This is a genomic window from Cupriavidus consociatus, from assembly GCF_017814975.1.
Classification (GTDB): Bacteria; Pseudomonadota; Gammaproteobacteria; order Burkholderiales; family Burkholderiaceae; genus Cupriavidus; species Cupriavidus consociatus.
Genome location: NZ_JAGIQA010000018.1, coordinates 1 through 57,359 on the forward strand (window position 1 = coordinate 1; position 57,359 = coordinate 57,359).

The 57,359-nt window shown below is 66.5% G+C and carries 50 protein-coding genes and 1 tRNA gene (1 of these 51 running past the window's edge); 35 read left to right on the top strand and 16 right to left on the bottom strand.

Features of this window, described 5'->3' with window-relative positions; genetic code table 11:
- The first annotated feature begins 294 nt into the window (after positions 1-294).
- Positions 295-1,257, top strand: a complete 963-nt coding sequence (locus tag J8I82_RS23130) for a DUF3047 domain-containing protein (protein WP_209761207.1) — start codon at positions 295-297, stop codon at positions 1,255-1,257.
- A 16-nt stretch (positions 1,258-1,273) separates the two neighbouring features.
- On the opposite strand, the gene J8I82_RS23135 is transcribed toward J8I82_RS23130, so the two are convergent.
- Both J8I82_RS23135 and J8I82_RS23140 read right to left on the bottom strand, forming a co-directional pair.
- Positions 1,274-2,299 carry a DUF2891 domain-containing protein gene (locus J8I82_RS23135; protein WP_209761208.1) on the bottom strand — a complete coding sequence of 342 codons (1,026 nt, stop codon included), beginning with the start codon at positions 2,297-2,299 and terminating at the stop codon, positions 1,274-1,276.
- A 75-nt stretch (positions 2,300-2,374) separates the two neighbouring features.
- Positions 2,375-3,568, bottom strand: a complete 1,194-nt coding sequence (locus J8I82_RS23140) for a M20 aminoacylase family protein (RefSeq protein WP_209761209.1) — start codon at positions 3,566-3,568, stop codon at positions 2,375-2,377.
- Positions 3,569-3,914: 346 nt separating this feature from the next.
- Between J8I82_RS23140 and J8I82_RS23145 the strand changes: the two genes are divergently transcribed.
- The 5 genes from J8I82_RS23145 to J8I82_RS23165 all read left to right on the top strand — a co-directional run bounded on the left by J8I82_RS23145 (position 3,915) and on the right by J8I82_RS23165 (position 9,621).
- Positions 3,915-5,501, top strand: a complete 1,587-nt coding sequence (locus J8I82_RS23145; protein WP_209761210.1) for an ABC transporter substrate-binding protein — start codon at positions 3,915-3,917, stop codon at positions 5,499-5,501.
- Between the two features lie 115 nt (positions 5,502-5,616).
- A complete protein-coding gene (locus J8I82_RS23150; protein WP_209761211.1) occupies positions 5,617-6,594 on the top strand; it encodes an ABC transporter permease in 978 nt (325 codons plus the stop codon).
- 3 nt (positions 6,595-6,597) lie between these two features.
- A complete protein-coding gene (locus tag J8I82_RS23155) occupies positions 6,598-7,548 on the top strand; it encodes an ABC transporter permease (RefSeq protein WP_209761212.1) in 951 nt (316 codons plus the stop codon).
- Positions 7,549-7,564: 16 nt separating this feature from the next.
- Complete coding sequence (locus J8I82_RS23160; RefSeq protein ID WP_209761213.1) at positions 7,565-8,563, top strand: ABC transporter ATP-binding protein; 999 nt, start codon at positions 7,565-7,567, stop codon at positions 8,561-8,563.
- Positions 8,560-9,621, top strand: coding sequence for an ABC transporter ATP-binding protein (locus J8I82_RS23165; RefSeq protein WP_431831575.1), 1,062 nt, complete (start codon positions 8,560-8,562; stop codon positions 9,619-9,621). Before J8I82_RS23160 ends, J8I82_RS23165 begins: the two co-directional genes overlap by 4 nt.
- 25 nt (positions 9,622-9,646) lie before the next feature.
- On the opposite strand, the gene J8I82_RS23170 is transcribed toward J8I82_RS23165, so the two are convergent.
- Complete coding sequence (locus tag J8I82_RS23170) at positions 9,647-10,834, bottom strand: ABC transporter substrate-binding protein (protein ID WP_209761214.1); 1,188 nt, start codon at positions 10,832-10,834, stop codon at positions 9,647-9,649.
- Between the two features lie 293 nt (positions 10,835-11,127).
- Between J8I82_RS23170 and J8I82_RS23175 the strand changes: the two genes are divergently transcribed.
- The 4 genes from J8I82_RS23175 (at position 11,128) to J8I82_RS23190 (ending at position 16,990) form a co-directional block, all read left to right on the top strand.
- Positions 11,128-13,236: a molybdopterin-containing oxidoreductase family protein gene (locus tag J8I82_RS23175; RefSeq protein WP_209761215.1), complete on the top strand. Its 2,109-nt coding sequence runs from the start codon at positions 11,128-11,130 to the stop codon at positions 13,234-13,236.
- A gap of 62 nt (positions 13,237-13,298) precedes the next feature.
- Positions 13,299-14,381: an aminopeptidase gene (locus tag J8I82_RS23180; protein ID WP_245180024.1), complete on the top strand. Its 1,083-nt coding sequence runs from the start codon at positions 13,299-13,301 to the stop codon at positions 14,379-14,381.
- A gap of 92 nt (positions 14,382-14,473) precedes the next feature.
- Positions 14,474-15,124 carry a TetR/AcrR family transcriptional regulator gene (locus J8I82_RS23185; protein ID WP_209761217.1) on the top strand — a complete coding sequence of 217 codons (651 nt, stop codon included), beginning with the start codon at positions 14,474-14,476 and terminating at the stop codon, positions 15,122-15,124.
- A gap of 183 nt (positions 15,125-15,307) precedes the next feature.
- The gene (locus tag J8I82_RS23190) at positions 15,308-16,990 is read left to right on the top strand and encodes a long-chain fatty acid--CoA ligase (protein WP_209761218.1); all 1,683 of its coding nucleotides are present in this window, start codon (positions 15,308-15,310) and stop codon (positions 16,988-16,990) included.
- 73 nt (positions 16,991-17,063) lie between these two features.
- Here the strand turns inward: J8I82_RS23190 and J8I82_RS23195 are convergent, their stop codons facing one another.
- The 4 genes from J8I82_RS23195 to J8I82_RS23210 form a co-directional block, all read right to left on the bottom strand.
- Complete coding sequence (locus J8I82_RS23195) at positions 17,064-17,510, bottom strand: hypothetical protein (RefSeq protein WP_209761219.1); 447 nt, start codon at positions 17,508-17,510, stop codon at positions 17,064-17,066.
- Complete coding sequence (locus J8I82_RS23200) at positions 17,507-18,010, bottom strand: MarR family winged helix-turn-helix transcriptional regulator (protein WP_209761323.1); 504 nt, start codon at positions 18,008-18,010, stop codon at positions 17,507-17,509. The genes J8I82_RS23195 and J8I82_RS23200 overlap by 4 nt, the downstream gene beginning before the upstream one ends.
- Positions 18,011-18,142: 132 nt before the next feature.
- Complete coding sequence (locus J8I82_RS23205; protein ID WP_209761220.1) at positions 18,143-19,144, bottom strand: tripartite tricarboxylate transporter substrate binding protein; 1,002 nt, start codon at positions 19,142-19,144, stop codon at positions 18,143-18,145.
- Positions 19,145-19,317: 173 nt separating this feature from the next.
- Positions 19,318-20,451 (bottom strand): porin, encoded by a 1,134-nt coding sequence (locus J8I82_RS23210; protein WP_209761221.1) that lies wholly within the window; start codon positions 20,449-20,451, stop codon positions 19,318-19,320.
- 338 nt (positions 20,452-20,789) lie between these two features.
- Here J8I82_RS23210 and coq7 point away from each other — a divergent pair, with 338 nt between their 5' ends.
- The 18 genes from coq7 (at position 20,790) to lpxC (ending at position 41,499) form a co-directional block, all read left to right on the top strand.
- Positions 20,790-21,413: a 2-polyprenyl-3-methyl-6-methoxy-1,4-benzoquinone monooxygenase gene (gene coq7 / locus J8I82_RS23215; RefSeq protein WP_209761222.1), complete on the top strand. Its 624-nt coding sequence runs from the start codon at positions 20,790-20,792 to the stop codon at positions 21,411-21,413.
- A 456-nt stretch (positions 21,414-21,869) separates the two neighbouring features.
- Positions 21,870-22,298, top strand: a complete 429-nt coding sequence (gene mraZ / locus J8I82_RS23220; RefSeq protein ID WP_010814778.1) for a division/cell wall cluster transcriptional repressor MraZ — start codon at positions 21,870-21,872, stop codon at positions 22,296-22,298.
- Between the two features lie 7 nt (positions 22,299-22,305).
- Positions 22,306-23,295 carry a 16S rRNA (cytosine(1402)-N(4))-methyltransferase RsmH gene (rsmH, locus tag J8I82_RS23225; RefSeq protein ID WP_209761223.1) on the top strand — a complete coding sequence of 330 codons (990 nt, stop codon included), beginning with the start codon at positions 22,306-22,308 and terminating at the stop codon, positions 23,293-23,295.
- A complete protein-coding gene (gene ftsL, locus J8I82_RS23230) occupies positions 23,292-23,606 on the top strand; it encodes a cell division protein FtsL (RefSeq protein WP_209761224.1) in 315 nt (104 codons plus the stop codon). The genes rsmH and ftsL overlap by 4 nt, the downstream gene beginning before the upstream one ends.
- Complete coding sequence (locus J8I82_RS23235) at positions 23,603-25,408, top strand: peptidoglycan D,D-transpeptidase FtsI family protein (protein ID WP_209761225.1); 1,806 nt, start codon at positions 23,603-23,605, stop codon at positions 25,406-25,408. Before ftsL ends, J8I82_RS23235 begins: the two co-directional genes overlap by 4 nt.
- Complete coding sequence (locus tag J8I82_RS23240) at positions 25,405-26,973, top strand: UDP-N-acetylmuramoyl-L-alanyl-D-glutamate--2,6-diaminopimelate ligase (protein ID WP_209761226.1); 1,569 nt, start codon at positions 25,405-25,407, stop codon at positions 26,971-26,973. Before J8I82_RS23235 ends, J8I82_RS23240 begins: the two co-directional genes overlap by 4 nt.
- A complete protein-coding gene (locus J8I82_RS23245; protein ID WP_209761227.1) occupies positions 26,970-28,370 on the top strand; it encodes a UDP-N-acetylmuramoyl-tripeptide--D-alanyl-D-alanine ligase in 1,401 nt (466 codons plus the stop codon). Before J8I82_RS23240 ends, J8I82_RS23245 begins: the two co-directional genes overlap by 4 nt.
- A 13-nt stretch (positions 28,371-28,383) precedes the next feature.
- Positions 28,384-29,553: a phospho-N-acetylmuramoyl-pentapeptide-transferase gene (gene mraY, locus J8I82_RS23250; RefSeq protein WP_209761228.1), complete on the top strand. Its 1,170-nt coding sequence runs from the start codon at positions 28,384-28,386 to the stop codon at positions 29,551-29,553.
- A gap of 70 nt (positions 29,554-29,623) precedes the next feature.
- The gene (gene murD / locus J8I82_RS23255; protein ID WP_209761229.1) at positions 29,624-31,135 is read left to right on the top strand and encodes a UDP-N-acetylmuramoyl-L-alanine--D-glutamate ligase; all 1,512 of its coding nucleotides are present in this window, start codon (positions 29,624-29,626) and stop codon (positions 31,133-31,135) included.
- Positions 31,132-32,385, top strand: a complete 1,254-nt coding sequence (gene ftsW / locus J8I82_RS23260; RefSeq protein WP_209761230.1) for a putative lipid II flippase FtsW — start codon at positions 31,132-31,134, stop codon at positions 32,383-32,385. The genes murD and ftsW overlap by 4 nt, the downstream gene beginning before the upstream one ends.
- Positions 32,382-33,452 carry an undecaprenyldiphospho-muramoylpentapeptide beta-N-acetylglucosaminyltransferase gene (gene murG, locus J8I82_RS23265; RefSeq protein WP_209761231.1) on the top strand — a complete coding sequence of 357 codons (1,071 nt, stop codon included), beginning with the start codon at positions 32,382-32,384 and terminating at the stop codon, positions 33,450-33,452. The genes ftsW and murG overlap by 4 nt, the downstream gene beginning before the upstream one ends.
- A 21-nt stretch (positions 33,453-33,473) precedes the next feature.
- Positions 33,474-34,901, top strand: coding sequence for a UDP-N-acetylmuramate--L-alanine ligase (gene murC / locus J8I82_RS23270; RefSeq protein ID WP_209761232.1), 1,428 nt, complete (start codon positions 33,474-33,476; stop codon positions 34,899-34,901).
- Positions 34,898-35,881 carry a D-alanine--D-alanine ligase gene (locus tag J8I82_RS23275; RefSeq protein ID WP_209761233.1) on the top strand — a complete coding sequence of 328 codons (984 nt, stop codon included), beginning with the start codon at positions 34,898-34,900 and terminating at the stop codon, positions 35,879-35,881. Before murC ends, J8I82_RS23275 begins: the two co-directional genes overlap by 4 nt.
- Positions 35,882-35,900: 19 nt before the next feature.
- Positions 35,901-36,815 (top strand): cell division protein FtsQ/DivIB, encoded by a 915-nt coding sequence (locus tag J8I82_RS23280; RefSeq protein WP_209761234.1) that lies wholly within the window; start codon positions 35,901-35,903, stop codon positions 36,813-36,815.
- Positions 36,812-38,044 carry a cell division protein FtsA gene (gene ftsA / locus J8I82_RS23285; protein WP_012353950.1) on the top strand — a complete coding sequence of 411 codons (1,233 nt, stop codon included), beginning with the start codon at positions 36,812-36,814 and terminating at the stop codon, positions 38,042-38,044. The genes J8I82_RS23280 and ftsA overlap by 4 nt, the downstream gene beginning before the upstream one ends.
- Positions 38,045-38,228: 184 nt before the next feature.
- Positions 38,229-39,422 carry a cell division protein FtsZ gene (gene ftsZ, locus J8I82_RS23290; protein WP_209761235.1) on the top strand — a complete coding sequence of 398 codons (1,194 nt, stop codon included), beginning with the start codon at positions 38,229-38,231 and terminating at the stop codon, positions 39,420-39,422.
- A 498-nt stretch (positions 39,423-39,920) separates the two neighbouring features.
- The gene (locus J8I82_RS23295; protein ID WP_209761236.1) at positions 39,921-40,427 is read left to right on the top strand and encodes a peroxiredoxin; all 507 of its coding nucleotides are present in this window, start codon (positions 39,921-39,923) and stop codon (positions 40,425-40,427) included.
- A gap of 154 nt (positions 40,428-40,581) precedes the next feature.
- Positions 40,582-41,499 (top strand): UDP-3-O-acyl-N-acetylglucosamine deacetylase, encoded by a 918-nt coding sequence (lpxC, locus tag J8I82_RS23300; protein WP_209761237.1) that lies wholly within the window; start codon positions 40,582-40,584, stop codon positions 41,497-41,499.
- A 78-nt stretch (positions 41,500-41,577) separates the two neighbouring features.
- On the opposite strand, the gene J8I82_RS23305 is transcribed toward lpxC, so the two are convergent.
- Complete coding sequence (locus J8I82_RS23305; RefSeq protein WP_209761238.1) at positions 41,578-42,081, bottom strand: DciA family protein; 504 nt, start codon at positions 42,079-42,081, stop codon at positions 41,578-41,580.
- A 282-nt stretch (positions 42,082-42,363) separates the two neighbouring features.
- Between J8I82_RS23305 and secA the strand changes: the two genes are divergently transcribed.
- The 4 genes from secA (at position 42,364) to J8I82_RS23325 (ending at position 47,924) form a co-directional block, all read left to right on the top strand.
- Complete coding sequence (gene secA, locus J8I82_RS23310; RefSeq protein WP_209761239.1) at positions 42,364-45,141, top strand: preprotein translocase subunit SecA; 2,778 nt, start codon at positions 42,364-42,366, stop codon at positions 45,139-45,141.
- Between the two features lie 141 nt (positions 45,142-45,282).
- Positions 45,283-46,521, top strand: coding sequence for a bifunctional glutamate N-acetyltransferase/amino-acid acetyltransferase ArgJ (argJ, locus tag J8I82_RS23315; RefSeq protein ID WP_209761240.1), 1,239 nt, complete (start codon positions 45,283-45,285; stop codon positions 46,519-46,521).
- Between the two features lie 60 nt (positions 46,522-46,581).
- Entirely contained in the window at positions 46,582-47,487 is a 906-nt protein-coding gene (locus J8I82_RS23320; RefSeq protein WP_209761241.1) for an ATP-binding protein, read from the top strand.
- Positions 47,484-47,924, top strand: a complete 441-nt coding sequence (locus tag J8I82_RS23325) for an NUDIX domain-containing protein (protein WP_431831576.1) — start codon at positions 47,484-47,486, stop codon at positions 47,922-47,924. The genes J8I82_RS23320 and J8I82_RS23325 overlap by 4 nt, the downstream gene beginning before the upstream one ends.
- Before the next feature lie 49 nt (positions 47,925-47,973).
- On the opposite strand, the gene J8I82_RS23330 is transcribed toward J8I82_RS23325, so the two are convergent.
- The 8 genes from J8I82_RS23330 to ispB all read right to left on the bottom strand — a co-directional run bounded on the left by J8I82_RS23330 (position 47,974) and on the right by ispB (position 55,287).
- Complete coding sequence (locus J8I82_RS23330; RefSeq protein WP_029048086.1) at positions 47,974-48,165, bottom strand: DNA gyrase inhibitor YacG; 192 nt, start codon at positions 48,163-48,165, stop codon at positions 47,974-47,976.
- 4 nt (positions 48,166-48,169) lie between these two features.
- Positions 48,170-48,928, bottom strand: a complete 759-nt coding sequence (gene zapD / locus J8I82_RS23335) for a cell division protein ZapD (protein WP_063241554.1) — start codon at positions 48,926-48,928, stop codon at positions 48,170-48,172.
- Between the two features lie 237 nt (positions 48,929-49,165).
- Entirely contained in the window at positions 49,166-49,804 is a 639-nt protein-coding gene (gene coaE, locus J8I82_RS23340; RefSeq protein ID WP_209761243.1) for a dephospho-CoA kinase, read from the bottom strand.
- A 51-nt stretch (positions 49,805-49,855) separates the two neighbouring features.
- Positions 49,856-50,758 (bottom strand): prepilin peptidase, encoded by a 903-nt coding sequence (locus J8I82_RS23345; RefSeq protein ID WP_209761244.1) that lies wholly within the window; start codon positions 50,756-50,758, stop codon positions 49,856-49,858.
- A 3-nt stretch (positions 50,759-50,761) separates the two neighbouring features.
- Positions 50,762-52,033: a type II secretion system F family protein gene (locus J8I82_RS23350; protein ID WP_209761245.1), complete on the bottom strand. Its 1,272-nt coding sequence runs from the start codon at positions 52,031-52,033 to the stop codon at positions 50,762-50,764.
- A gap of 69 nt (positions 52,034-52,102) precedes the next feature.
- Entirely contained in the window at positions 52,103-53,872 is a 1,770-nt protein-coding gene (locus J8I82_RS23355; RefSeq protein ID WP_209761246.1) for an ATPase, T2SS/T4P/T4SS family, read from the bottom strand.
- A 318-nt stretch (positions 53,873-54,190) separates the two neighbouring features.
- Positions 54,191-54,267 (bottom strand) — tRNA-Pro (locus tag J8I82_RS23360).
- A gap of 90 nt (positions 54,268-54,357) precedes the next feature.
- On the bottom strand, positions 54,358-55,287 hold the full coding sequence (gene ispB, locus J8I82_RS23365; protein ID WP_209761324.1) for an octaprenyl diphosphate synthase: 930 nt from the start codon (positions 55,285-55,287) through the stop codon (positions 54,358-54,360).
- Between the two features lie 476 nt (positions 55,288-55,763).
- Between ispB and rplU the strand changes: the two genes are divergently transcribed.
- The 3 genes from rplU to obgE form a co-directional block, all read left to right on the top strand.
- Positions 55,764-56,075, top strand: a complete 312-nt coding sequence (gene rplU, locus J8I82_RS23370) for a 50S ribosomal protein L21 (protein ID WP_006576525.1) — start codon at positions 55,764-55,766, stop codon at positions 56,073-56,075.
- 39 nt (positions 56,076-56,114) lie between these two features.
- A complete protein-coding gene (gene rpmA, locus J8I82_RS23375; RefSeq protein ID WP_010814747.1) occupies positions 56,115-56,375 on the top strand; it encodes a 50S ribosomal protein L27 in 261 nt (86 codons plus the stop codon).
- A gap of 161 nt (positions 56,376-56,536) precedes the next feature.
- Positions 56,537-57,359, top strand: partial view of a GTPase ObgE gene (gene obgE, locus J8I82_RS23380; protein ID WP_209761247.1) — the 5' portion only. It continues 275 nt past the right edge of the window; only the first 823 of its 1,098 coding nucleotides appear in the window; its start codon is at positions 56,537-56,539; its stop codon lies off the right edge, out of view.

Here is a 57,359-nt window from a genome sequence, read left to right on the forward strand (position 1 = left end):
GTGAAAGTAGGTCATCGCCAGGCTCTTATTGTGCAAAACCCCTCGACAGCGTGTGCTGCGAGGGGTTTTTGCTTTGGTGTTTCTAGTCCTAGACAACGGCACCACCCCCAGCTCCCGTTGTTTTCCCGCTGCATTCCGGGTACCCCTGCATTCCTGCTACACACACCTTCTGCTATGTTCGATTCCCAAGTGCCCACATACAGCACGAAATCGTTTGCATCAAGCAGCAAGCAGTGAGCAATAGACAGGCCCTAGCCAAGGAAGCAGGGCCGGTTCCGGGATTTAAGGGGTTACATGACGGCCAAGATGTTTCGGCTGGTTTTTACTGGCGCCGCCAGCGCGCTGATGCTGGCAGGATGCGCATCCCATCCCCCTGATCCCGCAGGGTTATCTACAGCCGAAGCTGATTCGGCACGGGTGACCAGCGTCTCGGCGGTCGATTGCGAGGCCTTTGCCAAACGGATGACGGCATACGCCGAGGCACAACGCGCTACCGAGCAGCGCGCGCTGGCTTCGGCCGCGCCGGCCGATTCCCTTGCAGTCAGTTCGGGAGTTGCGGAAGCCGATGCAGGCGACGATGGCGAAGACGCTGACACCGCACCGCCGATCCTGGCCACGCTTCCACTGTTCTCCGTGTCGCAAAGCGCAGGACAGCTGCCGGTCGGCTGGCAACCGTGGACCATCAACCGCAACAAGATCCCCACCCGCTATGCGATGGCCGAAGTCGACCAGCGCGTGGTCGTCCATGCACAGGCCGAGAGCTCGGCGTCTGGGCTCTACGTACCGCTGCACGACCGCGATGCCGGCATGGTCCGCTGGAGTTGGAAGACCAGCGGGATCATCCGCAATGCCGACAACAGCCACGGTCCGCGCGAGGATTCTCCGCTGCGCCTGTTCGTCGCCTTCGATGGTGACAAGGGCAGCCTGCCGCTGAAAGACCAGTTGATGTACGAGATGGCACGGCTCACCACTGGCCGCGAAATGCCTTACGCCACGCTGATGTACATCTGGGGCGGCAAGCGCGCCGAAGGCTCCGTCGTGGCCAATCCGCATACCGACCGTGTGCGCATGATCGTGGTCGATAGCGGCACGAAGCATGCCAATGAGTGGCGCTGCCATGAACGCGACCTGCGCGCCGATTACCGCAAGGCGTTCGGCACCGATCCCGGGCGAGTGATTGCGGTCGGCATCATGACCGATACCGACAACACCAAGAGCAAGGCGGAATCCTGGTACGGGGATATCGCGCTGGACTGAAGACAACGTGGCGGCGTCAGCCGCCGACCGGTTCGGCCATCGCCAGCACTGCGAACGAGGCCAGCCAGTGTGTCGAGACATAGTCGCCGGCAACGGCATAGGGCAGTGATGCCTCGATATGGTCGGACCAGGCGCGTACGGCCAGCGGCCGCAGTGGTTCTGGCAACGCCGGTTCCAGCAGGCGCCAGCACCACGCGCGCGACAGGTTCAATCCGTCGAGATGCGACGTCTTGGGATCGCTGCGATTGGCCACCTCCACTGGAGTCAGCCAGTTGGCCAGTTCCGCAGGGCCCGGCACGAACATTTCCCACCAATGCCCGAACGCGCTGCCGTCCATGACGGCATGCATCAATACGGCTTCGGTCATGCCGCCCGACAGGAATTCATCGCCGCCCGGCTCATAGCGCGCCGGATAGCTGCGGTCGTGCCCGAACCAACGATGCGCCCGCCGAACGATGGCGCGCCGCAAGGCCGAGTCCTGCGCCGCGCGCGCGTAGGACAACGCCATCACGCAGGCAAAGGCGCTGTTGAAGTGTGTGCCGGTGCGCACGGGGAAATCCGCCGCGTCCAGAAACTCGGCCAATTCCCGCGACAGGTGCGAGGCGAGCGGCGCGCAGGCTTCGGCCCATGCCACGGCGCGCGGATCCAGCTGAGCCAGCGCCAGCAATTCGGCCTGCAGCTTCAGCACCCAGCCCCAGCCATATGGACGTTCGAACGTCCGCGAACCGGGTCGATGGAAATAGTCCAGCTCGACCGCGATATGCTGCGGCCGCAGTTGCGCGTCGAGCGCATCGCGAAGTTCGTCCGCTTCATCCAGGTCAGGGTACAGCGCCAGCAGCCGCACCAGCAGCCAGTGCATGTGCACGCTCGAATGCCAGTCGTAGCTGCCGCAGAATGCCGGGTGCCAGGTCGCCGGCTCGGCCACGTCGCCGGCGGCGCACATCATGTGATCCACCTTGTACGGATAGCGGCGCAGGATATTGTCCAGCGCCACGCGCGCAAAGCTGCGCGCCGTCCCCCGATCAAGCGCCGAGCGGCCCATGCAGATGCTCCCCCTGTCTTGCGCGAATGCGCTGTTATCGATTCTGCCTGCAGGCTGCGCCTTGAGTTCTTGTTGTTACGCAGGCGCCAGCCACTTCTCCACCAGCCGCACGAAGAAGGTCGAGCCAACCGGCAGCAATTCGTCGTTGAAATCGTAGCTGGGGTTATGCAGCATGCAGGGCCCCATGCCATGCCCGCTGTCGCGGTGTGCGCCGTCGCCGTTGCCGAGGAACAGGTAGCAGCCCGGCTTTTCCTGAAGCATGAAGGAGAAATCCTCGGCGCCCATGGTCGGCTCGATGCCGCTGTCGACATTGGCTTCGCCCACCAGTTCGGCAGCGACCGCGGCGGCGAAGCCGGTCTCGGCTTCGGTATTGATCGTGGGCGGATAGTTGCGGTGGAATTCGTAGTCGACGGTGCAGTCGAACGCGCTCGCGACAGCGCGGGACACTTCCTCCATGCGCCGCTCGATCAGGTCGAGTACCGGCACCGTGAACGTGCGCACCGTACCGCCGATCCAGGCTTCGTTCGGCACGATATTGGTTGCGTCGCCGGCATGGAACTGGGTGACCGAGATCACCGCGGTATCGATCGGTCGCTTGTTGCGGGTGATGATCCCCTGCAGCGCCGAGACGATCTGCGCGGCGGTGAAGACCGGATCGTTGCCATTGTGCGGCATGGCCGCGTGCGCACCCTTGCCGCGCACGACGATGCGGAATTCATTGCTCGATGCCATCAGCGGACCTGCGCGCGTGCCGAAAGCGCCGACCGGCATGCCGGGCCAGTTGTGCACGCCGAACACCGCATCGCAGGGGAAACGCGAAAACAGTCCGTCCTTGATCATCTCGCGCGCGCCGCCACCGCCTTCCTCGGCCGGCTGGAAGATCAGGTGCACGGTGCCATCGAAGGGCTTGTGCTGCGCCAGGTAGCGCGCCGCGCCGAGCAGCATCGCGGTATGTCCATCATGGCCGCACGCATGCATCTTGCCCGCATGCTGCGAACGGTGGCCGAAAGTGTTGGCCTCTTGCAGCGGCAGGGCGTCCATGTCGGCGCGCAGGCCGATGGTGCGCGCGCTGCTGCCGTGGCGGATCACCCCGACCAGGCCGGTGGTGCCGAGGCCGCGATGCACTTCGATGCCCCACGACTCGAGGTTGCGCGCAACCACGTCGGCGGTGCGCTGTTCTTCGAAGCAGAGTTCCGGATGAGCGTGGATGTCGCGGCGGATCGCGCGGATTTCGGCTTGCGCCTGCAGGATTTCGGGGATGAGCTTCATGATGCCGGAGTCTGGGCGTGGCGAGCCGGGTAGGCGTCGGATAACCCCGATCATACGATGCCTCTCGGAAAAGCGCCAAAATGCGCCGGTTCGTGCCTCATCCAGCAAATGGCGCGGTGCAATATGCCAAATGGTTTGGGTTTCCCCGCATTGCCCTCGCATGTCGACTGCTGGAACAGTTCATGCTTGAAGTGCCCGGCCGGCAAATTGCCGTTTTGCGCTGCATCACTGCGCCAGATTGCGCACCAAAAAGCAGCGCCCCGTGCGTGACCCGCTGCGTGACCCGCGGCGCGCGCATTGCCGATCCTAAAACGTCTGCTTCACTTCCTACAGGGAGAATTGCGCGATGTCCCTTCGCACTTTCAAGAAGGCAATCGGTGTTGTCGCCGTGGCCGGGGCCCTTGGCCTGGCATGGTCTGGCAGTGCCCAGGCCGCGGACCTCAAACTGGCCATGAGTTCGCCGCCGACCTCGATGGATCCGCATTTCTACAACCTGTTCTCGAATATCAATGTGTCGGAGCACATCTTCGACTCGCTGGTGAAGATGGACCCGGACAGCCGCATCATCCCGGGCCTGGCCGAGTCCTGGAAGCTGGTCAACAACCTGACCTGGGAATTCAAGATCCGACAGGGCGTGAAGTTCCATGACGGTTCCGAGCTGACCACCGAAGACATCGTCTGGTCGCTGGACCGCCCGGCCACCATCCAGAACAGCCCGGGCAAGTTCGACGTCTACACCAAGGCGATCGTCAACAAGAAGGTGATCGACAAGTACACCATCCAGCTGACCACCAACAAGCCTTATCCGCTGATGCTGAACGACCTGACGTCGATCTTCATCGTGCAGAAGAAGGCCACACAGGGCCTGAGTTCGGACGACTTCGCCCAGGGCAAGGGCATGATCGGCACCGGGCCGTTCAAGTTCGTCAGCTACGCCCGCGACGACCGGGTCGAACTGGTGCGCAACGACAACTACTGGGGCGCCAAGCCGGCGTGGGAAAAGGCCACGCTGCGCTTTATCCCGAACCCGGCCACGCGCCTTGCGGCACTGCTGTCGGGCGACGTGCAGGCGATCGAGAACGTGCCGACGCCCGACCTGCCCAAGGTGCGGCAGGATCCCAAGCTGTCGTTCTTCTCGAAGATCTCGCACCGCGTGATCTACCTGTATTTCGATGCCAAGCGCGACAAGTCGCCCTACGTCACCACGAAGGAAGGCGCGCCGCTGGACAAGAACCCGCTGAAGGACGCGCGCGTGCGCAATGCCATCAGCATGGCGATCAACCGGCAGGGCATCAAGGACCGGCTGATGGAAGGCCTGTCGGAGCCGACCAACAACCTGGTGCCGCCCACGCTGTTCGGCTACAACCCCAACCTGAAGACGGTCAAGTACGACCCCGAAGGCGCCAAGAAGCTGCTGGCCCAGGCCGGCTACCCGAACGGCTTCGGCGTGACGCTGCACACGCCCAACAATCGCTACGTCAACGACGAGAAGATCGCGCAGACCATCGCGCAGAACCTGACCCGCATCGGCATCGTCACCAAGGTGGAAGGCATGCCGATGGCGACGTACTCGTCCAAGGGCATCAAGCACGAGTGGTCGTTCGGCCTGCTCGGGTGGGGCGCGCAGACCGGCGAGGTCAGCTCGCCGCTGCGCGCGCTGCTGGCGTGCGAGGACAGCAAGAAGGGCTTCGGCACCACCAACTGGGGCGAATATTGCAACCCCAAGATGGACGTGGTGCTGGAACAGGCGCTGTCTACCGTGAATGATGCCGAACGCTCCAAGATGCTGCAGGAAGCCACCGCAATTGCGATCAACGATGGCGGTATCATCCCGATCCACCAGCAGGTGACCACCTGGGCCACGCAGAAGGGCATCGTCTACGTGCCGCGTACCGACGAGCGCACCTACGCGCATAACTTCAAGCCCCAGTAAGCAGGCTGCCTGCTGCTGAGTTCGCGGTGCCGCGTACGGCTGCCGCGCCGCCTGGAAGCGCATCGCGCTCCCGGGCGGCGTGCGCATTCGCGCGCGAAAGGATAGTGGTCTGAATATGCTGGTTTTCATCATCCGGCGCCTGATGCAGAGCGTGGTGGTGCTCTTCGTCATGTCGCTGCTGGTTTTCCTCGGCGTCTTTGCCATCGGCAATCCCGTCGACATCCTGATCAACCCGCAGGCCGACCAGGAGGACATCAAGCGCACCATCGCGGCGCTTGGCCTGGACAAGCCGTTGTGGGAGCAGTACTGGGTGTTCCTGCAGAATGCTTTGCAAGGCAACCTCGGTATGTCGTTCGCGCATGGCACGCCGGCGCTCAAGCTGATCTTCGAGCGCATGCCGGCCACCATGGAGCTGGCCGTATGCGCGATCCTGCTGGCGATCGTGCTGGGCATTCCGCTGGGGCTGTGGGCCGGGTTGCGGCCCAACGGCGTGGCGGGCAAGTCGATCATGACGGTGTCGATCCTGGGCTTTTCGCTGCCCACTTTCTGGGTCGGCCTGATGCTGATCATGGTGTTCGCGGTGCAGCTCGGCTGGCTGCCGTCCAACGGGCGCGGCGAGACCGTGCGCGTGCTTGGTATCCCGCTCAGCTTCCTGACCGTCGACGGCATCCGCCACTTGGTGCTGCCGGCGGTGACGCTCTCGCTGCTGAATATCGCCATGGTGATCCGGCTTACGCGCGCCGGCACGCAGGAGGCGATGCTGCAGGATTACGTCAAGTTTGCGCGCGCCAAGGGCTTGTCCAATACGCGCATCGTCGGCGTGCACGTCCTGAAGAACATCCTGATTCCGATCGTCACGGTGATCGCGCTGCAGTTCGGCTCGATCATCGCGTTCGCGATCGTGACCGAATCGATCTTTGCCTGGCCCGGCATGGGCAAGCTGATCATCGACTCGATCCAGCTGCTGGACCGGCCGGTGATCGTCGCCTACCTGATGGTGATCGTGACGCTGTTTATCCTGATCAACCTGGTGGTAGACATCGTCTACAGCATGCTCGATCCGCGCGTGCGCATTGCCGACAACAAGGGCTGAGCCATGACTGCCGCAACCGTCGAACCGCAAGACAAGACGCCGCCCGGCGCACCACCGGCCGCACCTTCGGCCGCGCGCGAACAGTCGCCGTGGCGCCGCTTTGCCACGGAGTTCTTTTCCAGCAAGATCGCCGTGGCGGGGCTGGCCACGCTGGTCACCATCATCCTGATCGCGATCCTTGCGCCATGGCTGGCGCCGCAGAACCCGTATGACCTGGCTACGCTCGACGTGCTCGACGCGCGTCTGGCGCCGGGCGAGAAGGCCGGCACCGGCATGACCTTCCTGCTCGGCTCGGACGAGCAGGGGCGCGACATCCTGTCCGCGGTGATGTACGGGCTGCGCATCAGCATCGGCGTGGGCGTGGTGAGCACCGTGATCGCGCTGTTGCTCGGTGCCACGCTGGGGTTGCTGGCCGGCTTCCTGGGCGGGCGTACCGAGGCGTTCATCATGCGCGTGGCCGACCTGCAGCTGTCGTTCCCGCCGATCCTGCTGGCGCTGATCCTGCTGGCGTTCCTGCGCCCGGGGCTGGGCAATATCGTGATCGCGCTGGTGGCGGTGCAGTGGGCCTACTACGCGCGCACCACGCGCAGCGCCGCGCTGGTGGAGCGCCGCAAGGAATATATCGAGGCGGCCACCTGTCTGGGCCTGCCGCCCCGCCGCATCATGTTCCGCCACCTGCTGCCCAACTGCCTGCCGCCGCTGATCGTGATCGCGGCGCTGCAGGTGGCGTCGGCGATCACGCTGGAGGCGACGCTGTCGTTCCTCGGGCTGGGCGTGCCGATCACGGAGCCGTCGCTGGGCTCGCTGATCTCCAACGGCCAGCAATACATGCTGTCGGGCAAGTACTGGATCAGCTTCTTCCCGGGCATCGCGCTGGTGGTCACCATCGTGGCGATGAACCTGGTCGCCGACCAGCTGCGCGACGTGCTCAACCCGCGCCTGCAGACGCAATAACCCGCGGGAGACCGACATGGCACAACCTACGCTGGTCGTAGAGAACCTGAAAACGCATTTCTACACGCGCGGCGGCATTGCCAAGGCCGTCGACGACGTGTCCTTTACCGTGGGCCGCGGCGAGATCATGGGGCTGGTGGGCGAGTCCGGTTCGGGGAAGTCGATGACCGGCTACTCGATCATGGGCCTGATCGACCCGCCCGGGAAGGTCGTCGACGGACGCATCGCACTGACGAGCCGCGACGGCATTACGCGCGACCTGCGTGCGCTCACGCCGGCGCAGCAGCGCGACGTGCGCGGCAACCGCATCGCGATGATCTTCCAGGATCCGATGATGACGCTGAACCCGGTCCTGCGTATCGACACGCAGATGATCGAGGCGGTGCTGGCGCACGAGAACGTCGGCAAGGCGGTGGCGCGCGAGCGTGCGCGCAATGCGCTGGCCCGGGTCGGTATCCCGTCCCCTGACGAGCGCCTGCTGGCCTATCCGCACCAGTTCTCGGGCGGCATGCGCCAGCGCGTGGCGATCGCGATCGCGCTGCTGAACAAGCCTGACCTGATCATTGCCGACGAACCGACCACGGCGCTCGACGTCACCATCCAGGGCCAGATCCTGTACGAGATGCAGACCCTGTGCCGCGAATCCGGCACGGCGCTGATCTGGATCACGCACGACCTGTCGGTGGTGGCCGGGCTGGCCGATACCGTGTGCGTGATGTATGCCGGCAAGATTGTCGAGGCGGGCGATGTGCGCCAGGTGCTTGAGCATCCCGAGCATCCGTACACGCACGGCCTGATCGGATCTGCGCCGTCGCGCAACCCGCGCGGCGCGCCGCTGCGGCAGATTCCGGGGATGACGCCATCGCTGCTGAACCTGCCGGGTGGTTGCTCGTTCCGCGAGCGCTGCCCGTACGCGACCGCCGCGTGCAAGACCGAGCCGCCGCTGGAGACCGCGCCTGACGGCCGCCGCCTGCGCTGCTTCCACCCGGTGCTGACCAACCAGGAGGCGGCATGACCACGACTGAACTGCAATCCCGACCGATGGCAAACACTGCGGCCGCTCCCGGTGAGACGCCCGCGGCGCCGCTGTTGGAGCTGCGCGGCGTGTCCAAGCGTTTCGTCAAGTCGCTCGACACCGCGGCGCGCATCGCCAACCTGTTCGGCGCCCATGCGCGCGAAGAGGTGGTGCATGCGGTCGACCGCGTCGACCTGAGCATCCGCACCGGCGAGGTGGTGGGCCTGGTGGGCGAATCCGGCTGCGGCAAGTCCACGCTGGGCCGCATGGCCGTAGGCCTGCACACGCTGACGGAAGGCGATCGGCTGTGGCGCGGCACCAACCTCGACCACCTGCCGCCGGACAAGCGCCGCGAGAAACAGCTGGCGATCCAGATGATCTTCCAGGATCCGTACGCCTCGCTCAATCCGCGGCTGCGCGTGCTGGACATCGTCGGCGAGGCGCCGGTGGTGCACGGCATGGTCGACCGTGGCGGGCAGAAGGGTTATGTCGAGGACATGCTGGTGCGCGTCGGCATGGACCCGACCGTGCTGCGGCGCTTCCCGCACCAGTTCTCGGGCGGGCAGCGCGCGCGCATCGGCATTGCGCGGGCGCTCGCGGTGAAGCCGGAATTCCTGGTCTGCGATGAGTCGGTGGCGGCACTCGATGTATCGATCCAGGCGCAGGTGCTGAACCTGTTCATGCGGCTGCGCGAAGAGCTGAACCTGACCTATCTGTTCATCAGCCATGACCTTGGCGTGGTCAAGCACATCAGCGACCGCGTGGTGATCATGTACCTGGGGCGGGTGGTCGAGTCGGCGCCGACCGAGGACGTGTTCGCCGCGCCGAACCATCCGTACACGCAGGCGCTGCTGGCCGAAGCGCCGAAGCTGGAGGTCGGCAAGAAGACCTATGTGGCGATCAAGGGCGAGATTCCATCACCATTGAATCCGCCGCCGGGGTGCCATTTCCATCCGCGCTGTCCGTATGCGATGCCACGTTGCAAGGAGGAGCAGCCGGCGTTGAAGGAGATTGCGCCGATGCGGTTTTCGGCTTGTCATTTGAATGACATGAAGTAGGGGAGAAAGCCAGCGGCTGGAAAACTTACCGGATCACCTGCCCCTTCGAATTAATCACCGTCATCTCCACGAACCGTGACCCCACATGGTTCTCCGGCGTGAAGTTGACGATGAATCCGCCCAGGTCAACGCTGCGCATCGATTCCAGTGCAGTCACCAGCTTCTCGCGCGTCAGGTCCTTGCCCGCGCGGCGCAGCCCTTCGGTAAAGGCCTTCGCCGCGATGTAGCCCTCGATGCTGGCGTAGTCGAATTCATTCGGCTTGCCCGCGGCCTGAAGCAGGCGCAGGTATTCGCGCACCACCGGCAGCGTTGCGTTGCCCGGATGTGGCATGACTTGCGAGATGATCACGCCGCTGCCTTTCGCGCCGACCTCGTTCGCCAGCGCCTGCGTGCCAACGAAGGAGACGTTGTAGAACTGCCCGTTGTAGCCGCGCCGCAGCGCTTCCTTGACGAAGGCGCCGGCCGTGCGGTACGCGCTGATCATCACCACGGTGTCCGGGCTGGCCTTGAGCACACCTTGCATGGCGTCACCGATTTCCACCGTATTGCGGACCACGGCTTCGCGCGCGACCAGCTGCACGCCGCTGTCGCCGGCGGTCTTCAGTGCGCGCTCCAGTTCCTCCAGCTCGGCCTTGCCGTAGGCATCGTCGTTGTAGACCACGGCCACGCGCTTCAGGCCGGTGGTCTGGATCTGGCGCAGGATCGCCGTGGCCTCGTCGCTGTAGCCGGCGCGGACATGGAAGACGTAACGGCTGCGCGGCTCACGCACCGAGCGCGCGCCGGTGTACGGACCGAAGAACGGCACCCTGGCCTGTGTGGCCAGCGGCAGCGAGGCCTGGCTGGTGGGCGTGCCGACGTAGCCGAATAGCGCGAAGACGCGCTCTTCCTCGATCAGCTTCCGTGTGTTCTTGGCGGCAGGCTCGGGCTCGTAGTAGTCGTCCAGCGCCTCGAGCCGGATCTTGCGGCCAAAAATGCCGCCTTGCTGGTTGATGTGGTCGAAATAGAGCCGTGCGCCCGCGTTCATCTGCTTGCCGAGCGATGCGGCTGGCCCGGTCAGCGCGGCCGATTGCCCCAGCAGGATGGTATCGGCGGTGACGCCGGTTTCGGATGTGGCAGTGCTGGCGATGGCAGCGCCGGATGCGCCGCCCGTGCCGATGGCGCACGCCACCAGCAGGCCGGCAAGCCGGCCCTTGACCCCGGATCGGAAAAACATAAACCCCCGCAAAATGTGGTTCGGTTACCCGTTCGCCGCCATGGGCCGGTCTGCGCCGGCATTGGACGGCAAGCGCGCCGCCAGCGTGGTGCCCGCCGCGCGCCGGCACATCATATCGAATACAATCCGATCGAGATACTCCCCGCCATCGCCCCGCACGGCCGGGGACGCGCCGCAGCGCCGGCGCGGCGCCAGCCCGCGACCGCTACCGCGAACTGCGGCAAGCGCGCCATAAAGCTCACGTTCCGACCGAACGAAAGATAACGACAGACCGCCAGCCCCCCGGAGATCCCATGGCTTCCCGCATTGTCCGCGCCGCCTGCCCGCATGACTGCCCCGACACCTGTGCCTTGCTCGTCACCGTCGAGGACGGCCGCGCCGTCAAGGTGGCCGGCGATCCGGACCACCCCGGCACGCAGGGCGTGCTGTGCACCAAGGTATCGCGCTACACCGAACGCACCTACCATCCCGACCGTCTGCTGACGCCGATGAAGCGCATCGGCAGGAAAGGCGAGGGCAAGTTCGCGCCGATCTCCTGGGATGAAGCGCTCGACACCATCGCCACGCGCCTGCAGGCCATCGCCGCGCGCGATCCGCAGGGCATCGTGCCATACAGCTATGCCGGCACCATGGGCCTGGTGCAGGGCGAGAGCATGGCCGCACGCTTCTTCCACAAGCTGGGCGCATCGCGGCTGGATCGCACCATCTGCGCCAGCGCCGGCGCCACCGCGTTGCGCTATACCTATGGCGCCAGCGTCGGCATGGACATGGAGCACGTGGTCGATGCGAAGCTGGTGATCATCTGGGGCGGCAACCCGATCGCTTCCAACCTGCATTTCTGGACCCGTGCGCAGGAAGCCAAGCGGCGCGGCGCCACGCTGGTGGCGATCGATCCCTACCGGTCGCTGAGTGCCGAGAAATGCCACCGCCATATCGCGCCGATGCCCGGCACCGACGGCGCGCTCGCGCTGGGCATGATCCATGTGCTGATCCGCGACGGGCTGCTCGATCATGACTACATCGAACGCCACACGGTGGGCTTCGAGGCACTGCGCGAGCGCGCCCAAGCCTATCCGCCGGCGCGCGTGGCCGAGATCTGCGGCATCCCGGTCGAGGATGTCGAGTGGCTGGCAGGCCTCTATGGCCAGCTCGCGGTACGCGAGCGCCAGCCGGTGGCGATCCGCCTGAACTACGGCATGCAGCGCGTGCACGGCGGCGGCCAGGCGGTGCGGGCGGTGGCGTGCCTGCCCTCGCTGGTGGGCGCGTGGCGCCATGCCGCGGGCGGTCTGCAGTTGTCGACTTCGGGTTTCTTCCCGATCAACGACGCCGCGCTGCAGCGGCCTGACCTGCTGCCGGGCGGGCCCGGGAAGCTGCCGCGCCTGGTCAATATGAGCACCATCGGCGATGCGCTGCTGGCGGGCCCCACGCCCGGCGCGCCGCGGATCGAGGCGGTGGTGGTCTATAACAGCAACCCGGTCGCGGTGGCTCCGGAATCCGTCAAGGTGGCCGAAGGCTTTGCGCGTGAAGACCTGTTCACCGTGGTGCTGGAGCACTTCCGCACCGATACCGCCGACTACGCCGACATCCTGCTGCCGGCCACCACGCAGCTGGAACACACCGACGTGCACAAGGCCTACGGCCACACCTATTTCCTGGCCAACAACGCGGCAATAGCGCCGATGGGCGAAGCGCTGCCGAACACGGAAATCTTCCGTCGGCTGGCGCAGCGCATGGGCTTTACCGAGCCGTGCTTCGCCGACAGCGACGACGATATCGCCGCGCAGGCGATCCTCCCGGGCGATGCGCGCGCCGCCGGCATCAGCTGGGCGTCGCTGAAGGAGCAGGGCTGGCAGAAGCTGGCGCTGGCGCCGGCACCGTTCGCCGACGGCGGTTTTCCTACCGCCTCGGGCAAGTGCCAGTTCTATTCCGAACCGATGGCGCGCGACGGCTTCGACCCGCTGCCTGACTATGTGCCGCAGTACGAGTCCCCGGCGACCGCGCCGGAACTCGCGGCGCGCTACCCGCTGGCGATGATCTCGCCGCCGGCGCGCAATTTCCTGAACAGCTCCTTCGTCAATGTCGACAGCCTGCGCGCCACCGAGGGCGAGCCGCATCTGGACATCCACCCGGCCGACGCCGCCGGGCGCGGCATCGTGCACGGCGCCATGGTGCGCGTTTTCAACGACCGCGGCAGCATGCTGGCGCGCGCCCGCGTGACCGACCGCGCCCGGCGCGGGCTGGTGGTGGGCCTGTCGATCTGGTGGAAGAAGCTGGCTTCGGACGGCAAGAATGCCAACGAGCTGACCAGCCAGCGCCTGACCGACCTGGGCAGGGCGCCGGTGTTCTATGACTGCCTGGTGCAGGTCGAGGCCTGCACGGAAGGGGCAGTCCAGCCCGCATGAATAGGCGGCACGGCGCGCGGCACGGCCGCCGGCGCGGGGCGGCAATCCTGGCGGCGGCGGTCATGACGGCCCTGGCCCTGCTCACGGCCGGATGCGAAACCGTGGGCTACTACGCGCAGTCGATCGGCGGCCACCTCGGCGTGATGGCGCAGGCGCAGCCGCTCGACGACGCGATCGCCGGCGCGCGCGACGCCAACGACGCGCGCCTGGCGCAACGGCTGGCGCTGGCCGGCCGCATCCGCGACTACGCGTCGCGCGAGCTGAAGCTGCCCGACAACGGCAGCTACCGCCGCTATGCCAACCTGCACCGGCCCTATGTGGTGTGGAGCGTGTTTGCCACGCCCGAGCTGTCGATGGAGCTGCGCAAGTGGTGCTTCCCCATCGTCGGCTGCATCAGCTACCGGGGCTACTATGCGCAGGCCGATGCCGAGCAGTACGCGCAGTCCCTGCGCCGCGACGGCCTCGAAGCGTACGTGGCAGGCATCCCCGCCTATTCGACGCTGGGCTATTTTGACGACCCGCTGCTCAATACCTTCGTCTACCTGCCGGAGGGCGAGCTGGCGCGGCTGATCTTTCACGAACTGGCGCACCAGGTGGTCTACGTGCGCAACGACACCGCCTTCAACGAGTCCTTTGCCACCGCCGTGGAAGCCGCCGGCGTGGAGCGCTGGCTGGCGGAGGATGCCTCGGAGGATGCCCGCACCAGCTATCGGCAGTACGACGCGCGCCGCCAGCAGTTCCGCGCGCTTTTGCTCGGCACGCGCGACCGGCTGGCGGCGCTGTACCAGACGCCGCTGGACGACGAAGCCAAGCGCGAGGGCAAGGCGAGGATCTTCGCCGACATGCGCGAGCAATACGCTCGGCTCAAGCTGGAGTGGGGCAACTACAGCGGCTATGACCGCTGGTTCGACCAGCCGCTGACCAATGCCCACCTGGCGGCGGTGGCGACGTACCAGCAGTGGGTGCCGGCCTTTACCGCGCTGCTCGCGCAGTGCGATGGCGACTGGCGCCGCTTCTATGCCGAAGCCGGCCGCATCGGCGCGCTGCCGGCCGACAAGCGCGAGGCCGCGCTGCGCCGGCTGGCACCGCCTGCGACCCGCGTCGATACGCTGACCGCAAGCGGCAAGGCGGCCGAGAGAGACTGAGAGGAACTGATGGCTGCCAGGCGTCGCAGCAAGCCGGCGCCGCTTCAGTGCGCCGGGTGGCTGGCCGGTCCCGCCGTGCGAGAATTGCGATCATGTCCACCGTACAGAGCCCCGCCCCCCCAGACGCTGTGTCCGACCCCGTGCCGGCGCGCATGCAGATCGCCGAGCGCCAGGAAGCGCGCCGCCGCCAGATCCTAGATACCGCCGCGCAGCTCTTCTATACCAAGGGCTATCCCGGCATGACCATGAATGACCTGTGCCGCGCGCTGGGCGTGACCAAGCCGGCGGTCTACTACTACTTCACCGACAAGTACGAGATCTTCGATATCCTGTGCCGCGAGTCGGCGCAGACCTGCCTGCCCGTGATCCGCGAGACCGCCGACCCGGCGCTGCCGGTGCGCGAGCGCCTGCATGCCTGCCTGCTCGAAATGGCGCGCCGCTGCGTCGCCTGCCACGTGCCCGCGACCCTCAGCTTCCGCGACAACCAGTACCTGCGCCCCGATACCGTGGCGTGGCTCGGCAGCATGGCGCGCGGCTTCTACCGCGACCTGTATGCGCTGCTGGAAGAGGGCAAGCGCGAGGGCGTGTTTGCCTTTGGCGATGCGCGCGTGACAGCGCATGCGATCGGCAGCGTGGTCGGCTTCATGTACACGTGGCACCAGCCGGGCCGGATGGACGACGAGGCGCTTGCGCACGAACTCGCCACCAACATGATGAAGCTGGTGCTGCCCAGCGGCGGTTGAGGCCACCGTCCTAGGGGTTATCCCGCTGCCACCGTGACACCGGTGGCGCATAATGCCCGTCAGGGGCGCATTGCGTTGGGCAATGTCCCCGAAGACTTCGTCTAAGTTGTTGTTTTAACCGAGGCGCCCGTTTAGCATCTCGGAAAAATCGAACGACCATTCAGAAATTCAGGAGACGGTGCTATGGAAAGAATTTGGCTGAAACACTACCCGGCCGGCGTCCCTGCCGAGATCGATGCCAGCCAGTTCCGCACGCTTGCCCAGCTGCTCGAAGCCTCTTTCCGCACCTACGCCGACCGCAAGGCCTTCGTCTGCATGGACAAGGCCATCACCTACGGCGAGCTCGACCTGATGTCGTCGCGCTTCGCCGCGTGGCTGCAGTCGCGCGGGTTGCGCCCCGGCGCACGCGTGGCAATCATGATGCCGAACGTGCTGCAGTATCCGGTGGTGCTGGCCGCGGTGCTGCGCGCCGGCTTTGTCGTGGTCAATGTCAATCCGCTTTACACTCCGCGCGAACTGGAGCACCAGCTCAAGGACAGCGGCGCCGAGGCCATTGTCATCCTGGAGAACTTCGCTGCCACGCTGCAACAGGTACTGGCCCGCACGCCAGTCAGGCACGTGGTGGTCGCCAGCATGGGCGACATGCTCGGCGGACTGAAGGGCGCGATCGTCAATTTTGTCGTGCGCAACGTCAAGAAGATGGTGCCGGCGTGGGAGCTGCCCAACTGCGTGCGCTTCAACAGCGTGCTGGCCGAAGGCAGCAAGCTGACGCTGCAGCCGGCGACCACCGGCCCCGACGACATCGCCTTCCTGCAATACACCGGCGGCACCACCGGCGTGAGCAAGGGCGCGGTGCTGCTGCACCGTAACGTGGTCGCCAACGTGCTGCAATCCGAGGCCTGGATGCAGCCGGCGCTGGCCAAGGGCGGCCATATCGACCAGGTCGTCACCATCACCGCGCTGCCGCTGTACCACATCTTCGCGTTGACAGTCTGCTGCCTGCTGGGGATGCGCAGCGGCGGCATGAGCGTGCTGATCCCCAACCCGCGCGATATCCCGGGCTTTATCAAGGAATTGCAGAAGTACAAGTTCAACATGTTTCCGGCGGTCAACACGTTGTACAACGCGCTGATCAACAACCCGGAGATCGCCAAGGTCGACTTCTCCGGCCTCCGCGTGGCCAACGGCGGGGGCATGGCGGTGCAGGAAGCGGTGGCCAAGAAGTGGCTGGACAAGACCGGCTGCCCGATCATCGAGGGTTACGGCCTGTCCGAGACCTCGCCGTCGGCCACCTGCAACCCGACCGACAGCAATGCGTTCTCCGGCACCATCGGCATGCCGCTGCCGTCGACCGAAGTGGTGATCCGCGACGACGATGGCAAGGACCTGCCGCTGGGTCAGCCGGGCGAGATCTGCATCCGCGGCCCGCAGGTGATGGCGGGGTACTGGAACCGCCCGGACGAGACCGCCAAGGTCATGACCGCTGACGGCTTCTTCAAGACCGGCGATATCGGCATCATGGACGAGCGCGGCTACACCAAGATCGTCGACCGCAAGAAAGACATGATCCTGGTGTCGGGCTTCAATGTGTACCCGAACGAAGTCGAAGGCGTGGTGGCCGAGTGCCCGGGTGTGCTGGAAGTGGCCGCGGTGGGCGTGCCCGACACGCACTCTGGCGAGGTGGTCAAGCTGTTCGTGGTCAAGCAGGACCCGGCGCTGACCGAGGCGGACGTGATCGAGTTCTGCAAGGAGCGGCTGACCGGCTACAAGCGGCCGAAGTACGTGGAATTCCGCACCGAGCTGCCCAAGACCAACGTCGGCAAGATCCTGCGCCGCGAACTGCGCGACAACCGCAAGGCGGCCTGAGCGCCAGCGCCTGCGCAAACGACAACGGCCTCCGCAACGGAGGCCGTTTGCTTTCCAGCGCCGCTGCCGCGGCTCAGCACTCGTTCGATGGCGCCAGTCTCGGATCCGTACTGCCATCCAGGTAGATCACCCGCACGCACGCGCCCGGCTCCAGCCCCGGTATCGCCGGCGCATTGGCCGATACGAGCGCGCCATCCATGGTCCGCACCTTGTACTGGAACAGGTCGATCTGCTGCACCGGCGCCGGGCGACTGAACAGCCGGCTCAGGTCGAAGGCAAAGCCGACGCCCACGCCGCCGCCGCCGCCACCTCCCGCGGCACCCACGCCCACGCTGGTACCGCTGCCGTAGTAGGCGGGCGCCTGCGCGACGTCCATCCGAGTCAGGAAGGTCCTTTCGGTCACGCGGCCGAGCTTGATGGTGGCATTCACCGGCGTCACCTGCGGTGGTTGCGGCGTGCTGCTGCACGCGGCCAGGAGCGGCAGCAGGCCGCACAGAGTGAGGTAGGGTAGCGTCTTCATGGCGAGATCAGGCCGTTCTTGAGCCTGCCGAGTAGTCGGAACAGCGCGCGCCGGTCGGTTTCGGCCAGCCCCGCGAACAGTTGCCCGATCCAATCCTCGTGCGCGCGCGCCATGCGCGAGAACGCCGCGCGTCCGGCGGGCGTCAGGCGGATCAGGTAGGCGCGGCGGTCGGTTGGCAGCGCCTCGCGCGAGACCAGCCCTTCCTGCTGCAGCTGATCGGTGATGCCGGTGACATTGCCGCCCGTGACCATCATGCGGCGCGACAGCTCGCCCATCTTCAGCCCTTCGGGGTGGCGGTCGAGCTGGGCCATCAGGTCGAAGCGCGGCAGCGTGCAGGCAAATTCCTGCCGCAGCCGCGAGCGGATGTCGCCTTCGATCAGGTTGGTGCAGGTCAGCAGCCGCAGCCACAGCCGCAGGTCTTCGTGCTCGGTCTGGTCGGCACGGGTTTCAAGGTCGACCGGCGCGTTCTCGGCGCCGGCGGCAGGGGACAGGTTTGGCATCTTCAGTGCAACGGTGCGCGGGTGTGCGGCGAACGCCGCCAGCGGCTGCCTCATCGGGCCGGCAGCCAACATTTGATGCCTCAAGTATATGCGCGATGCGGACGGTCGCCCCTGCCGGCGATCAAGGCGCCGTCAATCGACCTTGGCGCCCGAATCCTTGACCACCTTGGCCCATTTGGTGGTTTCGGCGCGGATCAGCGCGGCGAACTGCTCCGGCGTGTTGCCGACAGGTTCGGCACCCTGTGCCTGCAGGCGTTCGCGTACCGCGGGAGCGCCGAGCGCCTTGGCCACTTCCTGCTGGATGCGGTGGACGATTTCCGGCGGTGTCCCGGCGGGTGCCAGCATGCCGAACCAGGAGCTGGCCTCGTACTGCGGCAGGCCGGCCGCCTGCGCGATGGTCGGCACGCCCGGCAGTGCCGGCGAGGGTTTGGCGCTGGTCACGGCCAGCGCCTTGAGCTTGCCGGCCTTGATCAGCGCCATCGACGAGGGCAGGTTGTCGAACATCACCTGCATGGTGCCGCCGGTCAGGTCGGTCAGCGCCGGCCCGCTGCCCTTGTACGGGAAATGGACCATGAAGGTCTTGGTCTGCGTCTTGAACAGCTCGCCGGCCAGGTGGATCGAGGTGCCGTTGCCGCTGGAAGCCATGTTCAGCTTGCCCGGGTTGGCACGCGCGTAGGCGATCAGGTCCTTGACGCTGTCGATCTTGTTCTGCTGCGCGAAGGCCGGGTTGACCACCAGCACGTTCGGCACCGCCGCCACTTCGGTGATGGGTGCAAAGTCCTTGATGGGGTCGAACGGCAGCTTTCCGTACAGCGACTGGTTGATGCCGTGAGTGCCGACCGTGCCCATCAGCAGCGTATAGCCGTCCGGCGCCGCCTTGGCGACGATATCGGCGCCGATATTGCCGCCCGCGCCGGGTTTGTTGTCCACCACCACGTTCCAGCCAGGCAGCTTGGCCAGCTCCGCGGCGACGGCGCGGGCCAGGATATCGGTGGTGCCGCCTGCGGCAAACGGGACGACCAGCCGGACCGGCTTGGACGGATACGGATCGGCGGCCAGCGCCGCGGGACTGGCGAGCGCGGCAAGGCTGCCGGACAGCAACAGCGCGACGACGCGCCGGCGAATGGGTTGCATGCGTGGTCTCCTGATATCGCCGCCTCGTGTCGCCGGGCGGTGGCATGTGCATTCTAGTTGGCCGCAATCGGCACGCCGATGGGGTGATGCCCTAAGCGCAAGGCGCCGCTCGCCGCCCATGAAAAAAGGCACCCGCAGGTGCCTTTTGAACGATCGGCCGGCGAGGCTGGCGATCAGAACTTGTGGCGGATGCCCAGGGCGACGCCGACCATCTTGTCTTCGCCGGTACCCAGGAAGTAGCCATTGGCGAAGCTGATCGCCGAGGTGTCGAAGTTCAGGCCGGCGTTCTTCGAGAAGGCCGTGGTCAGGTACACGTCAGTACGCTTGGACAGGTTGTAGTCCGCGATAAACGAGATCTGCCAGGGATTCTTGATGTTGTTGGTGGCGCCGGTGGCGGCCGGATTGAAGTTCTTGACGTCGTCGTAGTAGTACGCGAGCGTCAGGCCCAGTGCCGGGGTGACCTGGTAGTTGGCGCCGACCCAGTAGTAGTTGTCCTTCAGGATCGTATTTTCGTTCGGCGCCTTGCTCATGCCCCAGCGATAGCCGGCCATCAGCTTGGCCGGGCCAAAGGCATAGCTGGCAGCGACCGCGGCCTTCTTGAATTCCCCGGTGCTGCCGGCGGCGTTCAGGGTCGGGTTGTACTGGTCATAGGCGCCGCTGATGCCGAACGGGCCGGCTGCCCATGACACGCCTGCACCGTAGCCGGTATCGCGGCGGAACTGGCCCGGGACTTCGCCGCCGCCGGCGACGCCGTTGCCGAACGACCAGTGGGCGACCGCGGTTACCGGACCGAACTTGCCCGTGTACTTGGCCGTGTTGTCCGAGCGGAAGTTCAGGCCCAGTTGCGCCACCACCGGTTCATACTGGGTGGCATAGCCGGTCGGCGAGAAATTGGCCATCATGTCGAACAGCGAGGTGTACTGGCGGCCGAAGGTGAAGCGGCCAGCCTGGGCGCTTTCCAGACCGACATAAGCCTGGCGGCCGAACAGACGGCCGCCTTGCTGCAGACCACCATTGTCGAGGCCGAAACCGCTTTCCAGCACGAACAGCGCCTTCAGGCCGCTACCGAGGTCTTCCACGCCGCGCAGGCCCCAGCGCGAGCCGGACAGGCCGCCGGATGACATACGGAAGAGGTTTTCGGCCGGGCCGGTGGCAAAGCCGTTGGCGGACGACGGGATGACGCTCGACATATTGCTCACGTACTCGATGTTGGCATCCACCACACCGTAGAGCGTGACGCTCGATTGGGCCTGCGCCGCCCCAGTAAATGCGCCAAGCGCTGCCAGCGCCAGAAGCGATTTCTTCATGCTCGTTGATCTCCACTGTAAGAATTATTGGTGACGAGCCCGGGGGAACCTCCTGTTGGTCTCCATCCCCCATGCGTCAAACTTCCTTGGAAGTTGCGAAGTACTGTAACAAACAACTTTTCGTTCACCATTCGGGCGCAACCCCCTTGTCTGGTTTTAACAACTCAGGGTTTCTGACTAGCGGGCCGCATCAATACAAGGCGTGGCGCGGGATGGCGAGAATTAGAGGCAAGCTACAATGCGGGTAATCCCGATGCGGTCGCAGGTGGGCCGCGCTGCCGCGCGTACCCCACCATGGCGGGGCCTCGGGAGCAAGAAGATCAATCCGCTTGCGCGACATGGACACCCTGATCAAAGAATTCGACGTGGCACTGCGCGCCATTGCCGGGGCAACCCGCTCCGCGCGCGCCAACCCGGCCGACCAACTGGCGCCGGACACCGAACAGATGAGCGCCGACGAGCGGCACCACGTGGCCGGCCTGATGCGCATCAACCATGTCGGCGAGGTTTGCGCCCAGGCCCTGTACCAGGCGCAGAAACTGACCGCGCGCAACGCGACAGTGCGCGCGCAGATGGATGCCGCCGCGCGCGAGGAAGAAGACCACCTGGCCTGGTGCGCCGAGCGCCTGCGCGAACTGGGTTCGCGGCCGAGCCTGCTGAATCCGCTGTGGTATGCCGGCGCGTTCGCGATCGGCTGGGTCGCAGGCCGCGCTGGCGACAAGATCAGCCTCGGCTTCGTGGCCGAGACCGAGCGCCAGGTCGAGCACCATCTCGGCGGCCACCTGGACCGCCTGCCTGAAGCGGACGGCCGCTCGCGCGCCATCCTGGAGCAGATGCGCGACGACGAGATCCGCCATGGCGATGCCGCCCGCGATGCCGGCGGCATCCCGCTGCCCGCGCCGGTGCGTGCGCTGATGCGCGGCGCCTCGCGCGTGATGACCACCGCGGCCTACCGCATCTGAAGCGCGGCGTCGGTGCGCCCGGCCTCATGGCCGCGCGCCGGCGGTGGTCCGCCCGCCCTTGATTTTCCGATGCTGGCGGGCGATTGTTGTATCCTTCCCTCGGGTTGCGGGACAGTCGTTCCCGCCGCCGCCGGCAGTTCTCCTCCCGCAGTTCTCAGGTGGTTTCTCTGCTTTCCTCCCTAAGATCTTCATTTCATTAAGGATTCACTTTCACGGTGCGTGAAGTGTGCGCGCTAAGTCATTGTTCTGATTCGAAAAATCTCGTTTGCTGCCCTGCAGCGAGCCTTGACCGCCCAAATCGCTTCCTCTAAAGTGGGAAATAGTGTGAGGAAGTGTATTTTTGTGTGAAATTGCGAACCGACCGTGGGATGATTTCGCCACAGTCGGAAACAAAGGGATTCACGCGATTGCCAGCCGCCAGGGGGCACCGGCAGCGGGCAGGGACCGGGAGCGAGCTTGTTTCAGGGAGCATCGGCGCTGTCGCTGGATGCCAAGGGGCGGATGTCCATTCCGTCCAGGCACCGCGAGGCGCTGCAACAGCAGGCCGAGGGCCGGGTGACGCTGACCAAGCACCCGGATGGCTGTCTGCTGCTGTTTCCCCGGCCCGAGTGGGAGACCTTCCGCACGCGCATTGCAGCGCTGCCGATGGATGCGCACTGGTGGAAGCGCATCTTCCTGGGCAACGCCGCCGACGTGGAAATGGACGGCGCAGGCCGGGTGCTGATCGCACCGGAGCTGCGCAGTGCCGCCATGCTCGACAAGGAAGTCATGCTGCTCGGCATGGGCAGCCATTTCGAAGTGTGGGATGCCGCGACCTACGCCGCCAAGGAACAGCAGGCGATGGCGCAAGGCATGCCCGAAGCATTGAAAAATTTCTCTTTCTGAAGAGGTCATGAGTCCTACCGGAACGCCGGCAACCCCCGCCTTGCGCCATCGCACCGTGCTGCTGGACGAGGCCGTCGACGCCCTGGTCTGGCGCCCGGGCGGCGTCTACGTGGACGGCACCTTCGGCAGGGGAGGGCACAGCCGGGCGGTACTGGCCCGGCTGGGGCCAGACGGGGCCCTGGTCGCGTTCGACAAGGACCCAGCAGCAATCGCAGAAGCGGGCACCATCGGGGATGCCCGCTTCTCCATTGAGCACGCCAGCTTTGCGGACATGGCAGAGCGCCTGGCCGGGCGCGGCCACGTGGCCGGCGTGCTGCTCGACCTGGGGATCAGCTCGCCCCAGATCGATGAGGCGGCGAGGGGGTTTTCCTTTCGTTTCGAGGGCCCGCTGGACATGCGCATGGACACCACGCGCGGCATCACCGCCGCGCAGTGGCTGGCGCAGGCGGATGAGCAGGACATTGCCAGGGTGATACGAGACTATGGGGAAGAACGGTTTGCTGTACAGATTGCAAAGGCGATTGTTGCTCGCCGGCGCGAACCCGGCGATGGCGGACCCATCGCCACTACTGCCGACCTTGCCGCGCTCGTGGCGAAAGCCGTCAAAACACGCGAGAAGGGCCAGGACCCTGCGACCCGCACCTTTCAGGCTCTACGGATTCACGTCAATCAAGAGCTTGAGGACCTCGAAAGAGGGCTGAAGGCGGCTTATGACCTGCTGCAGGTAGGGGGACGCCTGGTGGTGATCAGCTTCCATTCGCTGGAGGACCGCATCGTCAAGCGGTTCATGGCGGCGCACGCCCGTCCCCAGCAGGACGCCGATCCGGCCCTGCGCCGCGCGCCGCTGCGCGCGGCCGACCTGCCGCAACCCACGCTGCGCCTGCTTGGACGCTTCAAGCCCGGCGCCGAAGAGATCGCCGCCAACCCGCGCGCGCGCTCGGCCGTGATGCGCGTGGCCGAGAAACTGGCTCCGGCCGGTGGAGGCGTGCGCGCATGAACCGCCTGACCTTCTTCCTGCTGGCCGCGCTGATCCTGTGCGCACTCTCGCTGGTGAGCGCGCAGCACCAGGCGCGCACGCTGTTCGTGGCGCTGGAGCGGGCACAGGCAGAAGAGCGCCAGCTCGACATCGACTGGGCGCGCCTGCAGTACCAGCAGAGCTCGCTCGGCAAGAGCGCGCGCATCGCCGATGCCGCGCGCGCCCAGCTGAGGATGGCACCGGCCAACCCCGGCAAGACACAGTACCTGTCGGGCATCGTGCTGCCGCCGGCGCAGCCCGCGCCGGCCAGCGAGGCGGAGGCGCGCCAATGAGCATGGCCAGACCCAACCCGCCCGGCCGCAACGGCAGCGGCACTCCGTCGCGCCCGCGCAGCGGCCAGTTCTCGGCCAGCCCGGTGCTGGGGCTGCGCCTGCCGATGTGGCGCTCCAAGCTGGTGGTGTTCCTGATGTTCGCGGCCTTTGTCGCGCTGGCGCTGCGCGCCGCATGGATCCAGGGTCCGGGCAACCAGTTCTACGAGGCCGAGGGCAAGAAGCGCTTCCAGCGCACGCTGGAGCTGCCGGCCACGCGCGGCAAGATTCTCGACCGCAACGGCCTGGTGCTGGCCACCAGCCTGCCGGTCAAGGCGATCTGGGCGGTGCCAGAGGACGTGCCCAACCAGGTCGAGCTGGCCAAGATCCGCCAGCTGGCCAGGCTGCTGGGCATGTCCGAGAAAGACCTCGGCAAGAAGCTGTCGGAGGACAAGGGCTTTGTCTACCTGAAGCGCCAGGTGCTGCCCGACGTCGCCGACAAGATCGCCGCGCTCAAAATCGACGGCATCCACCAGACCCGCGAGTACAAGCGCTTCTACCCGGAGGGGGAGGCGATGGCGCATATCGTCGGCTTCACCAACGTCGAGGACCGCGGCCAGGAAGGCGTGGAGCTGGCGCGCGAGACCGGGCTGGCCGGCCGTCCCGGTGCGCGCCAGGTGATCAAGGACCGCCTCGGCCGCGTGGTCGAGGACATCGGCATCCTGAAGACCCCGCGCGACGGCGAGGACATCCAGCTGTCGATCGACGCCAAGATTCAGTACCTGGCCTACAACGAACTCAAGGCCGTGGTCGACAAGCACAAGGCCAAGGCCGCCAGCGCGGTGGTGCTCGACGCCCAGACCGGCGAGGTGCTGGCGCTGGCTAACTGGCCTACCTACAACCCCAACGACCGCACCCGACTGTCCGGCGAGCAGCTGCGCAACCGCGTGCTGACCGACACCTTCGAACCCGGCTCGATGATGAAGCCGATCACGGTGGGGCTGGCGCTGCAGCTCAGGCGCGTGACGCCGTCGACGGTGATCACCACCACCGGCAAGTACCAGTTCGAAGGCGCCACCATCACCGATACCCACAACTACGGCGCGCTCACCGTCACCGGCGTGATACAGAAGTCGTCCAACATCGGCACGACCAAGATCGCGATGCTGATGAAGCCGCAGGAGATGTGGGACATGTACACCAGCATCGGCCTGGGCCAGGCGCCCAAGATCGGCTTCCCCGGCGCGGTGGCGGGGCGTGTGCGTCCGTTCAAGAGCTGGCGTCCGATCGAGCAGGCCACCATGTCGTACGGCTACGGCCTGTCGGTGTCGCTGTTCCAGATGGCGCATGCCTACACCATCTTCGCGCACGACGGGGAACTGATCCCGGTCACCATGTTCCGCACCAACGGCCCGGCCACCGGCGAGCGCATCCTGTCGCCGCAGGTGGCGCGCGACGTGCGCGCCATGATGGAAACCGTGACCGCGCCCGGCGGCACCGCGCCCGAGGCGCAGGTGATGGGCTACCGCGTTGGCGGCAAGACCGGCACCGCCTACAAGCACGAAGGCCGCGGCTATAACCGCAGCAAGTACCGCGCCTCGTTCATCGGCCTGGCGCCGATGTCCAACCCGCGCATCATCGTCGCCGTCAGCGTCGACGAGCCCACCGCCGGCAGCCACTACGGCGGCCTGGTGGCCGGGCCGGCGTTCGCCGCCATCACCGGCGGCACGCTGCGCGCACTGAATGTCCAGCCCGATTCGCCGATCCGCCAGCTGGTGGTCAGCGACAAGGTGCCCGAAAGCGAACCGTGGAGCGCGACCCAATGACGGCCAAGCCCCTGCTCCCGCTCGAGGTGACCACCCAGGCCAGCAATGCGCTGGCCTGGCTGCGTACCAACGTGGCCGCTTCGGCGCAGCTGACCGGCGATAGCCGCCGGCTGGCGCGCGGCGACGTGTTCTTTGCCTACGTGCTCGGCAACGAGCGCCTGGCCACCGACGGGCGGCCCTATATCCAGCAGGCCATCGCGGCCGGCGCCGGCGCCATCGTCTATGAGGCCGATGGCTTCGACTGGCCGTTCGGCGATGCCGTGCCGCATCTGGCGGTCGGCAACCTGCATCAGCTGGCCGGCCCGATCGCCGCAGGCTGGCACGGCAACCCGGTGCGCGGCCTGGCCGTGACCGGTATTACCGGCACCAACGGCAAGACCTCTTGCAGCCAGTGGCTGGCGCGCGTGCTGCAGGCCGCGGGCACCCCGTGCGCGACCGTCGGCACGCTCGGCACCGGTTTCCCCGGTGCCCTGCAGGCAACCGGCTTCACCACGCCCGACGCGGTGCAGCTGCAGGCCAGCCTGGCGGCGCTGCACGATGCCGGCGCGCGGGCCGTGGCGATGGAAGTGTCCTCGCACGGCCTCGAGCAGGAGCGCGTCGCCGGCACGCATTTCTCGGTGGCGGTGCTGACCAACCTGACCCAGGACCACCTCGACTACCACGGCTCGATGGCCGAGTACGAGGCCGCCAAGGAGCGCCTGTTCCAGTGGGACGGCCTGCGCACCGCGGTGGTCAACCGCGACGACGCCATGGGCCAGCGGCTGCTGGCGGCGGACGCGGCCGCGATCGCCGCGCCGCACGTGATCGAATACGGCATCGACGGCCCCGGCGCCTCCACGGTGCGCCGCCCGCGCGGCGAATGGCTGCGCGCCACCAACGTGCGCGCCACGCCCAACGGCACCGCTTTCCATATCGACAGCAGCTTCGGCAGCGCCGAGATGTCCACGCCCATGATCGGCGCCTTCAACGTCAGCAACCTGCTGGCGGTGCTGGGCGCGGCGCTGGCCAACGGCGTGGCGTGGGATGCGGTGCTGGCCGCGCTGCGCGCGCTGACGCCGGTCGAGGGCCGCATGGAACTGTTCGGCGCCCACGGTGGCGACACCACGCTGGGACCGCTGGCCGTGGTCGACTACGCCCACACCCCCGACGCGCTGGAACAGACGCTGGCCGCGCTGCGCCCGGTGGCGCAGGCGCGCCATGGCCGCCTGTGGTGCGTGTTCGGCTGCGGCGGCGACCGCGACCCGATCAAGCGCCCGCTGATGGGCGCGGTCGCCGAGCGCCTGGCCGACGACGTCATCCTGACCAGCGACAACCCGCGCAGCGAGGATCCGCAGGAGATCCTGGACGCGATCGCCGACGGCATGGCGGACCGCGCCCGTGGCCGCCAGATCGAGGACCGCGCCGCCGCCATCCTTTACGCCATCCGGCACGCCGCTCCGGCCGACGTGGTGCTGGTGGCAGGCAAGGGCCACGAGGCCACCCAGGAGATCCAGGGGCGCAAGCGCCCGTTCTCCGACCGCGAGCATGTTCGCCTGGCGCTTGCCACCCGTGGAGTATCGGCATGAGCCAGACCATCATGACCACCTTGCAGGACGCCGCCGGCTGGATCGCCGGCGCGCGCGTTTGCGGCGACGGCGCCGTTGCGTTCTCGCGCGTGCAGACCGACAGCCGTGCCGTCGGGCCCGGCGACCTGTTCGTCGCGCTGAAGGGCGAGCGCTTCGACGCGCATGATTTCATCGCCGACGTGGTGGCCAAGGGCGCCGCGGCGGTGCTGGTGAGCCGTGACGTCGATGCAGGCGCGCCGGCCATCGTCGCGCCCGACACCCGCATCGCGCTGGGCGAGCTGGGCGCGGGCTGGCGCCGCCGGTTCACGCTGCCGGCGGTGGCGGTGACCGGCAGCAACGGCAAGACCACGGTCAAGGAAATGATCGCGGCGATCTTCGCCGCAGCGGTGGGCGAGGACCAGCGCCTGGCCACCGGCGGCAACCTGAACAACGACATCGGCCTGCCACTGACGGTGCTGCGCCTGCGCGCCACGCACAAGCTGGCGGTGCTGGAGCTCGGCATGAACCATCCGGGCGAGACGGTCTACCTCGCCGGCATCGCCCAGCCCACCGTGGCGGTCATCACCAATGCGCAGCGCGAGCACCAGGAATTCATGGTCAGCGTGGAAGCCGTGGCGCACGAGCACGCGGCCGCGCTCGCGGCGCTGCCGGCGGACGGCGTGGCGGTGTTCCCGCTCGACGAGGAAAGCGGCGGTGCCTATGCGCCGGTCTGGCGCGAGGCCGCCGGTGCGCGCCGGGCGCTGTCGTTCGGCACCTCGCAGCGCGCGGATGTGCACGCCACCATGGCGCTGATCGACGGCGCGCAGGTATTGCAGGTGCGCGCGCCGGGCCATGCGTTTGAAGTCAGGCTCGCGCTGCTGGGCGAGCACAACGTGCGCAACGCGCTGGCGGCGATCGCCTGCGCGCTGGCCGCTGGCGTCCACGTGCCGGCGATCCAGGCGGGGCTGGCGGGCTTCCAGGCCGTCAAGGGCCGCCTGCAGGTGAAGTACACGCCGGGCGGCACGGTGGTCATCGACGACACCTACAACGCCAACCCCGATTCCATGCGCGCCGCCATCGACGTGCTGGCCGGCTTTGCCGCGCCGCGCGTGCTGGTGCTGGGCGACATGGGCGAGGTGGGCGACCAGGGGCCGGCATTCCACGAAGAAATCGGCGCCTACGCGCAGGCCCGGGGCATCGACACCGTGTGGGCCACCGGCGAGCTGGCCGTGCACGCGGTGCGGGCATTCGGCGCCAACGGCCGCCATTTCGGCAGCGCGGAAGACCTGGCAAAGGCCTTGGAGGAAGACAGCGGGGGCATGGTGGCGCAAGCGGGCGCCATGCTGGTGAAGGGATCGCGCTTCATGCGCATGGAACGGATGGTCGCTGCGCTGGTCGCAGACACTTCCGCACATTAACGAAGACAACACGATGTTATTGGCTCTGGCCCAGTGGCTGCAAAACGACTACAGCTTCCTCCGGGTCGTCAACTACCTGACTTTCCGCGCGGTGATGGCCAACCTCACCGCGCTGCTGATCGGCCTGACGTTTGGTCCGTGGGTGATCCGCAAGCTGACCGAACTGAAGGTCGGCCAGGCGGTGCGCACCATCGGCCCACAGACGCATCTGGTCAAGTCCGGCACGCCGACCATGGGCGGCGTGCTGGTGCTGGTGTCGATCGCCATCTCGACGCTGCTGTGGTGCGACTGGGGCAACCGCTTTATCTGGGTGGTGATGCTGGTCACGTTCGGCTACGGCGCCATCGGCTGGGTCGACGACTACCGCAAGGTGGTCTATCGCGATCCGCGCGGCATGTCGAGCCGCGAAAAGTTTTTCTGGCAGACGCTGATCGGCCTGGTGGCGGCGGTCTACCTGGCATTCTCGGTGTCCGAAGGCAGCAACGTGCGGGTCTGGGAGCTGTTCCTGAACTGGGTCGAGGGCGGGTTGTCGCTCGACATGCCGTACAAGTCCAACCTGATCGTGCCCTTCTTCAAGGAGGTCAGCTATCCGCTGGGAGTGGCCGGCTTCATCGTGCTGACCTACCTGGTGATCGTGGGCTCGAGCAACGCCGTGAACCTGACTGACGGCCTGGACGGGCTGGTGATCATGCCGGTGGTGCTGGTCGGCGGCGGGCTGGGTGTGTTCGCCTACGTGATGGGCAGTTCGGTCTACAGCAAGTACCTGCTGTTTCCGCACATCCCGGGCGCGGGCGAGTTGCTGATCTTCTGTTCGGCGCTGGCCGGGGCGGGGCTGGCCTTCCTCTGGTTCAACGCGCACCCGGCGCAGGTGTTCATGGGTGACGTGGGCGCGCTGGCGCTGGGCGGCGCGCTGGGCACAGTGGCGGTGATCGTGCGCCAGGAGATCGTGCTGTTCGTGATGGGCGGCATCTTCGTGGTGGAAACGCTGTCGGTGATGGCGCAGGTCACGTGGTTCAAGATTACCAAGCGCCGTTATGGCGAGGGCAGGCGGCTGTTCCGCATGGCGCCGCTGCACCACCATTTCGAGCTCGGTGGCTGGAAGGAAACGCAGGTCACGGTGCGGTTCTGGATCATCACCATGCTGCTGGTGCTGATCGGATTGTCGACGCTGAAGCTGCGTTGATGGTGGCGCCGATGGCGAGAACCGCGGCGCTCTCTATATAGATACAGGAAACCAAAGGCAGGAAATCGAAGTGTTTGGCGAGCTGCAGAAACCTCATGTGCTGGTACTTGGCCTCGGCGAATCGGGGCTGGCCATGGCGCGCTGGTGTGGCCTGAACGGCTGCGCGGTGCGCGTGGCCGACACGCGCGAGGCGCCCGCCAACCTTGTCTTCCTGCAGGCCGAGCTGACTTCGGCCGAGTTCGTGGGCGGCCCGTTCTCGGAAAGCCTGCTCGACGATATCGGCCTGGTGGCGATCAGTCCCGGCCTGTCGCCGCTGGACGCCGGCACCGGTGCTTTGCTGGCCGCCGCGCAATCGCGCGGCATTCCGGTGTGGGGCGAGATCGAGCTGTTCGTGCGCGCGCTCAGGCACCTCGAAGCCGAATCCGGCTACGCGCCGAAGCTGCTCGCGATCACTGGCACCAATGGCAAGACCACCACCACGGCACTGACCGGCCGGCTGGTCGAGCGCGCCGGCAAGACCGTGGCGGTGGCGGGCAATATCAGCCCGTCGGCGCTGGACAAGCTGTCGGCATGCATCGCCTCGGCCACGCTGCCGGACGTGTGGGTGCTGGAACTCTCCAGCTTCCAGCTGGAGACCACGCATACGCTGGCGCCGGATGCGGCTACCGTGCTCAACGTGAGCCAGGACCATCTTGACTGGCACGGCTCGATGGAAGCCTACGCCGCATCCAAGGCGCGCATCTTCGGGCCCGCCGGCAGCGAGTGCGTGCAGGTGCTGAACCGCAATGACCGGCTCACGCTGGACATGGCGCGGACGGGCCGCAAGCCGGTGACCTTCGGCACCGATTTGCCGGAAGTGCCGGGCAGCTTCGGCATCCTGCGCGAGGGCGGCATGCCCTGGCTGGTGCTGGCCGAACCCGATTCGGAAGCGGAAGGGGAGGGCAAGCCGCGCCGCCGCAAGGCCGCCGAAGCTGCCGAGGAAGCCGTGCCGGTGCGCCACAAGCGCCTGATGCCGGCCGACGCGCTGCATATCCGCGGCATGCACAACGCCACCAACGCCATGGCGGCGCTGGCGCTGTGCCGTGCCATCGACCTGCCGATGAACGCCTTGCTGCACGGCCTGCGCGAGTACCGCGGCGAGCCGCACCGCGTGGAGTGGGTCGCCACCATCGATGACGTCGAGTATTTCGACGACAGCAAGGGCACCAATGTCGGCGCAACCGTGGCCGCGCTATCCGGGCTGGACAAGCGCGTGGTGCTGATTGCCGGCGGCGAAGGCAAGGGCCAGGACTTCTCGCCGCTGGCCGCGCCGGTGGCGCAATACGCGCGCGCCGTGGTGCTGATCGGCCGCGCCGCGGGTGAGTTGCGCGATGCGCTGCAGGGCAGCGGCGCCACTCTGGCCGATGCCTCCACGCTGGAAGAGGCCGTGACCAAGGCCACCGAACTGGCCGAGCGCGGCGACGTCGTGCTGCTGTCGCCGGCCTGCGCCAGCCTCGACATGTTCCGCAACTACGTGCACCGCGCCGAGGTATTCCGCGCCGCGGTGGAAGAACTGGCGCTGTCCCGGGGGATCCTGCCATGAGCCAGCTTGAGACCAACCCGCAGGTCAAGCGCAGCGGTTTCATCGGCGCCACCATCGGCAATGCCTGGGGTGGCCTGCGTGACGCGGTGTCGGGCGTCAAGCCCACGCGCTCGCGCATGATGGAGTACGACCAGCCCCTGCTGTGGGTCGCGATCGTGCTGCTCGCGCTCGGCCTGGTGATGGTCTTTTCGGCCTCGATCGCGCTGCCGGATTCGCCGCGCTATGCCAATTACCGAGAAAGCCATTTCCTGGTGCGGCATGCGTTCGCGCTGTTTATCGGGCTGTCGGTCGGGCTGGTGGCGTTCCAGGTGCCGGTGAAGGTATGGGACCGTTATGCGCCCAAGCTCTTTATCGTCGCGCTGATCCTGCTGGTGATCGTGCTGGTGCCGTTCGTCGGCAAGGGCGTCAACGGCGCGCGCCGCTGGATCCCGCTGGGCGTGATGAATTTCCAGCCGTCAGAGCTGATGAAGCTGGCGGTGGTGCTGTACGCCGCCAACTACACCGTGCGCAAGCAGGAGTGGATGCAGACCGTGGCCAAGGGCTTCCTGCCGATGGGCGTGGCGGTGGTGGTGGTCGGCATGCTGCTGCTGCTCGAGCCCGACATGGGCGCGTTCCTGGTGATCGCGGCGGTGGCGATGGGCATCCTGTTCCTGGGCGGCATCAACGGCAAACTGTTTGCCGGGCTGGTCGGCGTGGCGGTGGGCGCGTTCGCGCTGCTGATTACGGCATCGCCGTGGCGGCGCGAACGGATCTTTGCCTACCTGAGCCCGTGGGAAGAGAGCAACGCGCTGGGCAAGGCCTACCAGCTGACGCATTCGCTGATCGCCTTCGGCCGCGGCGAGTGGACCGGGGTCGGGCTGGGCGGCAGCATCGAGAAGCTGCACTACCTGCCCGAGGCGCATACCGACTTCATCCTTGCGGTGATCGGCGAGGAGTTCGGCTTTATCGGCGTGCTGGTGGTGATCGTGCTGTTCTACTGGCTGGTGCGCCGCGCCTTCAACATCGGCCGCACCGCGCTGCAGCTCGACCGCACCTTTGCCGGCCTGGTGGCCAAGGGCATCGGCGTGTGGATCGGCTGGCAGACCTTTATCAACATGGGCGTGAACCTGGGCCTGCTGCCGACCAAGGGGCTGACGCTGCCGCTGGTGAGCTATGGCGGGTCGGGGATTCTGATGAACTGCGTGGCGTTGGCGATCCTGCTGCGCATTGATTACGAAAATCGCGTGCTGATGCGCGGAGGGAAGGTATGACGCAGCCGCGCACCCTGCTCGTGATGGCCGGCGGCACCGGGGGACATGTGTTCCCGGGGCTGGCGGTCGCGCATGCGTTGCGCGAGCAGGGCTGGAACATCGTCTGGCTGGGCAACCGAACCGGCATGGAAGCCACGCTGGTGCCCAAGCACGATATCCCGATGGAATACATCCAGTTCGGCGGGCTGCGTGGCAAGGGGCTGGTGACCAAGTTCCTGCTGCCGCTGAACCTGCTGCGTGCGTTCTGGCAGAGCATCGGCGCGCTGCGCCGGGTGAAGCCGAATGTGGTGCTGGGCATGGGCGGGTATATCACCTTCCCGGCCGGCATGATGGCCTCGCTGCTGGGCCGCCCGCTGGTGCTGCACGAGCAGAACTCGATCGCCGGCCTGGCCAACAAGGTGCTGGCCAAGGTTGCCGACCGCGTGCTGTGCGCGTTCCCGGACACGCTGCCTGGCGGCGAATGGACCGGCAACCCGGTACGCGAGGAACTGGCGCACCTGGATGCGCCCGAGGCGCGTTACGACCAGCGCACCGGCCCGCTGCGCATCCTGGTGGTGGGAGGCAGCCTGGGCGCCGCGGCGCTGAACGAGGTGGTGCCAAAGGCGATCGCGCTGTTGCCGCAAAGCAACCGTCCGGTGGTGACGCACCAGGCGGGCGCCAGGCAGATCGACACGCTGCGCGCCAACTACGCGGCCGCGCAGGTGCCGGCGCAGACCCTGCCGTTCATCGACGACATGGCGCGCGCCTATGCCGATGCCGACCTGGTGATCTGCCGCGCCGGCGCGATGACGGTGTCGGAGGTGGCCGCGGCGGGCGTGGCGGCGCTGTTCGTGCCGTTCCCGCATGCCGTGGACGATCACCAGACCACCAACGCAAAGTTTTTGTCCAGCCAGGGCGCGGCCCTGCTGGTGCAGCAACAAGACCTGACGGCCGAGGGCCTGGCGCAGACCATCGCCAGCCTGACCCGGCCGCAGCTGAAAGACATGGCGCGCCTGGCGCGCGGACTGGCCAAGCCTGAGGCAACCCGGCGTGTCGCCGAGGTGTGCAGCCAGCTGGCCAGGGACTGAAGTGAGCGAAGCAGCAATCCAATGAAGCATATCGTCAAAAACATCCACTTCGTGGGCATCGGCGGGGCCGGCATGAGCGGCATCGCCGAGGTCCTGCTGAACCTGGGCTACAAGGTCTCGGGTTCCGACGTGGGCAGCAATGCCGCCACGCGGCGCCTGGCCTCGCTGGGCGCCACGGTCATGCACGGGCATGACGCGGCCAACGTGACTGGCGCCAACGCCGTCGTGGTGTCGACCGCGGTCAGCGGCGACAACCCGGAGGTGCTGGCCGCCCGCAGCAAGCGTATCCCGGTGGTGCCGCGCGCGGTGATGCTGGCCGAGCTGATGCGCCTGAAGCAGGGCGTGGCCATCGCCGGCACGCACGGCAAGACCACCACCACCAGCCTGGTGGCATCGGTGCTGGCTGAAGGCGGGCTGGATCCGACCTTTGTCATCGGCGGACGGCTCAATTCCGCAGGCGCCAATGCGCGCCTGGGCACCGGCGATTTCATTGTGGCCGAGGCGGATGAGTCCGACGCGTCGTTCCTGAACCTGTTCCCGGTCATCGAAGTCATCACCAATATCGATGCCGACCACATGGACACCTACGGGCACGACTTTGCCCGGCTCAAGCAGGCGTTCATCGAATTCACGCAGCGCCTGCCGTTCTACGGCATCGCCGTGCTGTGCGTCGACGACCCCAACGTGCGCGAGATCCTGCCGTTCGTGTCCAAGCCGGTGGTGCGCTACGGCTTTGCCGACGACGCGCAGATCCGCGCCGTGGACGCCCGCGCGGTCGACGGCCAGATGCACTTCACCGTGATGCGCCAGCTCAACGGCCATACCGAGCCGCCGCTGGACATCGTGCTGAACCTGCCCGGCATGCACAACGTGCAGAACGCGCTGGCGGCAATCGCCATCGCGACCGAGCTGGAAGTGCCCGATGCCGCCATCGTCAAGGCGCTGCGCGAATTCCACGGCGTGGGCCGACGCTTTCAGCGCTACGGCGAAGTGGCCACCACCGACGGTGCCGGCACCTTCACGCTGGTGGACGACTACGGCCACCATCCGGTGGAAATGGCCGCCACGCTCGCCGCCGCGCGCGGCGCGTTCCCCGGCCGCCGCCTGGTGCTTGCGTTCCAGCCGCACCGTTTCACCCGCACGCGGGATTGCTTTGAAGACTTCGTCAAAGTGCTGGGCACCGTCGATGCCCTGCTGTTGTCCGAGGTCTATGCCGCCGGCGAGACCCCGATCGTGGCCGCCGATGGCCGTGCGCTGACCCGCGCGTTGCGCGTGGCCGGCAAGGTAGAACCTGTTTTCGTGGAGCAGATGGAAGAGATGCCGCAGGCCATCCTGAATGCTGTCCGGCCCGGCGATGTGGTCGTGACGATGGGCGCCGGCTCGATCGGCGGCGTGCCGGGGCAACTGGTGTCGCACCAGCAGACGCAACAGTCCGGAGGCCAGCAATGAGCTTCGTCGCCCATCCCAATATCGATCCCAAGTCGCTGGGCAAGGTCGGCGTGCTGTACGGCGGCCGTTCGGCCGAGCGCGAGGTCTCGCTGATGTCGGGCAGCGGCGTGCTGGCCGCGCTGCAGTCGCGCGGCGTCGACGCGCATGGCTTCGATCCCGGCCTGCAGGGCGTGGCCGAGCTGGCCGCGGCCAGGTTCGACCGCGTCTTTATCGCGCTGCACGGCCGCTACGGCGAAGACGGCACCATCCAGGGCCTGCTGGAACAGCTGGGCGTGCCCTACACCGGCAGCGGCGTGCTGGCCTCGGCGCTGGCGATGGACAAGCAGGCCACCAAGCGCCTCTGGACCACGCATGACCTGCCGACGCCGCGCTTCGCCATGCTGCATGCCGATACGGATTTCGACGCCGTGGTCGCCGACCTGGGCCTGCCGCTGATCGTCAAGCCGGCGCGCGAAGGCTCGTCGATCGGCCTGACCAAGGTGACGGCGGCCGAGCAGATGCGTGACGCCTTTGAGAAGGCCGAGGCGCTGGACAACGACGTCATCGCCGAAACCTTCATCGACGGCGCCGAGCTGACCTGCCCGATCGTGGGCGAGGGCGACACCGCCGAAGCGCTGCCGGTCATCCGCATCGTCGCGCCCGAAGCCAACTACGACTATCAAAATAAGTACTTTACTGACGATACCCAATACTTGTGTCCGTCAGGGCTGGACCCGGAAGTCGAGAAGGAAGTCCAGGCGCTGGCGGTGCAGTCCTTCCGCGTGCTGGGCTGCCGCGGCTGGGCGCGCGCCGACGTGATGCTGCGCGCCGACGGCAAACCTTTCCTGCTCGAGATGAATACCTCGCCCGGCATGACCGGCCACTCGCTGGTGCCGATGGCGGCGCGCGCGGTCGGCATCAGCTACGAGGACTTCGTGCTGCAGGTGGTGGCCGCCGCGACGCTGGACCTGCACCCGAACGAGCACTGGAAGCCTGAATAACCGAGAACCCGCCTGGACCATGTGGCATAACGCACGCCTGCTCAACCTGATCGCCACCACGCTGTATGCCATGGTGGCGTTGATGGCGCTCGCGGCCGGCCTGCTTTGGCTGGCGCAGCGGCCGGTGTTTGCCATCACCCACGTGGAGATCGCGCCGATGGACGGCGGCGCACTGCGCCATGTGAACGCCCCGAGCGTGCGTGCCAGCGCGCTGGGCAAGCTGTCGGGCAACTTCTTCACGCTCGACCTGAACGCGGCACGGCAGGCGTTCGAGTCGGTGCCGTGGGTGCGTCGCGCCAGCGTGCGGCGCGAGTGGCCCAACGGCCTGGCCGTGGAGGTCGAGGAACACGAGGCGCTGGGTACCTGGGGCTCGCCGGAGAGCGGGCGCCTGCTCAATACCTACGGCGAGATCTTCGTGGCCAACACCGCCGAGGCGGAAGAAGACGCGCAGCTGCTGGCGCTGGACGGTCCGCCGGACAGCGAGGGCGACGTGATCGAGAAGCTCGAGGTCATGCGCCAGTGGTTCAAGCCGCTGCAGACCGAGCCGCTGGCGGTGACGCTGTCGGGCCGCTATGCCTGGCGCGCCAAGCTGTCCAACGGCATGGTGGTCGAGCTCGGCCGCGAGCAGAACGATGAAGACCGCACGGCGATGGACCAGCGGGTCAGGCGTTTCGTCGCTGCGTGGCCGCAGGTCACCGAGCAGTGGGGCAAGCAGATCGACTACGCCGACCTGCGCTATCCCAATGGTTTTGCCATCCGCGCCGCCAATGCCCGCTTCCTGACCGAGGCCCAGATTGCGGCGGCGGTGCGGGCCGAGAAGGCGGAGCGGGCGGCGAAAGCGGCCCGGGCTACGCAGGCGGCAGCAGCGGTTTCCGGTACTTCCAACAACAATCCGACGCGACTGAAGAGCAAGAACGCGGAGAAAACCCGATGAGCAAGGAATACAAGGACCTGTTGGTCGGTCTCGATATCGGCACCTCGAAGGTGGCGGCGGTGGTCGCAGAACTGCGCCCCGACGGCAGCTACGAGGTGATCGGGATGGGCCAGTCGGAGTCCAAGGGTCTGAAGAAAGGGGTCGTGGTCAATATCGAGGCCACCGTGCAGTCGATCCAGAAAGCGCTGGAAGAGGCTGAACTGATGGCCGACTGCAAGATCTCGGAGGTCTTTACCGGCATTGCCGGCAGCCATATCCGCAGCTTCAACTCCAGCGGCATGGTGGCGATCAAGGACAAGGAGGTCACGCAGACCGACGTGGCGCGCGTGATCGAGACCGCCAAGGCGGTCAACATCCCGACCGACCAGCAGATCCTGCACATCCTGACGCAGGAATTCATCATCGACGGCCAGGAGGACGTGCGCGAGCCCATCGGCATGAGCGGCATCCGGCTGGAAGTGAAGGTGCATATCGTCACCGGCGCCGTCAGCGCCGCGCAGAACATCGTCAAGTGCGTGCGCCGCTGCGGCCTGGAAGTGCACGACCTGATCCTGCAGCCGCTGGCGTCGAGCCTGGCGGTGCTGACCGAGGACGAAAAGGAACTGGGCGTGGTGCTGGTCGACATCGGCGGCGGCACCACCGACATCGCCATCTTCAGCGAAGGCGCGATCCGCCATACGGCCGTGATCCCCATCGCCGGCGACCAGATCACCAACGACATCGCCATGGCGCTGCGCACGCCGACGCCGGACGCCGAGGACATCAAGATCCAGTACGGCATCGCCAAGCAGGCGATCGCCGATCCGGAAGACATGATCGAGGTGCCGGGCGTGGGTGACCGCGGCACGCGCACGCTCAGCCGCCAGGCCCTGGCCGCGGTGATCGAGCCGCGCATCGAAGAGCTGTACTCGCTGGTGCACCAGGTGGTGCGCGAGTCGGGCTATGAAGAACTGTTGTCGTCCGGCGTGGTCATCACGGGTGGCACCGCGATGATGCCGGGCATGGTCGAGCTGGGCGAGGACATCTTCCTCAAGCCCGTGCGCGTGGGTGTGCCGGAGTATCGCGGCAACCTGCACGAGGTGGTGAAGAGCCCGCGCTATGCGACGGTGATGGGCCTGCTGCTGGAAGGCCGCGTGCAACGGATGCGCGGACGCAAGGTGGCGGTGCAGAGCGGGTCGGTCAAGCAGGTCTGGACCCGCATGAAGGAATGGTTCGTCGGCAATTTCTGATCAATGCGGGAATTGCCGGGCTGAAGATGCAACGGCGCGCGCATGGTCTTGTCTACCAGACAGGCGATGGCGCGTTGAGCAAAGGTTTTCTTGGTTCTTTCTTTTAATGGTTTTTTGTTCAGAAACCAGGGGTTGCGGCGGGGAGGCTGCATCGTCTGGGGACTGATTCTTCTCGGAGGCAGTGATGGACTTTGACATGATCGAAACGGAAGTGATGGACGGCACCATCATCAAGGTGGTCGGCGTGGGCGGCGCGGGCGGCAATGCCGTGCAGCACATGATCAGCCGCGGCGTGCAAGGCGTCGAATTCATCTGCATGAACACCGACGCCCAGGCGCTCAAGCGTTCCAGCGCTTCGCGCGTGCTGCAACTCGGCAATACGGGCCTGGGCGCCGGCGCCAAGCCGGAAGTCGGCCGCGGTTGCGCCGAGCAGGCCCGCGAGCAGATCGCCGACGCCCTGCGTGGCGCGCACATGGTCTTCATCACTGCCGGCATGGGCGGCGGCACCGGTACCGGTGCCGCGCCGATCGTGGCGCAGGTTGCCAAGGAAATGGGCATCCTGACCGTGGGCGTGGTCAGCAAGCCGTTCGAGTTCGAAGGCGCGCGCCGCGCCAAGGTGGCCGAGCATGGCTCCAGCGAGCTGGAGTCGAGCGTCGACTCGCTGATCGTGGTGCTCAACGAGAAGCTGTTCGAAGTGATGGGCGACGACGCCGAGATGGACGCATGCTTCCAGTGCGCCGACGACGTGCTGCACAACGCGGTGGCCGGCATTGCCGAGATCATCAACGTTGACGGCCTGGTGAACGTCGACTTCGAAGACGTGAAGACGGTGATGGGCGAGCAGGGCAAGGCCATGATGGGGACGGCCACGGTGTCGGGCGTGGACCGCGCCCGCCTGGCGGCCGAGCAGGCCGTTGCCAGCCCGCTGCTGGAAGGCGTGGACCTGTCCGGCGCGCGCGGCGTGCTGGTCAACATCACCGCCAGCCGTTCGCTGAAGCTGTCGGAAACCAAGGAAGTCATGAACACCATCCGCAGCTATGCCGCGGAAGATGCGACCGTGATCTTCGGTACGGTGTACGACGATTCGATGAGCGACGCGCTGCGCGTGACCGTGGTCGCGACCGGCCTGGGCCGCTCGGCCAAGAAGCAGCAGCCGATGACGCTGCTGAAAACTGGCACGGACAACATGCCGGTGCAGATGATGGCCAGCATGGCCGCCACCGCCGCGCAGCACAGCTCGCCGGACTACAGCAACCTGGACACGCCGGCGGTGTGGCGCAGCTCGCGCGAATCGGCGTCGGCCCACGTGGCGGCGCTGCAGGAAAAGGGTGTGGACACGTACGATATTCCGGCCTTCCTGCGCAAGCAGGCAGACTGAGCGCCGGACGGCGCGGCATCGGTGCCTCCACCGGCCGCCTGACGGATCGCGTCGCCTTGTCGCGATGCACGCGCGCTCCCTATCCGCGCGTGCCTTGCATGGACTGACGTGACCCGGCGGGCAGCCGGCGGCGCCGCGCCGCCTGCCGCAACGGCGCATCGTCCGCCACAACCTGCATCCCGTCGCCGGGCAGGGCGTGCCGCTGGCCGCCTCCCCGGACTGGTTTCCCGCCTTCCCGGTCGGGATGTCTCGCCGTCCGCGCGGCGCACCCACAAGGTGCGTCGCGCGGACTTCTTTGTAGCAAGGTGTATCGAATGCGACCGGATGTGATCCGGCTTTTGCATCGCCGGCGCGGCGCCTATGATCTTGGGGTTCCCCGCCGTACGAAACATTGTCCGGAACGCTGTCCGGATCGTTGAACCGGCACGCTGCCGCGCCGCTGCGGCGCAGCCGGACCCCATCCGTCCTATCCTTCAGACAACCCAGAGACTTCGCCCCATGATTACCGTCGGTTCCCGCGTCCCGGACGCCACCCTGCAGGAATTCATCGAAACCGAAAGCGAGGGCTGCTCGCTCGGACCCAACGCCTTCCGCGTCGCCGACCTGGTGCGCGGGCGCAAGATCGTTGTGTTCGGGCTGCCCGGGGCGTTCACGCCGACCTGCTCGGCCAAGCACGTGCCTGGCTTCGTCACGCTTGCCGCGGACCTGCGCGCGGCCGGCATCGATGAAGTGTGGTGCGTGTCGGTCAACGACGCCTTCGTCATGGGCGCGTGGGGCCGCGAACAGCAGGTCGCCGGCACGGTGCGCATGATGGCGGATGGCAGCGCCGAATGGACGCGTGCCCTGGGCCTGGACCAGGACCTGGGCGCGCGCGGCATGGGCGTGCGCTCCAAGCGCTATGCCATGGTGATCGACGATGGGGTCGTGACCAGGCTCGATGTGGAAGCGCCCGGCGAATTCCGCGTCAGCAGCGCCGAGGCTGTGCTGACTGCGTTGCGCGGCTGACACAGTCACTCGGGTTAACGTGGATTATTCGCAACATCTCAATGCGGTGTTAACAGCCGGAAACAAAACCCGGCTGCACCACCTTCGAGGTGGTGGTAAAATCGCTTAATCAGAAAAAGCACCACGATAGATTTTTATAATAGTTGAGGCTGTCATGCTCAAACAGCGCACGATCAAATCCCTGGTGAAGACGGTTGGCATTGGCCTGCACTCCGGCCGCAAGGTCACGCTGACCCTGCGTCCCGCAGCCGCCGACACCGGTATCGTCTTTACCCGCGTCGACCTGCCCGAGGCCGTCGAGATTCCCGTGGCCGCTTCGGCCATCGGCGACACGCGCCTGGCATCGGTGCTGCAGAAGGATGGCGCGCGCGTTTCGACCGTCGAGCACCTGATGTCGGCGTGCGCCGGCCTGGGCATCGACAACCTTTATGTCGACGTTGACGCAGAGGAAATCCCGATCATGGACGGCAGCGCTGCGTCCTTCGTGTTCCTGCTGCAGTCGGCCGGCATTGAAGAACAGAACGCGCTGAAGACCTTTATCCGCGTCAAGAAGCCGGTGGAAGTGCGCGAAGGCGACAAGTTCGCGCGGCTGGAGCCGTTTTTCGGCTTCAAGCTGGCGTTCACCATCGACTTCCGTCATCCGGCGGTCGACAAGACCGGCCAGACCTTCTCGATCGACTTTGGCGACACCAGCTACGTGCGCGAGATCGCCCGGGCCCGCACCTTCGGCTTTGCCCATGAGGTGGAGGCGCTGCGCGAGATGGGCCTGGCGCGCGGCGGCAGCCTGGACAACGCCATCGTGCTGGACGAGCACCGCATGCTGAACAACGAGGAACTGCGCTATGGCGACGAATTCGTGCGCCACAAGATCCTCGATGCCATCGGCGACCTGTATGTGGTCGGCCACCCGCTGATCGGGTCCTATGTTGCGCACAAGTCGGGGCACGGCCTGAACAACCAGCTCCTGCGCGCGCTGCTGGCGGACCAGGAAGCCTATGAACTGGTCACCTTCGACCGTGTCGAGGACGCGCCCGCCGCCTTCCTGCCGCAGGCGCAGCCGGCTTTTGCCTGAGCCGCGCCAGCTGCGGGCATGCAACGAAAAGCCGACCCGAGGGTCGGCTTTTTTTGTCCGGAAATCGCTGTTGGCCGCTCAGCGGTGATGCGAGAGCAGCGTCTTGAGTGCGTCGCGCAGCGGCGAATCGGGCAGCGTGCGCGCGAGCTGGTCGAGGCTGGCAAGGCCGGTCGGCGTCATCTGCCCGCTGGTGCGCTTGCGCTCGGCCGGACCGGTGTCCCAGTCCGAGTGGCGCTGCACCTCGGGCTGCACCCGCACCCGGATCGCGGTGATCTGCGAGCCGCGCTGCTGCAGCCGCCCCAGCAGCGTCGGCACCACCTGCCGCACCCGTGCCGCGGCCGCGCCGTGTGCTGCCAGCAACAAGAGCACCTGGCCGTTTGCGTCGATGGCGTCGCGCTTGACCCCTGCCACCGCAATGCCGGCGCGCATGCCGGGGGGCAGCAGAGACAGCACTTCGGCCTCCAGCACGGACAGCTGGCGCGCGGTCTGCATCAGCCCGGAAACCGGGCCGGACTTGGCCAGCCAGTCATTGAGCGGCTTGGCGGCGGCAGTCTGCAGGGCGTGGTGGGTGAAGCGGCGCATGGCTGCATTCTAGCAAGGGCGGCGGCGCTGCCCTGGGCGGGTGCGGATTGAAGCTGCGGCACCCGCCCCAAGCTGCTGCAGGCAGGGCGCCGGGGTCGGCCCGTGTTTGCCGGTGTTTGGCATTGGCAGCCTTGCATGGCAAGGCCCGGCGCGCGTTCCGGCCGTGACCCCGGCACATGATAAACTCGGCGTTTCGCGCCAATCTATCCATTCCTCGCCCGGCCGCCGGGGGGCCCGCTTACCAGGGGCGTCAACCCGGTCCCGCGCAGGTGAAAGCAATCGATGATCACGGGCCTTCTCAAGAAAGTCTTCGGCAGCCGCAATGAGCGGCTGATCAAACAATACCGCCGCACGGTGGCGCAGATCAATGCGCTGGAGCCGAAGTTCGAGCAACTCTCGGACGACGACCTGCGCGGCATGACCGAGACCTTCCGGCAGCGCCACGCCGGCGGCGAGTCGCTCGAAGCGCTGCTGCCCGAGGCTTTCGCGGTGTGCCGCGAGGCCAGCAAGCGCGTCATGAAAATGCGCCACTTCGACGTGCAGCTGATCGGCGGCATGGTGCTGAACGACAACAAGATCGCCGAAATGCGCACCGGCGAAGGCAAGACGCTGACCGCGACCCTGGCCGTGTACCTGAATGCCATCACCGGCAAGGGCGTGCACGTGGTGACGGTCAACGACTACCTGGCGCAGCGCGATGCCGAGTGGATGGGGCGCCTGTACAACTACCTGGGCCTGTCGGTGGGTGTGAACCTGTCTCAGATGGCGCATGACGAGAAGCAGGCTGCGTACAACGCCGACATCACCTACGGCACCAACAACGAGTTCGGCTTCGACTACCTGCGCGACAACATGGTCTACGACCCGTCGCAGCGGGTGCAGCGGCCGCTGAACTACGCCATCGTCGATGAAGTGGACTCGATCCTGATCGACGAGGCGCGTACCCCGCTGATCATCTCGGGCCAGGCCGAGAACCAGACCGACCTGTACCAGCGCATGAACGGCATTCCCCGGCTGCTCGAGCGCCAGATCGGCGAGGAAAAGGCCGACGGCACCGGCGTCGAGAAGCCGGGCGACTACTACGTCGACGAGAAGGGCCACCAGGTCTACCTGACCGAGGCCGGCCACGAGAAGGCCGAAGAGATCCTGTCGCAGCAAGGCCTGATCGGCGAGGGCGAGTCGCTGTACGCGCCGCAGAACATCACGCTGATGCACCACCTGTACGCCGCCCTGCGCGCGCACAGCCTGTTCCATCGCGACCAGCACTATGTGGTGCAGAACGACGAAGTCGTGATCGTCGACGAATTCACCGGCCGCCTGATGACCGGGCGGCGCTGGTCCGACGGCCTGCACCAGGCCGTCGAGGCCAAGGAAGGCGTGACTGTCCAGCAAGAGAACCAGACGCTGGCGACCATCACCTTCCAGAACTACTTCCGCATGTACACCAAGCTGGCCGGCATGACCGGCACGGCCGATACCGAAGCGTACGAGTTCCAGGAGATCTACGGCCTGGAAGTGGTGGTGATCCCGACCAACCGCCCGGCCCAGCGCAAGGACCAGCAGGACCAGATCTACAAGACCGGCAAGGAGCGCTACGACGCCGTGGTGCGCGATATCCGCGACTGCTACGAGCGTGGCCAGCCCGTGCTGGTGGGCACCACCTCGATCGAGACCTCGGAATACCTGTCGGGCCTGCTCGAGCGCGAACAGCTGCCGCACCAGGTGCTCAACGCCAAGCAGCACGCCCGCGAAGCCGAGATCGTGGCGCAGGCCGGCCGTCCCAAGATGATTACCATCGCCACCAACATGGCCGGCCGCGGTACCGACATCGTGCTGGGCGGCAATGTGGAGAAGCAGTCGGGCTTTATCGAAGCGGATCCGAACCTGTCCGACGCCGACAAGGCCGCGCGCATCCAGCAGCTCAAGGATGAATGGCAGTCGCTGCACGAGCAGGTCAAGGCCGCCGGCGGACTGCATATCGTCGGCACCGAGCGCCATGAGTCGCGCCGTATCGACAACCAGCTGCGCGGCCGCGCGGGCCGCCAGGGCGACCCGGGTTCGTCGCGCTTCTACCTGTCGCTGGACGACCAGCTGCTGCGCATCTTCGCCGGCGACCGCGTGCGCGCGATCATGGAGCGCCTGAAGATGCCCGAAGGCGAGCCGATCGAGGCCGGCATCGTCACGCGCTCGATCGAATCGGCGCAGCGCAAGGTGGAAGGCCGCAACTTCGATATCCGCAAGCAGCTGCTGCAGTACGACGACGTCGCCAATGACCAGCGCAAGGAAATCTACAAGCTGCGCAACGACGTGCTCGAGGCCAATGACGTCGGCGAGATGGTCACCAACCTGCGCGAAAGCGTGCTGATCGAGCTGTTCCGCGACCATGTGCCGGCCGACACCATGGAAGAGCAGTGGAACATCGCCGGCCTGGAAGCGCGCCTGCGCGAAGACTGGAGCCTGGAGGTGCCGCTCGCGCAGACCATCGAGGGCGCGCAGAGCATCGAGGACGAAGAGCTGCTCAACCAGATCATGAAGGCGGCGACCGAGCGCTACGACGGCAAGGTCGCGATGGTCGGCCGCGAGTCGTTCGCGGGGTTCGAGCGCTCGGTCATGCTGCAGAGCATCGACACGCACTGGCGCGAACACCTGGCCGCGCTGGACCACCTGCGCCAGGGCATCCACCTGCGCGGCTATGCGCAGAAGGACCCCAAGCAGGAGTACAAGCGCGAGTCGTTCGAGCTGTTCGCGCGCCTGCTGGACGTGATCAAGAACGAAGTCACCCGCGTGACCTTCAACGTGCAGATCCAATCGCCCGAGGAACTGGAACAGGCGTCCGAGCAGATCGAGGAAGGCCTGTCGCACCTGGAGAATGTGCAGTACAAGCACGACGAGTTCGCCGAAGGCCGCGAGCCGGTCGAGGAAGCGCCGTCGCAGCGCACCGGCACGGCCATGGCCGCCGCCGAGCTGGCGCTGGCGGGCATGCCCAAGGTCGGCCGCAACGATCCGTGCCCGTGCGGCTCGGGCAAGAAGTTCAAGCAGTGCCACGGCAAGCTCAGCTGAACTGAGCCGCGCCGGGTGCCCGGTATGACGTCGGTCCTGCAACGCGGGGCGTGACGCAACAGGAAACGAACATGCCCGCCCTTCGCGGGCATGTTCGTCTGAGACAAGCAAGTCGCTGGCAGGAACATCGAGGAGTCCAACATGCCCGTCAATCTTCCGCTGCCCCAGGCAGAGAACCTGAAATCCGTCGCCGGCGTGGAGCTCGGCTGGGCCGAGGCGGGCATCCGCAAGGCCAACCGCAAGGACGTGCTGGTGGTGCGCGTGGCCGAAGGCAGCACCGTGGCCGGCGTCTTCACCAGCAATCGCTTCTGCGCCGCGCCGGTGCAGGTGTGCCGGGAGCACCTTGCCGCCGTGAACAAGTCGGGCAAGGGCATCCGCGCGCTGGTGGTCAACACCGGCAATGCCAACGCCGGTACCGGCGAGCAGGGCTTGGCCAACGCCCGCGCCACCTGCGACGCGCTGGCTGCGCAGCTGGGCATCGACGCCGGCCAGGTGTTGCCGTTCTCGACCGGCGTGATCCTCGAGCAGTTGCCGATGGACCGCCTGCTGGCAGGGCTGCCCGCCGCCATCGCCAACGCCGGCGCTGACAACTGGCTGGCCGCCGCGGAAGCCATCATGACCACCGACACGCAGCCCAAGGTCGCGTCGCGCACGGTGCAGATCGACGGCAAGACCGTGACCCTGTCGGGCATCAGCAAGGGCGCCGGCATGATCCGCCCGAACATGGCGACCATGCTGGGCTTTATCGCCATGGACGCGGCGGTGGCGCAGCCGGTGCTGCAGGGGCTGGTGACGCACGCCGCCGATCACTCGTTCAACAGCATCACCATCGATGGCGATACCTCGACCAACGATTCGTTCGTGCTGATCGCTTCGGGCAAGTCGGGTGCCGTGGTCGACCGTGCCCAAGGCCCGGCCTTCGAAGCGCTGCGCGATGCGGTGACGAGCCTGGCGCAGGAGCTGGCGCAGATGATCGTGCGCGACGGCGAAGGCGCGACCAAGCTGATGACCATCCGCGTCGAAGGCGGCAAGGACTTGGCCGAATGCCGCCAGATCGCCTATGCGGTCGCGCATTCGCCGCTGGTCAAGACCGCGTTCTACGCCTCGGACCCCAACCTCGGCCGCATCCTGGCCGCGGTGGGCTACGCGGGCGTCGACGACCTCGACGTCGGCCGCGTCAACCTGTGGCTGGACGATGTCTGGGTCGCTCGCGACGGCGGCCGCAATCCCGACTACCGCGAGGAAGACGGCCAGCGCGTGATGAAGCAGGCCGAGATCACGGTGCGCATCGCGCTCGGCCGCGGCAATGCCGAAGCCACGGTGTGGACCTGCGACCTGTCGCACGACTACGTGTCGATCAACGCCGACTACCGTTCCTGAGCCCACTCCATCCTGCCCGCGCGCGCGGGCAGGGCGCACGAACCCTTTCTCCGCCCCGCCATGTCCGACCTCGCCGCCCGCCTCGACAACTTCCTCTCCCGCCTCGAACAATGGCTGCCGCCGCAACTGAACGATGCGGACTGGCAGGAGGCGGTAGCGTTCCGCTGGCGCAAGCGCCAGAGCCTGTTCGGCAATATCGGCTACCTGCAGCCGGTGCGCCAGCTGCCGCCGATCCACCTGGACGACCTGAAGAACATCGAGCGCCAAAAGGACGCCATTGTTGCCAATACGCGCCAGTTCGTGAGCAAGCTGCCCGCCAACAACGTGCTGCTGACCGGTGCGCGCGGCACCGGCAAGTCGTCGCTGATCAAGGCCTGCCTGAATGCCTTCGTCAAGGACGGGCTGCGGCTGGTGGAGGTCGACAAGGATGACCTCGGCGACCTCGGCGATATCGTCGAGCTGGTTTCGGCCCGCCCCGAGCGCTTCGTCATCTTCTGCGACGACCTGTCGTTCGAAGAAGGCGAGTCGGGCTACAAGTCGCTGAAGTCGGCGCTGGACGGCTCGGTCGCGGCGCAGTCTGACAATGTGCTGATCTACGCCACGTCCAACCGCCGGCACCTGCTGCCGGAGTACATGAAGGACAACGAAACCTACCGCCACACCGACGACGGCGAGATCCATCCCGGCGAAGTGGTCGAGGAAAAGATCTCGCTGTCCGAGCGCTTCGGGCTGTGGCTGTCGTTCTACCCGCCCAAGCAGGATGAGTACCTGACCATTGTCGGCCACTGGCTCAGGCACTTCGGCTGCACCGACGAAGACATCGCCGCCGCGCGCGGCGACGCGCTGGTGTGGGCGCTGGAGCGCGGATCGCGCTCGGGCCGCGTGGCGTGGCAGTTCGCGCGCGACTGGGGCGGCAAGCATGGCCAGCCTTACATCGCCGACGTGCCAGGGAACGACAAGGCATGAGCGCGGCCGCCATGGACAAGCCCGCAGAGACCGCCGGCAACCCGCCGCGCAAGGTCACCGAAGTCGCCGTCGGCGTGATGGTGCAGCCGGATGGCCGCTTCCTCCTGGCGCAGCGCCCCGCGGGCAAGCCGTACGAAGGCTACTGGGAATTCCCGGGCGGCAAGCTCGAGCCAGGCGAGACCGTCGAGGCAGCGCTCGCCCGCGAACTGCATGAAGAGCTGGGACTGGATATCACCGCGTGCGAGCGCTGGCATGTGCTCGAGCACGACTACCCGCACGCCTATGTGCGGCTGCATTTCTGCAAGGTCACTGCCTGGCGCGGTGACCCGGTCGGCCGCGAAGGCCAGGCCTTTTCCTGGCAGACGGTGCCCGTGACGGTCGCGCCGTTGCTGCCGGCCACCATTCCGGTGGTCGAATGGCTGGGCGAAGAGGCCTAGGGCACAGCCCCTGGCGCCCTGCGCGGCCTGTGCGGCCGAGGCGACTACGTCAGTCGTCCTCGTCGCCGGGCAAGTCCGGCGAAGGCGTCTCGCCTGGCTTGCCGCCAATCACGTACTTTTCGGACGCCCAGGCGCCGAGGTCGATCTGCTTGCAGCGCTCGGAACAGAACGGGCGGAACTTGTTGTCGGGCACCCAGGCCACCTCGGTGCCGCAGGTGGGGCATTTGACGACAGCGGGCATGGCTTCAGAAATTGCAGAGTTTCAGCAGGAACGGGATATCGGCATCGACCGAGCGCGGCCGCAGGTCGCCGTCCTGCTGCGTGAAGCGCACCCACAGCATGTACTTGTTCGCGCTCATTTCCGGGATGAAGGCCAGCAGTGAATCATCCAGCCACACCTGCATCAGCTGGTAGCTGCGGCCCGACAGCATCTGCTGGTAGCTGCCGCCGGTGGCGATGACCTTGCCGCTCTGGCCGGCTTCGCGCAGCAGGCGCAGCACGATGGTGGTGCCCATGCGCAGCGACACCAGCGGGCGCGCCCACTTCAGGATATCGGCGCGGCGATCCTCCGCAGGGCGATGCTGCCACGCATAGTAGGCCGGCAGGTCGAACTCGCAGGTGCCGCCGGGAATGATGGCGCGGCTGCGGATGCTGGTCAGCCACTCGTTGTCGGTCAGCAGCTGCCCGGCCTTGCCCACGGTCTGGTTGAGCATGGCGATACCCTGCTCGATCTCGCCGATCACGCTGTCCAGCGCTTCCTGGTCGATCTGTGGGTTGGCGCGCAACGGCGCCAGCGCCTGCCGCTGGCGTTCCAGTTCCTTGATCAGATCGGTCTTGAGGTCGGCGCGGCCGGCTACGTCGATGATCTCGAACAGCGTGGTCAGCGCGACATGGTGCTGCTGGGGATGATCCTGGCCGAGGAAGTATTCCAGCCGATCGAACAGGTCCTCCAGGCGCAGGAGTGTCCTGATGCGTTCGTTGAAAGGGTATTCGTACAGAATCAAGTGCTATGTCCGTGCAGGGCGCCGGGCGGGCCCCGTGTGAGGAGCAGGCCCGGCGCGGAATGTGGCCCGGGGAACGCCGGAAGGGGCTGGGTGGACTGTGTCGGAGTGATCCGCGGTGTCCAATGCCCGCAGTATGCGGCGATTTCCCGGCATGTTCCAGCGCATTCTATGCGAGACCCGGGCCGAGGACAATGTCGGACGCGCGTTCGACGCGTGCCGCCGGGCCGGGCCCGCGCATCATGCGCCGGCTTCGGGATGGACCTGTCCGGACGCCGACAGTTCGCGGTAATAGCGGTCGAGGTGGTCCACCTGCGCCACCAGCGCATCGACTGGCCCGTCGTTGTCGATGACGTCGTCGGCACATGCCAGCCGCGCGCGCCGCGTCGCCTGCTTGGCCATGATCGCCTGCACCTGTTCGCGGCTGAAGCCGTTGCGCGCCATCACGCGCGCCACCTGGGTGGCCTCGGTGCAGTCGACCACCAGCACGCGGCCCACGCGCTCGCGCCATGAGCCGGACTCGACCAGCAGCGGCACCACGTAGATCAGGTAAGGATGCTCGCCGGCGTCGCGGACCGCCTGCGCATGCTCGTTGGTCAGCGCCCGGATCAGCGGATGGGTGATGCCTTCGAGGCGCGCCTTGGCGGCCGGGTCGGCGAACACCAGCGCGCGCATTGCATCGCGATCCATGGCGCCGTCGGGGCGCAGGCATTCAGGCCCGAAGGCCTCGACCAGCGCCGGGATGGCACGTCCGCCCGGCGCGGTGATCTGGTGGGCGAGCAGGTCGGTATCGATGATCGCGGCGCCGCGCGCGGCGAACATGTCGGCCACGCGGGTCTTGCCGCTGCCGATGCCGCCGGTCAGTCCGATTTCCAGCATGTGGGGATGCCGTGAAGGCCAGTTGACGATGTTGCCGTCACGATACCAGCTTCACGGCAGCACGGTCAGCGGCAGCACGCCGGAGCCGAACACCAGCACCACCAGGCCCGCCAGCGCGATAAAGGGGCCGAAGGGGAAGGGCGTGTCACGGTCCTGCCGGCGCAGCGCGATGCTGGCCAGCCCGAACACCACGCCGGCCACCGATGACAGCAGCACCAGCGCCGGCAGCGCCTGCCAGCCAAACCACGCTCCGAGTGCCGCCATCAGCTTGAAATCGCCGAATCCCATGCCTTCCTTGCCACGCACCAGCCGGAACAGCCAGTACGCCGCCCACAGCACCAGGTAGCCGGCGGCGGCGCCGATCACGGCGTCGGCCAGCGGCACGAACAATGCGCCAAGGTTCAGCACCAGTCCCAGCCACAGCAGCGGCAGCGTGATCTGGTCCGGCAGCAACTGGGTGTCAGCATCGATCAGGGTCAGCGCCAGCAGCGCCCAGACCAGCACCAGCGCCGCCAGGGCCTGCACGCCAGGGCCGAAGCGCCACGCCACCAGCGCGCTCAGCACGCCGCAGGCCAGCTCTACCAGCGGATAGCGCGGGCTGATCCGGGTCTTGCAGGCCGAGCAGCGCCCGCGCAGCGCCAGCCAGCTCAGCACGGGCACGTTTTCCCAGGGCGCGATCGCATGGCCGCAGTGCGGACAGGCCGAGCGCGGCACCATCAGGTTGTAGCGGGCGGGGTAGGGCAGCGGATCGCCGCGCAGCTCGGCGATATAGTTGGCTTCCTCGCGCTCCATCATGCGCGGCAGCCGGTGGATCACCACGTTGAGGAAACTGCCCACCACCATGCCGAGCATGGCCGCTACCGCCACCATGAAGGCAGGCGGCAGCGCCGCCAGCGCCTGCAGCAATTGCCCGCTACCGGCGGGAAACGGCGAAACGGAATACGCCAGCGCCATTGGCTACACCACCTGTCCCAGCTTGAAGATCGGCAGGTACATCGCCACCACCATGCCGCCAATCAGCACGCCCAGCACCACAATGATGATTGGTTCGATCAGGCTGGAGATGGCGGCCACCGCGTCGTCGACCTCGCGCTCGTAGAACTCGGCCACCTTCAGCAGCATGTTGTCGAGCGCGCCGGATTCTTCACCGATTTGGGTCATCTGCAGCACCATGTTGTCGAACACGTGTGTGGCCTGCATGGCGTTGGTCAGGCTGGTACCGATGCGCACCGACTGTTCGATCTCGCGCGTGGCGTCGTAATAGACCCAGTTGCCGGCGGCGCCGGCCACCGACTCCATCGACTCCACCAGTGGCGTGCCGGCGGCGAACATGGTCGCCAGCGTTCGTGTCCAGCGCGCAATCACCGCCTTGCGGAACAGGCTGCCGAAGATCGGCAGCTTCAGCAGCGCGCGGTCGGACCAGCGCTGCACCTTTTCCGACTTCTTGCGCGCCCGCAGGTAGAACATGATGCCTCCCACCGGCGCGCCGATGACCAGGTACCAGTACTGCACGAAAAAGTCCGAGATCGCGATCACCAGCAGCGTCGGCGCGGGCAGGTTGGCGCCGAAGCTGGAGAACACACCCTTGAACGCCGGGATCACGAACAGCATCAGGATCACGGTGACGGCAAAGGCCACCGTCAGCACCGCGATCGGATAGATCATCGCCGACTTGATCTGCCCCTTCAGCGCGATGGTCTTTTCCATGTAGAGCGACAGGCGCTCCAGCAGCGCGTCCAGGATACCGCCCTGTTCGCCCGCATCGATCAGGTTGCAGTAGAGCGTGTCGAAGTACTTCGGCTGCCGCCGGAACGCCGCCGCCATGCTGCTGCCCGATTCGATATCGAAGCGGATCTCGGACAGCAGCTGGGTGAAGTTGGGATTGGCGTGCCCGCGCGCGATGATGTCGATCGACTGCAGCAGCGGAATCCCCGCCTTGAGCATGGTCGACAGCTGCCGGGTGAAATAGGCGATGTCCTTCTCGGTGATCTTGCGCCCGCGCGCGGCCTTGCGCTTCTTGAGCTTGACGATGGTCAGGCCCTGCTTGCGCAGCGTGGCGGTGACCTCGGCCTGGCTCTCCGCGCGCAGTTCGCCGGTGAACGTCTTGCCTTTGCGGTCCTTGCCTTCCCATTCGAAGATGTACTGGGTGGGGGCCTTGCGCCCCTTGCCTGATTTCGCCCGCGACGGTGTTGCCGTCCGGGCACCCGCCGCTGGTGCGCGCGTCGCCATGTTGTTGACCCCCGGTGTAAATGACGTTTCTGGTACGTCTTGTATTTACGTTGTGACCTGACTGCCTTGCTACGTATTCGTGGTCGCCAGCACCTCTTCGAGTGACGTGACGCCCGCCCTGACCTTCAGCAGCCCGGCTTCGCGCAACGATAGCACGCCATCCTTGCGCGCCTGCTCGGCGATCTGCAGCGCGGTGCCGTGCGACAGGATGATCTGCTGCATCGCCTCGGTGATCGGCATGACCTGGTAGATGCCGCAGCGGCCCTTGTAGCCGCTGCCGTTGCAGCGCTCGCACCCGACCGGATGGTAGGGCTGCCAGCTGCCGTCCAGATCGTGATCGCGGAAGCCCGCATCCAGCAGCGTCTCGCGCGGCAGCTCGCCGGGGCGCTTGCAGGTGCATAGCCGCCGCGCCAGCCGCTGCGCGGTGATCATCAGGACGCTGGAGGCGATGTTGAACGGCGCCACGCCCATGTTCATCAGCCGCGTCAGCGTGGTGGGCGCGTCATTGGTGTGCAGCGTCGACAGCACCAGGTGGCCGGTCTGCGCGGCCTTGATCGAGATATCGGCGGTTTCCAGGTCGCGGATTTCGCCGACCATGATGACGTCCGGATCCTGCCGCAGGAACGAACGCAGCGCCGCGGCGAAGGTCAGGCCGGCCTTGTCGTTGACGTTGACCTGGTTGATGCCGGGCAGCTGGATTTCGGCCGGGTCTTCGGCGGTCGAGATATTGATGTCGCCCTGGTTCAGCAGGTTCAGGAAGGTGTACAGCGACACCGTCTTGCCGCTGCCGGTCGGGCCGGTCACCAGCACCATGCCGTACGGGCGCTTGATCACGTCCAGCAGCAGCGCCTTCTGTTGCGCCTCGTAGCCGAGCTGGTCGATGTCGAGCTTGTCGCTTGACGACTCCAGGATCCGCATCACGATCTTCTCGCCGAACAGCGTCGGCAGCGTCGAAACGCGAAAATCGACGGCTTTCTCGACCGTTTCCCTGGCGTCCTTGTCCTTGGAATCCTTCGCGTCCTTGCCGTCCTTGTTGTCCTTCGTATCCTTGGGCAGGGTGATCAGCAGCTTCATGCGGCCGTCCTGCGGCACGCGCTTCTCAGAAATATCCAGCCGGGACAGCACCTTGATGCGGGTGGCGATCTTGTCGCGGATATCGAGCGGCGGCCTTGCCACCTCCTGCAGCACGCCGTCCACGCGGAAGCGGATCCGGTAGAAGGTCTCGAACGGCTCGAAATGCAGGTCGGAGGCGCCGCGATGGAAGGCTTCGGTCAGCAGCTTCTGCAGGAAGCGCACCACGGGCGCGTCGTCGATGGCATCGGCGGCAGTGCGGTTGCGCTGCGCGCCGGCGGCGGCCACCGGGTCGTACTCGATCATCTTGCGCTCGGCCTGCACCGGCGAGATGTTCTTCAGCGTGCCCAGCGCCTCGCCGGCGGAGCGCACGTGCTTCATCAGCTTGTCGTGCTCGACCACCACCGCTTCGACCGGCAGCTTGTACTTTTCCTTGATCGCGTCGATGCCGGCCTGGTTGGACGGATCGGACATCCCGAGTACCAGCCGGTTTTCGCGCCGGCCGAGCGGCAGCAGGCGGTGCGCATGGAATTCGCGGTTGCCCGCCAGCCCCGGCGGCACCTTGGTCAGGTTGTACTGGTTCAGGTCGAGCAGCGGCAGCTGGTACTTGTCCGCGGCGAACACCGCCAGGTCGTGCGCGCTCATGGTGCCGCTGCCGACGATCTCGTCGATGAGCTGCGACTGCTTTTCACGGGCGGCCTGCTCCAGCTGAGCAAGCAGGGCGGGCGCGATACGCCGGCTCTGGGCCAGGGCAAGACCGAGTGTCATGACAGGTGCACAGTGGTTGGACAGTGGCCATCGGCCAGGGCTGGACGAGACGGTACATGTCTCGGGATCGGGCCAGTTTGCCGCTGGGGTCACTTTTTGTAAAGGCGACGGCGGGACGTGTTGGCATTTGCGCGACACGGGCGCAACCCTACCTGCGCGGGGGCGCGGGTGCCTGTGGCGGGATGGCGAGCCTTCGTTGCCGGCGATTTGAGAAATGCCTCAGTCCAGGCGACAGCGCAAGGCGATCAAGGGTCGAGGAGTCGCAGGCCAGAAAGACAAAAAGCCGAATCAACTTTCGTCGATTCGGCTTTTTAAATCTGGTCGGGGTGAGAGGATTCGAACCTCCGGCCTCTACGTCCCGAACGTAGCGCTCTACCAGGCTAAGCTACACCCCGATTTGTTTTGCTTGCAGTCGCTGGGCGTCAGCAGCAAAGAAGGTAACTATAACAGCGTTTTTGCTGAAATGGAAGAGGGCGCGGAGAATCCTACGACTGCCGCTGCAGCGAGAACGCGCACAGCTGGACCAGCGTTTCCTTGAGCGCGGAATCCGGGAATTGCTGCGCGGCCCGCTCGGCGGCTTCCGCTTCCTGGCGCGCGGCCTCGAAGGTGACATCGAGCGCGCCGCTGGCGTGGATCGCCGCGAAGACCGCGTCGAAGTGCTCGGTGCCGCCCTGCACGATGGCGTCGCGCGCCAGCTGGCGCTGCTCCGCGGTGCCGTGCTCCAGCAGGTGCAGCAGCGGCAGCGTGGGCTTGCCTTCGCGCAGGTCGTCGCCGGCGTTCTTGCCCATCTGCTCCGCGCTGGCGGTGTAGTCGAGCATGTCGTCGATCAGCTGGAAGGCGGTGCCGATGCGGCGGCCGTATTCGGCGGCGGCTTCTTCCATCTGCGCGTCGGCGCCGGCCAGCACCGCGCCCAGCTGGGCGGCGGCCTCGAACAGCTTGGCGGTCTTGTAGCGGATCACCTGCAGGTAGCGCTCGATGGTGACGTCCGGGTCGTGCATGTTCAGCAGCTGCAGCACCTCGCCCTCGGCTATCACGTTGGTCGCGTTGGACAGGATTTCCATGATGCGCATGCTGCCGGCATCGACCATCATCTGGAACGCGCGCGAGTAGAGGAAGTCGCCGACCAGCACGCTGGCGGCATTGCCGAACACCGCGTTGGCGGTGTCGCGGCCGCGGCGCAGCTCGGATTCGTCGACGACATCGTCGTGCAGCAGCGTAGCGGTGTGGATGAACTCGACCACCGCGGCCAGCTCGTGGTGGCGGTTGCCGTCATAGCCGAGCGCCCGCGCCGTCAGCAGCAGGATCACCGGGCGCAGGCGCTTGCCGCCGGCACCGATGATGTATTCACCGATCTGTTCGATCAGGGGGACTTCTGAAGACAGCCGCTGGCGGATGACAGCATCAACCGCGCGCATGTCTGCAGCGACCGGGGCAAGCAAGGCAGTGGCGGAAGGCTGGGACAAGATGATCACCGTTACGCAAAACCGGACGATTATATGCGATGCGGGCGGCGTTCTACGCATGCCCCACATTCTTGCCGGGCGGCGGCTCAGGGTATGCGCGCAGCGGCGTCGGCGACCGGCGCAACTATAATGCGGACATGGACAAGCCCGTATCCCGTCGCCAGCTGCGCCGTACCGCGTGGTGGGTGGCGTTCGCCGCACTGGCGGGATTCCTTCTCGCTGATCTGACCTGAGCAGGACCGCCGCCGATTGTGCCGGCCGCGCCGCTCCCAGGCTATGTGCCTGTTTTCTTTGCAGTTTTCCCCGACCTCGTTTACAATTCCCGGTTTCCTCCGGTAGTCGCTCGCCTTGCGGGTCCTTGCCGGCGGGGGATAACCGGGCCGCATCGCGCGGGCTCGGCGTTTTATTCACATCCGAGAGGTTCGACAATGTACGCGGTCGTAAAAACCGGCGGCAAGCAATACAAGGTTGCTGCTGGCGAAAAACTGAAAGTAGAACAGATACCGGCAGACATTGGCGCAGAAATCACGCTCGACCAGGTGCTCGCAGTGGGCGCCGGCGACCAAATCAAGTTTGGTACGCCGCTGGTTAGCGGGGCTTCCGTCAAGGCTACCGTTATCTCCCAGGGTCGTCACGACAAGGTGAAGATCTTCAAGATGCGCCGTCGCAAGCACTACCAGAAGCGTCAGGGCCATCGTCAGAATTACACCGAACTGCGCATCGAAGCGATCGTTGCCTGATCGATCGAGCGTAATCCGGTAAAGCGACAGGAGTAAGACATGGCACAGAAAAAAGGCGGCGGTTCCACGCGGAACGGCCGTGATTCCGAATCGAAGCGTCTGGGCGTGAAGGTGTTTGGTGGCCAGGCCATCAACGCCGGCGGCATCATCATCCGCCAGCGCGGTACCCGCGTGCATGCCGGCGACAACGTCGGCGTGGGCAAGGACCACACGCTGTTCGCCCTGGTTGACGGCCACGTGCAGTTCGCCGTCAAGGGCCCTGCCAAGAAGCAGCAAGTCAGCGTCGTCCCGGCGGCCTGATAACAGCCTTTGCAGGATGAAAGGCCCCGCAACGCTTGCGGGGCTTTTTCTTTTCTGGCGACAATAACATTGGCCAGTCCGGATGATGCGGCGTATTGCCGCACGTTCGCGCCGAGCCCGCCGGTCCCGCGGACCCGCCAATCCATCACGGAAAACCCATCATGAAGTTCATCGACGAAGCCCGAATCGAAGCCATCGCCGGCAACGGCGGCAATGGCAGCGCCTCGTTCCGGCGCGAGAAGTTTGTGCCCTTCGGCGGCCCGGATGGTGGCGACGGCGGCCGCGGCGGCAGCGTGTTCGCGCAGGCGGACCGCAATATCAATACCCTGATCGACTTCCGCTACGCCAAGAAGCACGTGGCCAGGAACGGCGAGAACGGCCGTGGTTCCGACTGCTACGGCGCGGCCGGCGACGACATCACGCTGCGCATGCCGGTCGGCACGCTGATCTCCGACATGGACACCGGCGAAGTCATTGCCGACCTGACCGAGCACGGCCAGCGCGTATGCCTGGCCGAAGGGGGCATGGGCGGCTGGGGCAACCTGCATTTCAAGTCCAGTACCAACCGTGCGCCGCGCCAGCAGGTGGACGGCAAGCCGGGCGAGCGCCGCATGCTCAAGCTCGAGCTGAAGGTACTGGCCGATGTCGGCCTGCTGGGCATGCCCAATGCCGGCAAGTCGACTTTTATCTCGCATATTTCCAACGCGCGACCCAAGGTGGCGGACTATCCGTTCACCACGCTGCATCCCAACTTGGGCGTGGTGCGCGTGGATCATGAGCAGTCGTTCGTGGTCGCCGACATTCCGGGCCTGATCGAAGGCGCGGCCGAGGGCGCGGGCCTGGGCCACCAGTTCCTGCGCCACCTGCAGCGCACCGGCCTGCTGCTGCATATCGTCGACCTGGCGCCGTTCGACGAGGCGGTCGATCCGGTCGCCGAGGCCAAGGCCATCGTCAACGAACTGAAGAAGTACGACGAGGACTTGC

Coding starts and splice junctions, on each gene's coding strand:
- J8I82_RS23130 (WP_209761207.1), top strand. CDS start 295: ATGACGGCCAAGATGTTTCGGCTGGTTTTTACTGGCGCCGCCAGCGCG.
- J8I82_RS23135 (WP_209761208.1), bottom strand. CDS start 2,299: ATGGGCCGCTCGGCGCTTGATCGGGGGACGGCGCGCAGCTTTGCGCGC.
- J8I82_RS23140 (WP_209761209.1), bottom strand. CDS start 3,568: ATGAAGCTCATCCCCGAAATCCTGCAGGCGCAAGCCGAAATCCGCGCG.
- J8I82_RS23145 (WP_209761210.1), top strand. CDS start 3,915: ATGTCCCTTCGCACTTTCAAGAAGGCAATCGGTGTTGTCGCCGTGGCC.
- J8I82_RS23150 (WP_209761211.1), top strand. CDS start 5,617: ATGCTGGTTTTCATCATCCGGCGCCTGATGCAGAGCGTGGTGGTGCTC.
- J8I82_RS23155 (WP_209761212.1), top strand. CDS start 6,598: ATGACTGCCGCAACCGTCGAACCGCAAGACAAGACGCCGCCCGGCGCA.
- J8I82_RS23160 (WP_209761213.1), top strand. CDS start 7,565: ATGGCACAACCTACGCTGGTCGTAGAGAACCTGAAAACGCATTTCTAC.
- J8I82_RS23165 (WP_431831575.1), top strand. CDS start 8,560: ATGACCACGACTGAACTGCAATCCCGACCGATGGCAAACACTGCGGCC.
- J8I82_RS23170 (WP_209761214.1), bottom strand. CDS start 10,834: ATGTTTTTCCGATCCGGGGTCAAGGGCCGGCTTGCCGGCCTGCTGGTG.
- J8I82_RS23175 (WP_209761215.1), top strand. CDS start 11,128: ATGGCTTCCCGCATTGTCCGCGCCGCCTGCCCGCATGACTGCCCCGAC.
- J8I82_RS23180 (WP_245180024.1), top strand. CDS start 13,299: ATGACGGCCCTGGCCCTGCTCACGGCCGGATGCGAAACCGTGGGCTAC.
- J8I82_RS23185 (WP_209761217.1), top strand. CDS start 14,474: ATGTCCACCGTACAGAGCCCCGCCCCCCCAGACGCTGTGTCCGACCCC.
- J8I82_RS23190 (WP_209761218.1), top strand. CDS start 15,308: ATGGAAAGAATTTGGCTGAAACACTACCCGGCCGGCGTCCCTGCCGAG.
- J8I82_RS23195 (WP_209761219.1), bottom strand. CDS start 17,510: ATGAAGACGCTACCCTACCTCACTCTGTGCGGCCTGCTGCCGCTCCTG.
- J8I82_RS23200 (WP_209761323.1), bottom strand. CDS start 18,010: ATGCCAAACCTGTCCCCTGCCGCCGGCGCCGAGAACGCGCCGGTCGAC.
- J8I82_RS23205 (WP_209761220.1), bottom strand. CDS start 19,144: ATGCAACCCATTCGCCGGCGCGTCGTCGCGCTGTTGCTGTCCGGCAGC.
- J8I82_RS23210 (WP_209761221.1), bottom strand. CDS start 20,451: ATGAAGAAATCGCTTCTGGCGCTGGCAGCGCTTGGCGCATTTACTGGG.
- coq7 (WP_209761222.1), top strand. CDS start 20,790: ATGGACACCCTGATCAAAGAATTCGACGTGGCACTGCGCGCCATTGCC.
- rsmH (WP_209761223.1), top strand. CDS start 22,306: ATGAGTCCTACCGGAACGCCGGCAACCCCCGCCTTGCGCCATCGCACC.
- ftsL (WP_209761224.1), top strand. CDS start 23,292: ATGAACCGCCTGACCTTCTTCCTGCTGGCCGCGCTGATCCTGTGCGCA.
- J8I82_RS23235 (WP_209761225.1), top strand. CDS start 23,603: ATGAGCATGGCCAGACCCAACCCGCCCGGCCGCAACGGCAGCGGCACT.
- J8I82_RS23240 (WP_209761226.1), top strand. CDS start 25,405: ATGACGGCCAAGCCCCTGCTCCCGCTCGAGGTGACCACCCAGGCCAGC.
- J8I82_RS23245 (WP_209761227.1), top strand. CDS start 26,970: ATGAGCCAGACCATCATGACCACCTTGCAGGACGCCGCCGGCTGGATC.
- mraY (WP_209761228.1), top strand. CDS start 28,384: ATGTTATTGGCTCTGGCCCAGTGGCTGCAAAACGACTACAGCTTCCTC.
- ftsW (WP_209761230.1), top strand. CDS start 31,132: ATGAGCCAGCTTGAGACCAACCCGCAGGTCAAGCGCAGCGGTTTCATC.
- murG (WP_209761231.1), top strand. CDS start 32,382: ATGACGCAGCCGCGCACCCTGCTCGTGATGGCCGGCGGCACCGGGGGA.
- murC (WP_209761232.1), top strand. CDS start 33,474: ATGAAGCATATCGTCAAAAACATCCACTTCGTGGGCATCGGCGGGGCC.
- J8I82_RS23275 (WP_209761233.1), top strand. CDS start 34,898: ATGAGCTTCGTCGCCCATCCCAATATCGATCCCAAGTCGCTGGGCAAG.
- J8I82_RS23280 (WP_209761234.1), top strand. CDS start 35,901: ATGTGGCATAACGCACGCCTGCTCAACCTGATCGCCACCACGCTGTAT.
- ftsA (WP_012353950.1), top strand. CDS start 36,812: ATGAGCAAGGAATACAAGGACCTGTTGGTCGGTCTCGATATCGGCACC.
- ftsZ (WP_209761235.1), top strand. CDS start 38,229: ATGGACTTTGACATGATCGAAACGGAAGTGATGGACGGCACCATCATC.
- J8I82_RS23295 (WP_209761236.1), top strand. CDS start 39,921: ATGATTACCGTCGGTTCCCGCGTCCCGGACGCCACCCTGCAGGAATTC.
- lpxC (WP_209761237.1), top strand. CDS start 40,582: ATGCTCAAACAGCGCACGATCAAATCCCTGGTGAAGACGGTTGGCATT.
- J8I82_RS23305 (WP_209761238.1), bottom strand. CDS start 42,081: ATGCGCCGCTTCACCCACCACGCCCTGCAGACTGCCGCCGCCAAGCCG.
- secA (WP_209761239.1), top strand. CDS start 42,364: ATGATCACGGGCCTTCTCAAGAAAGTCTTCGGCAGCCGCAATGAGCGG.
- argJ (WP_209761240.1), top strand. CDS start 45,283: ATGCCCGTCAATCTTCCGCTGCCCCAGGCAGAGAACCTGAAATCCGTC.
- J8I82_RS23320 (WP_209761241.1), top strand. CDS start 46,582: ATGTCCGACCTCGCCGCCCGCCTCGACAACTTCCTCTCCCGCCTCGAA.
- J8I82_RS23325 (WP_431831576.1), top strand. CDS start 47,484: ATGAGCGCGGCCGCCATGGACAAGCCCGCAGAGACCGCCGGCAACCCG.
- J8I82_RS23330 (WP_029048086.1), bottom strand. CDS start 48,165: ATGCCCGCTGTCGTCAAATGCCCCACCTGCGGCACCGAGGTGGCCTGG.
- coaE (WP_209761243.1), bottom strand. CDS start 49,804: ATGCTGGAAATCGGACTGACCGGCGGCATCGGCAGCGGCAAGACCCGC.
- J8I82_RS23345 (WP_209761244.1), bottom strand. CDS start 50,758: ATGGCGCTGGCGTATTCCGTTTCGCCGTTTCCCGCCGGTAGCGGGCAA.
- J8I82_RS23350 (WP_209761245.1), bottom strand. CDS start 52,033: ATGGCGACGCGCGCACCAGCGGCGGGTGCCCGGACGGCAACACCGTCG.
- J8I82_RS23355 (WP_209761246.1), bottom strand. CDS start 53,872: ATGACACTCGGTCTTGCCCTGGCCCAGAGCCGGCGTATCGCGCCCGCC.
- ispB (WP_209761324.1), bottom strand. CDS start 55,287: ATGCGCGCGGTTGATGCTGTCATCCGCCAGCGGCTGTCTTCAGAAGTC.
- rplU (WP_006576525.1), top strand. CDS start 55,764: ATGTACGCGGTCGTAAAAACCGGCGGCAAGCAATACAAGGTTGCTGCT.
- rpmA (WP_010814747.1), top strand. CDS start 56,115: ATGGCACAGAAAAAAGGCGGCGGTTCCACGCGGAACGGCCGTGATTCC.